Below are 57,671 nucleotides of genomic sequence, written 5' to 3'. Positions count from 1 at the left end.
CCGAGGTCCCCGGTGCGGTAGAGCCGCTCGCCGGTCACCGGGTGGGTGACGAACGCGGCCCGGGTGCGCTCCTCGTCGCCCAGGTAGCCGAGGGCCAGGCCGACGCCGCCGATGTGCAGCTGGCCGGTGACCCAGGTCGGGGCGGGGCGGCCGTACTCGTCGAGGACGTGCCAGGTCTGGTTGGCCAGCGGACGGCCGTACGGGATCGAGGTCCAGTCGGCCCCGACCTCGTGGATCGGGTGGCAGATCGACCAGATCGACGCCTCGGTGGCGCCGCCCAGCCCGATCACGGCCGCGTTCGGGGCGACCGCCCGGATCCGGTCCGGCAGGTCGACCGGGATCCAGTCGCCGCTGAGCAGCACGGTGCGCAGTGACGGGCAGCTGGCGCCGGTCGCCTCCGCCTCCTCGACCAGCAGCTGCATCAGCGCCGGGACGGTGTTCCACACCGTCACCCCGTGCTCGCGCACCGCGGCGAGCCAGGCCGCCGGGTCGGGCTCGCCGGACTCCGGCAGCACCAGGGTGGCGCCGGCCCGCAGCGCGCCGAAGACGTCGTAGACCGACAGGTCGAAGCAGAGCGAGGACACCCCGAACAGCACGTCGGAGGCGGTGACGCCGAACCGGCGGTTGATCTCGGCGACGGTGTTCAGCGGCCCCCGGTGGTCGAGCATCGCGCCCTTCGGGCGGCCGGTGGAGCCGGAGGTGTAGATCACGTACGCCAGGTCGGTCGGCGCGGCCTCGGGCGCGGCAGGCGCCGGGTCGGCGGGGGCCGGCGCGGTGACGTCCAGCACCGGCGCGGGGGTCAGCACGGCGATCCGGTCGCGGTCGGCCGGGGCGGCCAGGACGGCGTCGGGGGCGGCGTAGCCGAGCACGGCGCGCAACCGCTCGTCCGGCCAGGCCGGGTCGAGCGGCACGTACGCGGCGCCCGCGGCGAGCGCGCCGAGGACGGCGGCGATCTGGAACCGGCCCTTGGGCAGCACCACGCCGACCAGCCGACCGGGACGGGTGCAGGCGGCCCGCAGCAGGGCGGCCACCCGGTCCGTCTCGGCCCGCAGCTCCCGGTAGTCCAGGGTGCCGTCGCCGGCGCGGACCGCCGGGTGGGCGGGCCGCTGCTCGGCCCAGCTGCGCAGCGGGTGGTGCAGCAGCCCCGAAGGCGGCCGGCAGGAGGGCCGGTTGAGGGCCGCACGGAGCTCCCGGTGGCTCTCCGGCAGCAGGTCGAAGGCGACGGTGGTCCAGGCGTCGTCGGAGGCGGCGAGCCCCGCCACCATGCTCCGGTAGCCCTGCTCCATGGCGTCGATCAGCCCGGCCGGGAACATCGTCTCGATGACGTCCCAGACCACCCAGAGCCGACCGTCCGTCAGGTCCCAGAACTCGCAGTCGATCAGGGTCTGCGGGGTCTCCAGGCGGCTGGCGACCGGCCGCTCCTGCTTGCCGACGAACAGCGCGCTGCCGATCGCGAACGGGCAGACCGCCCGGCCGGGGGTGCGGCGGGCCTGGTTGAGCGCCTGGAGCACCTTGACGCCGCTCCAGTGGCAGTGCTCGACGTCGGCCAGCACCCGGGCCTGGAGGCGGCGGACCCGGTCCTCGAAGGACTCCTCGGGGCGCCAGTCCACCTCCAGCGGGTAGAGCGAGGCGAAGTTGCCCAGCACGTCCGGCATCTGGTGGTGCAGCGGCAGCCGGTGGGTGATCATGTTGTTCAGCAGGAAGTGCCGCGAGCCGCTCCAGTACGAGAGCACCTCGGCGTGCACCGCCGACAGCACGTTGGTGGTGGTCAGGTTGCGGGCGGCGGCCTTCTCCTTGAGCGCCGCCCACACCTGCGGCTCGAACAGCAGCTCGCGCCGTCGCAGGTCGGACCGGCAGCGCGGGTCGGCGTCGGCGGCCAGCGGCACCGGCGGCGCCTCCGGCCAGTCGGCGATCCGCTCGGTCCAGTAGGCCCGGGCGGCCCGGCCCAGTGCAGACTCCTCCAGCTCGGCCAGCGCCTGCACGCACTCGCGGAAGGTGATCTCCAACTCGGCCGGGGCCCAGTCGGGTTCGCGGTAGCGGCGGAGGATCACCGGGATGAAGCGGAGCAGCGAGGGGGCGTCGCTGAACAGGTTGTTGTTGTTGAGGTGCAGGCGGGCGCGGCCGCCGGGGAGCCGACTGAGCCGCAGGTCCACCCACGGCCAGCTGTCGTGCACCGGCTCGGTGTCCTCCATCTCCCGCCGGACCCGCTCGACCTCCCGCATCGCTTCGGCTTCCGGCAGGTGCCGGACGTCCAGCACCGGCAGCGGGGCCGGGGCCGGGTCGCGGACGGCCTCCAGCCGCATGTCGTCCCGGACCACCACCAGGTTGTGGCGCTGGTGGTGGAGTTCGGCGTTGAGGGCGGCCTCCAGTCGTTCCGGGTCCAGGTCCTCGACCTCGTACTCGAAGTACTGGTGCGGGCGGACGTAGTACTCGAAGCCCTCCCGGCTGCCGATCATGAACGACGCCTGCAGGTCGGAGGGCGCGAACGGCTCGTACCGGGAGGCCACGTCCGGCACCACCTGCGGCAGCACCGCGTCGGCCGGCCGCTCGGTGTCCAACGAGCCGAGCCAGGAGAGCAGTTCGGGCTTGAGGCGGCCGATCCGGTCGCGCAGCTCGGCGGTCAGCCGGCCGGCCGGGGCCTTGACCTCCAGCCAGCCGTCCTCGGTGGCGCGCAGCCGGATGCCGGTACGGGCGAGCTCGTCGAGCAGGTCGGCCACGGCCGTCGTGGCGGTTGCACTCACAGCGGTAGCTCCTTGTCCAGCAGGGTGTCGGGGCGGGGCCGGGCGGCGGGCCGGGGGGAGGGGATCACAGGGTCAGCACCTCGGTGTCGGCGTCGTCGTCGAAGCCGTCGTCGGCCAGGACGGACAGGGCGGTCAGCTGGCGGCACACCAGGTCGGTGATCTCGCCGCCGGTGCTGGAGAAGAGGACCTCGGTCGGCACGTAGGCGCCGAAGTCGGCCTGCAGCCGGTTGCGCAGCTGGATGATGGTGAGCGAGTCGTAGCCCAGCTTGTTCATCCGGCGGTCGGCGAACTCCGGTCGCAGCTCCTCCCGTTCGGCCTCGGTCAGGCCGAGCGTCCGGGCGGTGCGGGCCAGCAGCTCGGTCAGCACGGTCTCCCGGGTCCTGGCCGGGTCGGTCGCCGCCAGCAGGGCCAGTTCGCGGATCCGGTCCGGGTCCGACGCGTCATGCTCGACGCCGCCGCCCGCGCCCGCCGGCCGCAGGTCGGCCAGCAGGGTGTACGAGGAGCGGCCGGGGCCGGTGGCGAAGCGCGCCCAGTCCACCGCGACCACCGTGGTGTGCGCCGCGCCACCCAGGGTGCCGAGCAGGGTCAGTGCCTGGTCGGCGGGCAGCGGGGCGATGCCGGTGGCGGCGAAACGGGCCAGGATCTCCGGGGTGGCCGCCATGCCGAACTCCTCCCACGGGCCCCAGTTGACGCCCAGGGCGGGCAGTCCGTGGTGGCGCCGGTGCTCGGCCAGCGCGTCCAGGAAGGCGTTGCCCGCGACGTAGCCGGCCTGGCCGGGGGCGCCGAAGACCGAGGCGATCGAGGAGTAGAGGACGAAGAAGTCCAGGTCCAGACCGGCGGTGGCCCGGTGCAGCAGCCAGCCGCCGCGGACCTTCGGGTCCATGATCCGGCGCAGTTCGGCGGCGTCCTGGTGCTCCAGCACGACCTCGGACTGCACACCGGCGGCGTGCACCACGCCGCGGAGCGGGGGCAGCCGGTCGCCGGTGGAGGCGACCAGGGCGGCCACCGCCGACGGGTCGGTGACGTCGGCGGCCACCATCTCGACCCGGACGCCCGCCGCGCGCAGCCGCGCCACCTCGGCAGGCTCCGTCGCGGGCACCCGGCGGCCCGTCAGCAGCAGGCAGCGGGCGCCCCGGTCGGCCAGCAGGGCCGCGGTGGCCAGGCCGAGCGCGCCCAGGCCGCCGGTGATCAGGTAGCTGCCGTCGGGGCGGACCGGCAGCGGATCGGCCGGGGCCGGGGCCTGCTCGCGCAGGCGGGCCTCGTACCACTGTCCGTCGCGGACGGCGAGGTGCCCGGAGCCGGGCAACCGCGCGGCCAGCCGCAGCAGTTCGGCCGGTTCGGGGGTGGGGGCGGCCGGATCCAGGTCCAGCTGCACGCAGCGGATGTCGGGGTACTCGGCCAGGACGGCGCGCAGCAGACCGGCGGCCGGGGCCTGCCGGACGTCCGGATCGTCGGTGCCCGGGCGCGGGGCGGTGGCGCCGGTGGTGCACAGCACCAGGTCCGGCCGGCCCGCGGCGTGGTCGCGCAGGAAGGCGGCGACCGCGCCGAGCACCGACTCGGCCAGGGCGGTGGCCTGGTCCATCGCGAGGGAAGGCTCTGTCGCTCCGGTCGCTCCGGTCGCTCCGGTCGCTCCGGTCGCTCCGGTCTCGCCGGAGGCTCCGGTCGCGCCGGGGGCCAGCCGGATCAGCAGGCCGCGGGGGACCGTGCTCTCGGTATCCACCGTCAACTGCTCTGTTCGGGAGGGGAGTTCACCGTCCACGGTGTGCACCGTCCAGCTGCCGGACGGCGCGGCGGCCTCGGCGTCGCGCGCCGCGAGGGGCTGCCACCGGACGGTGTACCGGCCGGGCCCGGCCGGTGCGGACGGGAAGGCGCCGCGCGGGACGGCCCGCATCCGCAGGCCCCGGACGGTGGCGAGCGGCGCGCCGTCCTCGGCCAGCAGGTCGAGGTCGAGGGTGCCCTCGGGCGCCCCCTCGGCGCGCTGCCAGCGGGCCAGGCACCAGAGCCGCTCGGGCAGCCGGTCGTACACGGTGAGCGCGGCCAGTCCGGTCGGCACCCACGGGTCGGGCTCCTCCTCGGTGAACGCCCCGACGCTCTGCACGCAGGCGTCCAGCACCACCGGGTGCAGCACGCCGTCCTCCGGCTCGGCCCGGCCGGTCACGTCGACCAGGGCGAGCGCCCGGCGGCCGTCGCGCCAGGCCCGGGTGATCGCGCGGAACGGCGGGCCGTAGTCCAGCCCGACCCGGGTGAAGCGTTCGTACAGTCGGGCCGGGTCCAGCTCGGTCATCCCGTCCCGCAGGCCGTCCGGGTCGACGGGGGCGGGCGCGGGAGCGCTGCCGGGGGCGACGGTCGCCGTCACATGGGAGGTCCAGGCGCCGCCCGGGGCGCCGGACCGGCCGAGGCAGCGGATCCGGCCGTCCTCGCCGATCACGGTCTGCACGGTCACGGCGCCACCGTCGGGTACCGGCAGGAAGCTGGTGAAGGCCGCGTCGGTGACCGTCCAGCCCGCCGGGCCGCCGTCGCGGCCGGCCCGGCCGGCGGCCAGCACCCATTCGAGCATCGCGCTGGCGGGCAGCACCGCGCCCGCGCCGAGCCGGTGCCCGCCCACGTACCAGGGGCGTTCGGTGGTGAGGGTCTGCCCGAACCGGCGCTCGGCCGTGTCGGCGAGCTCGATCTCGGCGCCCAGCAGCGGGTGCCCCTCGGCCGCGCGCGGCCCCGCGGCCACCGGCTCCAGCCAGTGCCGGCGGCGCTGGAACGGGTAGGTGGGCAGGTCGATCCGGCGCGCCCCGGGCCCGTACAGCTCCTCGGGCCAGCGCACCGCCACGCCGTCCGCCTGCAGCCGGGCCAGCGCGGCCAGCAGGGTGCGGACCTCGGGACGGCCGCGGCGCAGCACCGGCACGGCGCCCTCGGTGCGGCCCTGGACGCCGCTCTGCCTGACCAGGCCGGTCAGGGTCGCGCCGGGGCCCAGTTCCAGCCAGTTGGCGACGCCCTGGCCCGCCAGGTGCCGTACGCCGGCCAGGAAGCGGACCGGGCGGCGGAGCTGGTCGGCCCAGTGACCGGGCGAGCGCAGCTGCTCGGGGGTGACGGGCAGGCCGGTGAGGTTGGAGACCAGGGGGATCCGCGCCGGGCGGAACTCGAGACCGGCGGCGGCCCTGCGGAAGTCGTCGAGCACCGGGTCCATCTGGGCGGAGTGGAAGGCGTGGCTGACCCGCAGCCGGGTGGTGGTGCGGCCGCGCGCGGCCCAGGCGGCGGCCACCCGCAGCACCGCCTGCTCCTCGCCGGAGACGACCGTCGCCCCGGGGGAGTTGACGGCGGCGACGGACACGGCGGGCTCGGCGGCCAGGGTCTGCGCCAGCTCCTCCTCGGTGGCCTCCACCTGCACCATGGCCCCGTTCCCGGGGGCGGCCTGCATCAGCCGGGCGCGCGCGCCGACCAGCGCGCAGGCGTCCGGCAGGGACAGCACCCCGGCGGCGTACGCGCCGCTCAGCTCGCCCACCGAGTGGCCGAGCAGGAAGTCCGGCTCGACGCCGAAGGAACGGACCAGCCGGTACAGCGCGGTCTCCAGCGCGAACAGCGCGGGCTGCGCGTAACCCGTCCGCTCCAGCAGGGCGGAGGACTCCTCGGACTCCTCGGCGAACACCACGTCGCGCAGCGGGCGGTCGAGCAGGGGGTCGAGCAGGGAGCACGCCTCGTCGAAGGCGTCCGCGAACACCGGGAAGGCGGCGTGGAGTTCACGGCCCGTGCCGGGCCGCTGGGCGCCCTGGCCGGAGAACAGGAAGGCGGTCCGGCCGGGGCGGGCCACGCCGCGCACCGCCCCGGCCGGGTCCTCGCCGCGGGCCAGCGCGGCCAGGCCGGTCAGCAGGTCCTCGCGGCCCTCGGCGAGCAGCGTCGCGCGGTGCTCGAACAGGGTGCGGCCGGTGGCCAGCGAGCGGCCGAGGTCGCGGGGCTGCGCCGCCGGGTCGGCGGCGAGCCGGCGGTGCAGCCGGTCGGCCTGGGCGCGCAGCGCGCCGGCGTCACGGGCGGCCAGCGTCACCGGGACGGGGTGCGGCGCGGGGGCCTGCTCGGCGGCGGGGGCCTGCTCGGTGGCGGGGGCCTGTTCCAGGATCAGGTGGGCGTTGGTGCCGCTGATGCCGAAGGAGGAGACCGCGCAGCGGCGCGGCCGCTCGGCGGCGGGCCAGGCGGTGGGCTCGGGGACGAGCGCGATCCGGCTGCCCTCCCAGTCGACGTGCGGGGTCGGCCGGTCGGTGTGCAGCGTGGCCGGGACGATCCCGTGCCGCATCGCCAGCACCATCTTGACCATGCCCGCCGCACCGGCCGCCGCCTGGGTGTGGCCGAGGTTGGACTTCAGCGAGCCGACCAGCAGGTCCGCCGCCCTGCCGCGCCGCTCGCCGCCGTACGCGGCGATCAGGGCGCCGGCCTCGATCGGGTCGCCCTGGACGGTGCCGGTGCCGTGCGCCTCGACCACGTCGACCTCGGACGGGGTGAGCCCGGCGGCCTCGAGGGCCTTGCGGATGACCCGGGTCTGGGCGGTGCCGCTGGGCGCGGTGAGGCCGTTGCTGGCGCCGTCCTGGTTGATCGCGGAGCCGCGGATCACGGCCAGCACGGGGTGGCCCTCGCGCTGCGCGGTGGAGAGCCGCTCGAGGGCCAGCATCACGGCGCCCTCGCTCCAGCCGGTGCCGTCGGCGGCGGCGGCGAAGGGCTTGCAGCGGCCGTCGGGGGCCAGACCGCGCTGGCGGGCGAACTCCAGGAACATGCCGGGGTGCGGCATCACCGAGGCGCCGCCGGCCAGCACCAGGTCGCACTCGTCGGCGCGCAGCGACCGGCACGCCTGGTGCACGGCGACCAGGGAGGAGGAGCAGGCGGTGTCGAAGGTGACGGCGGGGCCGGTCAGGCCGAGGGTGTACGCGATCCGGCCGGAGGCGACGGCGTCGGAGGTGCCGGTGAGCAGGTAGCCGGCCGAGTCCCCGGTGGACTCGGCCAGGGTGCCGCCGTAGCCGTTGTGGCTGAGCCCGACGAAGACGCCGGTGGCGCTGCCGCGCAGCGAGGCCGGGTCGACGCCCGCCCGCTCGACGGCCTCCCAGGCCGTCTCCAGCAGCAGCCGCTGCTGCGGGTCGGCGGCGGCCGCCTCGCGCGGGGAGATGCCGAAGAAGGAGGCGTCGAACTCGGCGGCGCCGTGCAGGAATCCGCCGCTGCGGGTGTACGTCGAGCCGGGGCGGCCGGGTTCGGGGTGGTAGAGGCCCTCGACGTCCCAGCCGCGGTCGGCGGGGAAGTCGGTGACGGCGTCGCGGCCGTCGACCAGGAGCTGCCAGAGGTCCTCGGGGGTGTCGACGCCCCCGGGGAGGCGGCAGCCGATCCCGACCACGGCGATCGGTTCGGTGGCCCGCTCCTCGGTCTCGCGCAGCCGGGCTTCCGTCGCGTAGAGATCGAGGGTGACCTTCTTCAGGTACGTGCTGAGCCGGTCCGCGTTCGTCACTGTTGGCCTCTGTTGTCGATGAGATCGAGAATCTCTTCGGTGGTGGCGGAGAGGATGGCCTGGGCCAGGCCGTCGTTCGTCGCCTCGGGCGGGTCGATCTGCCGGAGCAGGGCGCGCAGACGGGCCGCCGCGGCGCCGCGGGTGGCCCCGTCGGTCTCGGCGGCGAGGTCGGGGCCCAAGGCGTCGATCCGGTCGAGCAGGGTCGGGGCGGCCTCGGCCGGGTCGGCGAGCAGGGTGTCCAGGTGCTCGGCGAGGGCCTCCGGGGTGGGGTGGTCGTAGACGAGCACGGTCGGCAGGTCGAGGTCGAGGTCGACGCCGAGCAGTTCGAGCAGCTCCTCGAGGCCGAGCGAGTCGAAGCCGAGGTCGCGGAAGGGCACGCCGGTGGGCAGGTCGGCGGCCGCGCGGCCGAGGACGGTGGCGGCGTGGGCGGTCACCAGCTCCCGGACCCGGCGCGGGCCTTCGGGGGCGGCCGTCGGCGCGGGCTCCTCGGCGGCGGGCGCCGGGCCCGGTCGGGCGGGCGGGGCCTCGCCGAGCCAGTGCCGCTCGCGCTGGAATGCGTACGTCGGCAGGTCGATCCGGCGGGCGGGCGCGCTGCCCAGGACGGCGGCCCAGTCGACCGGGGCTCCGTGGAGGTGCGCCTCGGCGAGCGCGGTGCGGAAGCCGGCCGGGTCGGCGGGGCCGGGGCGCAGCGCGCTGCCGGTGAAGGCCCGTCGACCGGTGCCGGTGGCGGCCCGCTCGAGCGGGCCGAGCTCCAGCAGGACGGTGTGACCGTCGGCCAGCAGGGTGTCGACGGCCTTGTCGAGGGGGCCCCGGCTCGGTACGCCGTGCCGCCAGTACGCGGCGGTGGGCCGGGCGTCGGGCCCGGCGCCCGGCACCGGTTGAGGGCGGGCGGCCAGCCGGGCGGCCTCGTCGAGGGTGAGCGCCCCGGCGGCGTGGGCGGCGGCGGGTTCGCCGTCGCCGGTGCCGAGGACCGCGTCGGGGTGGACGCCGGCCCGGAGCCAGAGCTCCGCGAGGGCGGTGGTGAGCGCGAACAGCGTCGACCGGGCGACGTCCTCCCGGGCGAGCAGGGCCGGGTCGGCGGAGCTGCCGGCCCGCAGCAGGTCCATCAGCGACCAGTCGGTGTGCGGGGCGAGCGCGTCCGCGCAGTCGGCCAGCCGGTCGGTGAACACCGGTTCGGTGGCGATCAGGTGGTCCAGGACGGGCTCCGCGAAGAGGTCGCGCCACCCGACGCCCCGGCCGGGGAACAGCAGGGCGACCGTGCCGCCGGTCGCGGTGCCGGTGAGCAGCCCGGGCGCCGTACGGCCTTCGGCGAGCGCGGCGAGCGCGGCGTGCCGGGTGGCCCGGTCGGCGCCGATGACCGCGGCGCGGTCGGGGAAGGCCGTACGGGTGGTCGCGAGGGCGTGGCCGACGGCGGCGGGGTCGAGTTCGGGCCGGTGCTGGGCGAACTCCAGCAGCCGGCGGGCCTGGCCGCCCAGCGCGGCGGGGCTGCGGCCGGAGAGCAGCCAGACCACGGGCGCCGGGTCCGGGGCGCCGTCGGAACCGTCGGCGTCGACGGAGGCTTCGGCGTCGAGCAGGGCTTCGGGCGCGGCCAGCACCACGTGGCAGTTGGTACCGCCGACCCCGAACGAGCTGACCCCGGCCAGGAGTCGGCGCCGCGGATCCGGCCAGGGCCGGGTCTCGCGGACCACGGCGAGGTTGAGCGCCTCGGTCGGGATGTCCGGGTTGGGCCGCTCGTGGTTGAGGCTGGCGGGCAGCAGCCGGTGCTCGAGGCTGAGGGCGGTCTTCAGCAGGCCGACGATCCCGGCGGCGCCCTCCAGGTGACCGACGTTGGTCTTGGCCGAGCCGACCAGCAACGGGTCGCCGGCGGGGCGGACGGCGCCGACGGCCTCGCCGAGGGCGGCGGCCTCGATCGGGTCGCCGACCCGGGTGCCGGTGCCGTGCAGTTCGACGTACTGGAGGTCGGCGGGGGAGACGCGGGCCTGGCGGCAGGCCGCCCGCACGGCCTCGCGCTGGGCGGCGGCGGACGGTACGGTCAGGCCCTCGGAGGCGCCGTCGTTGTTGACGGCGCTGCCGAGGATCACGCACCGGATCCGGTCGCCGTCGGCGAGGGCGTCGTCCAGCGGTTTCAGGACGACCAGGCCGCCGCCCTCGCCCCGGACGTACCCGTTGGCGCGGTCGTCGAAGGTGTGGCAGCGGCCGTCGGGGGAGAGGCCGCCGAACCGGCGGACCCGGAGGGTGGAGTCCGCGAGCAGGTTGAGGTTGACACCGCCGGCCAGGGCGATTGCGGACTCGCCGCGGCGAAGGCTCTCGCAGGCCAGGTGGACGGCGACCAGCGAGGAGGACTGCCCGCTGTCCACGACCAGGCTGGGGCCGCGCAGGCCGAGCACGTACGAGAGCCGGTTGGCGATGATGCCGCGCTGGGTGCCGGTGAGGGTGTGGCGATCGATCCCGGCCGCGCCCAGACGGTCGGTCAGGGCGGCGTAGTCGTCGAGGATCGCGCCGACGAACACGCCGGTGGGGGTGCCCGCCAGGGCGGCGGGGAGCAGCCCGGCGTGCTCGAGGGCCTCCCAGCCGAGCTCCAGCAGCAGCCGCTGCTGCGGGTCGGTGGCGGCCGCCTCCCGGGGGGAGATGGTGAAGAAGTCGGCGTCGAACAGGTCGATTCCGTCGAGGAAGCCTCCGAACCGGATGTCCTCGGCCAACGGCTCGTCGCGCCGCCAGCGGTCTGCGGGGGCTTCGGACACCGCTGACCGCGCGTTTATCAGCGCATTCCAGAAGGAATCCGGATCAGGCGCACCGGGAAGTCGACAGGAGAAACCGATGACAGCTATCGGCCGTGCCGCCGACGACAATTCGGGTGCAATTCGCCGCATAACCCCGTGCTCCCCCGATGAGTTCTTTGCCACCGCGTTTCTTCCGGTCCGTCGGCGGGGCGGTTGAAATTCTGCACGATCCGTTGAACGCATTGCATCTCCGATATTGCTCAGCCGTCCCGCTCGGTGGAGCAGGCGACCAGCTCCGGCAGCTCATCGTCGGCCGGGACCGGCTCGCGGTCGAGCCGGTCGCGGGCGGTGGCCCGGTCGGTCCGCTGGCCGCGGGCGCACTCGGCGGCGTACAGGCCGATCAGGTTGTGGAACCGGTAGCGGTCCCGGCCGACCTCCTCGAGGAGGTGGTGGTCGGCGAGGGCGGCCAGGCGGCGCGCGGCGGACTCCCGGTCGGTGCCGGTCAGGGCGGCGGTGAGCTCGACGGTGATCAGCTCGTTGCCGTGCTGCCCGAGGGCGCTGAAGGTCCGCGCGACCTCCGCGGTCAGTGAGCGGACGGAGGCGGCGAAGGCACTGCGCAGGCTCGCGGCGACGTCGTCCTCGATGGCCAGGCGGTCGAGCCGGGCGGTGTCGTCGGCGGCGTCGTCGACCAGTTCGGCCAGGGTGACGGCGGGTTTGGCGACCAGCCCGACGGCGGCGATCCGCAGGGCCAGCGGCAGGTTGCCGCAGATCCGGGCGAGGCTGTAGGCGGCCGCCTGCTGGTCGGCCACCCTGTCCTCGCCGAGCAGCCGGGTCAGCAGTTCGACGGACTCGGTGGGGGCCAGCGGGGCCAGTTCGAGGCGGTAGGCGCCGTCGCGGGCGGCCAGGCCGAACTGCCGCCGCCGGCTGGTGACCAGGACGCAGGCGGGGCCGCGCGGGACCAGGGGGCGGACCTGTTCGGCGTTCAGCGCGTCGTCGACGACGATCAGCACCTTGCGCCCGTGCAGCAGGCTGCGGAACAGGGTGGTCCGGCCGGGCAGGCCCCGGGGTAACTGGTCCTGCTCCACGCCGAGGCTGCGCAGCAGCAGGGCGAGGGCGCCGTGGGCGTCGACCGGCTCCTCGCCGGGGCGGGAGCCGCGCAGGTCGACGTAGAGCTGGCCCTCGGGGTAGTGGTCGGCGAGCTGGCGGGCCAGCCGCAGTGCGACGGCGGTCTTGCCGACGCCGGGCGGGCCCTCGACCACGGCGGTCACGGCGTGCTGCTCGGAGCGGCCGTGCTCGCGCAGGACGACGTTCCGCAGCCGGGCCAGCTCCTCCGTACGGCCGGTGAAGTCGCGGGTGCCGGGCGGGAGTTGGGCGGGCTTGACCAGCGGCGGGGCGATCGGCCGGACGGTCGGGGCGAGCGCTCGGGGGCCGGGGGCGGGCAGGTCCAGGTCGGCGTGGTCGCCGAGGATCTGCTGGTGGAGGCGGCGCAGTTCGGCGCCGGGGTCGATGCCGAGCTCCTCCTGGAGCAGCTGCCGGGTCTGCCGGTAGACGGTGAGCGCGTGGGCGCGTCGGCCGGCGCGGTGCAGGGCGAGCATCAGCAGCCAGCGCAGCCGTTCGCGCAGCGGCTCCTTGGCGACGAGGTCGGTGAGCACGGTGGTGGTCTCCGCGTGCCGGCCGGTCTCCAGGGTGGCCTCGGCCCACTCCTCGACGGCGGTGAGCCGCAGCTCGTGCAGCCGGGCCTGCTCCAGGGCGGCGAACGGGCCGGGGACGTTGGCGTACGCGTCGCCGTGCCAGAGCGCCAGCGCGCTCTCGTAGGCCGCGATCGCGCCGTCCCGGTCGCCGGCCGCGAGCAGTCGGCGGGCCCGGGTGTGCTCCGTGGTGAAGCGGTCCACGTCGACCGCGTCGGGGTCGAGCCGCAGCGCGTAGCCGCCGCCGGCCGATACCAGGAGTCCGCCGGACTCGCGTGGTCCACGGTTCGGTTCGAGCGCGCGGCGCAGTCCGCCCACGTACGTGTGGACGCCGTTGACGGCGGTCGGGGGGACGTCGGTGCCCCAGACCGCGTCGATGATCTGGTCGATACCGGCCACCTGGTTCGGTCGGCTCGCCAGCAATCCGAGGACGGCCCGCTGCTTCGGCGGCCCGAGGACGACCTCGCGGTCCGCGTACCACATTCTCATCGGGCCCAAGAGCTCTAGGTGCATTCTTCCCCCGGATCTTCGGTCGCCGAAATGTTCGGAGCCTTCACTATGCTGTTCCGGTTGAATTCCCGTCACCGCCGAGATTGCTCACTGCCGTGGAGTTCGGAGTCACCGGCTCCAGTTGTGTGCAAACTCAGGGTCCGGTGAAGGCCCGGTTTGCCGCACGGTGTGCGGCGGTGGTGTCGGTGGTGTCGGTCGGTGACGTCCACGATCGGGACGTCCGCGACCGGGCGGTCGCGCTCGCCGGGACGGTCCTTGACGGCGGCTCCGCCCTCTGTTTCCCTGTCTCGAACTGATCCTGGCCGCAAGGCCGTTGGTCGACGGGGGATTCCGATGAGAGTGGAGATCGAACGGGTTGTCAGTGGAATAAGAGAGGGGTACGCCGAGGGGTTGACCCTGGCGGAACTCGGGGAGATGGCGCGGCTGAGCCCGTTCCACATGGCGCGGCTGTTCCGGCAGGAGACCGGTCTGCCGCCGGCGTCGTTCCTGACCACGGTGCGTCTGGAGGAGGCGCGGCGACGGCTGCTGCGCAGCTCCGACAGCGTCGCCGACATCGCCGTCCGGTGCGGCTACACCAGCGTGGGGGCGTTCACCACCCGGTTCACCAAGGAGGTGGGCGTACCGCCGGGCCGGTTCCGACGGCTGTCCAGGCTGGGCGCGGAGGCGGTGGAGTTCGTCGCCGGCGGCGTGGAGTCGGCCTGCGCGTACGGGTCGGTCCGGGGCCAGGTGGAGCGGTCCGACGGGCTGGTCGACGAGCCGGTGTTCGTGGCGGCGTTCGCCGCGCCGCCCGGCGGGCAGCTCAAGCTCGGACGCGCCGCCCGGCCGGCCCGCTGCCACCGGATCGCGCAGGCCGGGGCGTGGCGGATCCCGCACGTCCCCGAGGGCACCTGGGTGATCCAGTCCGTGTCCCGCGCGGGCGGGACCGGCCGGGACGCGGTGGTGGTCGCCACCGCCGGGCCGCTGCGGGTGGTGGCGGGCGAGGGCGTCGTGGTCCGGCTGCGGCTGGCGCCGCCGGACGGCGACCACCCGGACAACGACGTCCGGGCGGTGCTGGGCTACGCCCTGCCGGACCTCTTCGTGTCCAGCTGATCCACGGTTGAGCAACCCGGGAGGCGACAGCCTCCCGGGGGCTCGCACAGACTCCCGATGATGCCGCGAACCAGCGTGGCGTCTCTGCGAGTTGGGAGTGCTGATGGGTGTGATCGGCGGCCACGCGGTGGTGATCGGCGGATCGATGGGCGGCATGACGGCCGCTCGGGTGCTCGCCGACAGATACGGGCGGGTGACCGTGCTCGACCGGGACGCCCTTCCGGACGGCCCGGCCGACCGGAAGGGCGTCCCGCAGAGCGGCCACTCCCACGCCCTGCTGATCAGCGGGAAGATGATGCTGGAGCAGCTGTTCCCCGGCCTGTCCGCCGAGTTGGTCGCGGGCGGCGCGGTGCACTTCGACCCCGGGAACGACCTGCTGTTCCACCAGATGGGCGCGCTGCGCACCCGGTTCAACAGCGGCAAGCTCGGGATCAGCCTCACCCGGGCCTACCTGGAGTACGTGGTGCGGGGCCGGGTGCGCGGGATCGGCAACGTCGACATCCGGGAGCGGACCACGGTGAGCCGGGTGATCGGCGGACCGGGCCGGGTGACCGGGGTGGAGACCGACACCGGTGAGGTGCTGCGGGCGGACCTGGTGGTGGACGCCACCGGCCGCAGCGCGGGCCGGTCCGACAAGTGGCTGGCGGACCTGGGCTGCGACAGCCCGGAGACCGTCACGGTCAAGATCGACGTCGGCTACACCACCAAGCTGCTGCACCGGAAGGCCGGTGAGCGGATGCTGGACGGCGGCCTGCTGTACCTGATGTCGGCCGTCCCGCCGCAGGACAAGCGGGCCGCGGCGGTGTTCGCGGTCGAGGGCGACCGCTGGGTGGTCACCCTGGGTGGCTGGCACCGCTCGCACAGCCCGGTCGACCCGGCCGGTTTCCGGGCGTACGCCGAGAACCTGCCCAGCCCGCACGTCGCCGAACTGCTCGGGCGGTGCGAGCCGACGGAGCCGGGCGACGCCCGCAAGTTCACCTACCCGCAGGCCCGGCGGCGGTACTTCGAGAAGGTGCGCCGGCACCCGGCCGGGTATGTGGCGCTGGGCGACGCGATCTGCAGCTTCAACCCGCTGTACGGGCAGGGCATGACGGCCGGCGCGATGGAGGCGGCGGCCCTGGGCCGGACGCTGGACCGGTTCGGGTCGGCCTCGCCGGAGATGGCGCGGGCGTACTACCGGGCCGCGTCGAAGATCATCGCGACGCCCTGGCAGATGGCCACCGGCGGGGACTTCATGTACCCGGAGACGGAGGGCCCGAAGCCGCTGGGCGCGGACCTGCTGAACCGCTACGTGAAGCGGGTGATGCTGGCCTCCCACGTCTCGGCCGACGTGCACCGGGTGATGCTGGACATGCAGCACCTGCTGGTCTCGCCGACCGCCGTGATGCGGCCCGCCACGGTGGTCCGTTCGCTGCTGGCGGCCGGCCGCTCGCCCGCCGCCTGACCCGCCGGGAACGACCGAGCGCCCGCCGCCCCGGGGAAGGGCGGCGGGCGCTCGGTCGTGCGACGTCGGCCGGGATCAGACGGCGGCCATGCCGGCCGCGCCGCTGAGCGCGGCGAGGTCGCTGCGGCGGACCTTGATCACGAAGATCGAGGTCAGCAGCGCCAGGCCGATCAGCGCGGTGCCGGCCCAGTAGGCGGTGGCCACCCCGTGGGTGAGCACCGCGTGGCCCCACTCGCCGGGCAGCATGTGGGACTTGGCGAAGTCGGCCTGCTGCTCCGGGGTGGCGGAGGCCATGAAGGACGGGATCTGCGTCTTGGCCTCGTCGCGGCTGGCCGTGCCGAACACGGTGACCAGGATGGACAGGCCGAGCGCGCCGCCGACCTGCTGGGTGGCGTTGAGCAGGCCCGAGGCGGCGCCGGCCTGGTCGGCGGAGATGCCGGAGACGGCGGTCAGGGTCAGTGTGACGAAGGTCAGGCCGAGGCCCAGGCCGAAGAGGATCATCGGGCCGAGCACCCCGGTGGTGTAGCTGCTGTCCGGCTCGATCTGGGTGAACCAGAGCAGCGACGCGGTGGTGAGCACGGTGCCGGCGACCAGGAACGGCTTGGGACCGACCCTGGGGAGCAGCGGCTGGCTGACCCCGGCCGCGATCAGGATCGCCACGGTGATCGGCAGGAAGCTGACGCCGGACTTGATCGCGCTGTAGCCCAGCACGTTCTGGACGTACAGCACCAGGAAGAAGAACAGGCCGAGCAGGGCGGCGCCGAGCCCGAGCATGATCACGTAGCTGCCGGAGCGGTTGCGGTCGGCGAAGAGCTTCAGCGGGGTGATCGGCTGCGGGACGCGCCGCTCGACCAGGACGAACGCGATCAGCAGGACGGCGGCGGCGCCGAAGGAGGCCATCGTCCAGCCGTCCCGCCACCCCTCCTCGGAGGCGCGGATGAAGCCGTAGACCAGGGAGGCCATGCCGAGGGTGGAGGTGAAGGCGCCGGGGAGGTCGAAGCGGCCGGGCCGGCGCTCGGCCTCGGCGATGGCCACCGGGGTGAGCAGGGCGATCGCCAGGCCGATCGGCAGGTTGATGAAGAACACCCAGCGCCAGTCGAGCCACTGGGTGAGCATGCCGCCGGCCAGCAGGCCGACCGCACCGGCGCCGCCGGAGACCGCCGCGTAGATGCCGAGGGCCTTGGTGCGCTGCGGCCCCTCGGTGAAGGTGGTGGTGATCAGCGCCAGCGAGGTCGGCGAGGCGATCGCGCCGCCGACGCCCTGCAGGGCGCGGGCCGCGAGCAGCTGCCAGGGCTCCTGGGCCAGTCCTGCCAAGAGGGAGGCGAAGGTGAACAGCAGGATGCCCGCGGTGAAGACCCGGCGGCGGCCGAGGATGTCGCCGACCCGGCCGCCGAGCAGCAGCAGGCCGCCGAAGGTCAGCGTGTAGGCGTTGACCACCCAGGACAGGTCCGAGGTGGAGAAGTCCAGGGCGCGCTGGATGTGCGGGTTGGCGATGTTCACGATCGTGGAGTCGAGGACCACCATCAGCTGGCAGCCCGCGATGACGGTGAGGGCGAGGCCGGGTCGGCTCGTCCGGGAGGTCAACGCGGGCACCTCCTCGGCCTCGAACTGATCAATCGTCACAGTCCTTCTCCTCCTGGAGAGATGAGCGAATCGGGCGGCGGGCCAGGTTTTCGTAGCGCGAAACTAGAGTTCAACTCTAACTATGCCGAGCGGAACCGTCCCAGGCAACTCGCCAATTGCGCAACCCGGGAGATGACGCCCTGTCACCCGCGCCGCGAGACTCGGCAGACGCGGGCCGCTCCACCGGGGTGGCCGTGACACGTGAGGAGACAGTGATGTCGGAGCAGACCAGGGCCGTCGTGGAGCGGCTGTACGAGGCCCTGTCCAAGGCGGACATCCCGACCCTGATGGAGATCTTCGACCCCGAGGTGGACATCACCACCCCGGCCGCACTGCCCTGGTCCACCGGCCACTACACCGGCACCGCCGGAACCGCGCAGTACTTCGCCGGGGCGCTGGAGTACCTGGAGGAGACCGCCTTCGAGGTGACGGAGCTGCGGGTCAGCGGCGACTGGGCGGCCGCGATCGGCAACTGGACCGGCCGCTTCCGTCAGGGCGGCGGCGAGTTCGACGTGCGCTTCGTGCACTTCTGGGAGCTGCGCGAGGGCCGGGTGGTGCGCACCGAGGGCATCTCCGACACGGCCGGCATCGTCGCCGCCCACGCCGTCGGGGCCTGATCTTCAGACGGCGTCCAGAGGCTCTTCAGGTGCCCCGATCAAGACTGTCCGTACCGCACCGACTGAACGCAGGAAAGGACTTGGCATGCCGTCCACACTGTTCGGGGTACCTGAGGAGTTCGACGTCATCGTGATCGGCGGGGGCCCCGCCGGCTCCACCACCGCCGGGCTCCTGGCCAAGCGCGGCCACCGCGTCCTGGTGCTCGACAAGGAGCGGTTCCCGCGCTACCACGTGGGCGAGTCGCTCATCCCCGCCTTCATGCGCCCCATGGAGGAACTGGGCCTCACCGAGCGGATGGACGCCCGGGGCTTCGAGCGCAAGTACGGCGGCACCCTCGTCTGGGGCAACCAGCAGATCCCGTGGCACTTCTCGTTCGTCGAGGGCGGGGCGCAGCCGTACGCGTACCACACCCGCCGCGCCGACATGGACTCGATGATCCTGGACCGGGCCCGCGAGCTCGGCGCGTTCATCATCGAGGACGCGACCGTGAAGGAGCCGATCGAGGAGGACGGCCGCGTCGTCGGCGTCCGCTTCAACCTCCGCGGCGCCGACCAGCAGTACGAGGCCCGCGCCAAGCTCGTCGTCGACGCCTCCGGCCAGTCCCGGCTGCTCAGCCGCCGCTACGCGGACGTGACCTGGCACGAGGAGCTCCGCAACGTCGCGGTCTGGACGTACTTCGACAACTGCGAGCGCCTCCAGGGCGACGAGTACACCAACATCCTCATCGAGGGCCTGGACGAGGGCTGGTTCTGGGCGATCCCGCTGGACAAGGGCACCATCAGCGTCGGCTACGTGACCCGCTCCTCCGAGGCCAACAAGGACGGGCAGTCGCTGGAGGACCTGTTCAGGTCCGAGGCCCAGCGCACCACCAAGCTCAAGCGGATGCTGACCAACGCCAACCAGGCGGCCGGCTGGCGCACCGCCCGCGACTGGTCGTACACCAGCCACACCTTCCACGGCGACGGCTGGGTGTGCGTCGGCGACTCCGCGGCCTTCGTCGACCCGCTGTTCTCCACCGGCGTGGCCCTGGCCACCCTGGCCGGCAGCACCCTGTCGAAGATCGCCCACCAGATCCTCGAGCACCCGGAGATCGAGGAGCAGGCGCTCAAGCGCTACGCCACCGCCTACCGCGCCTTCTTCGACGAGATCCGCACCTTCGTCGAGCGCTTCTACGACCGCACCAAGTACAAGGAGTTCTACTACAGCCTCGCCCAGGAGCTGGTCGACCCGGAGAAGGAGCGCACCCCCTCGGCGGACTTCGTCACGCTGATCTCCGGCCTCAGTGGCAAGCACCCGATGCTCAACCTCTCGCTGGACGACCTCATCGGGGGAGCGGAAGCCCCGTGACCAGTCACCAGGTGGAGCTGCTGTTCGTCGACATCGCGCTGATCCTGTTGCTGGCCCGCGGGCTGGGGCGGCTCGCCGTGCGGATCAACCAGCCGCCGGTGGTCGGGGAGATCCTGGCCGGCGTGCTGCTCGGACCGACCCTGTTCCACGGGGCGATGTCCGACGCGTTGTTCCCCGGTGACATCCGGCCGCTGCTCACCGGGATGGCCAACGTCGGCGTGGCGCTGTTCATGTTCGGCATCGGGCTGGAACTGGACGGCGCGGCACTACGCGGGCGGGGCCGAGCCACCGCCGGCACGGTGCTCGGCTCCACCCTGGTGCCGTTCGTGCTCGGGATCGCGCTGGCCCTGTACCTGGCCCGCGACCAGGCCCCGCACAACAAGGCGGCCTTCGTGGTGTTCGTCGGGCTCGCCGTCTCCGTGACGGCGTTCCCGGTGCTCGCCCGGATCCTCGCCGACCGCGGGCTCACCACCACCGCGGTCGGCGGCCTGGCCCTGGCCACCGCGGCCGCCGTCGACGTGATCGCCTGGGTGGCGCTGGCCGCGGTCCAGGCGTCCGTCGGCGGCGGGTCGGACCACTGGCTGGTGGTGCTGATCCTGCCGTTCATGGGCGCGCTGGTGGTCATCGTCCGGCCGCTGCTGCGGCGCCTGCTGATGCCCGGTGGCAAGCCCGGCACGCTCTCCGCCGAGAAGCTGGCCGCCGTGCTGATCGGCGCCCTGCTGTCGGCCGCCGCCACCGAGGCCCTCGGCATGCACTACATCTTCGGCGCGTTCATGTTCGGCGTGGTGATGCCGAAGGCCGGCGCGGACGGCCTGCGGCTGGAGATCCACCGGTGCACCGAGCAGGTCACCGGCCTGCTGCTGCCGGTCTACTTCGTCGTGGCGGGCCTCAAGGTGGACCTCAGCGGGCTGAACTCGGGTCAACTGGTCGACCTGGCCCTGATTCTGGCCGTCGCGGTGGTCGGCAAGTTCGGCGGCACCTACCTGGGGGCGCGCTCGCAGCGGCTGGACCCCCGGCCGGCCGCCGCGCTGGCCGCGCTGATGAACACCCGCGGTCTCACCGAGCTGGTCATCCTCGGCATCGGCCTCCAACTGGGCCTGCTGGACGGCTCGCTGTACTCCCTCATGGTCGTCATGGCGGTGGTCACCACGGCCATGACCGGACCGCTGCTGTCCCGGGTCTTCACCAAGGCGGTGGAGGTCCCCGTAGTCCCCGAGCGCGGCCGCGAGCGGGCCGCCGCGGGCCGGAGCTAACCGCAGATCAGACGGAAGGAACGGAAGATGGCAGGCACGAGGCGGGCACAGCAGCAGCACAACGCCTACGACGTGGCGATCCTGGGAAGCGGCATGGCCGGCGGCATGCTCGGCGCCGTACTCGCGCGCAACGGCGTCCGGGTGCTCCTGCTGGACGCCGGGACGCACCCCAGGTTCGCCGTCGGCGAGTCCACCATTCCGTACACCTCCGGGATGACCCGGCTGATCGCGGACCGGTACCAGGTCCCCGAACTCATGCCGCTGTCCAGCTTCAAGGGGATCCGGCAGCGGGTCTCGCGCAACTGCGGCCAGAAGCAGAACTTCGGCTTCGTCTACCACCGGGAGGGCTCCGCCCAGCGGCCGGACGAGGTCAACCAGCTGGTCGTGCCCTCGGCCATCCGCACCGAGACCCACCTGTTCCGGCAGGACATCGACGCCTACCTGTTCCACGTCGCGGTGAAGTACGGCGCGCACCCCCGGCTCGCCACCCGCATCGCCGACGTGGAGATCGACCCGGACACCGGCGCCGTGCTCCGCACCGACAGCGGCGAGGAGTTCCGGGCGCACTACGTGGTCGACGGCAGCGGCTTCCGCTCGCCGCTGGCCGACAAGTTCCAGCTGCGCGAGACCCCGACCCGGGCCAACACCCACTCCCGGTGCCTGTTCACCCACATGGTCGGGGTCAAGCCCTTCGACGACTCGCGCACCGCTGCCAGGCACGGCCAGCCCAACCCCTGGCACCACGGCACCCTGCACCACGTCTTCGACGGCGGCTGGCTCTGGGTGATCCCGTTCGACAACCACCAGGACTCGATGAACCCGCTGTGCAGCGTCGGGCTCACCCTGGACCCGCGCAAGTTCCCCAAGGGCGAGCTGTCCGCGCAGCAGGAGTTCGACGACTTCCTGGCCCGCTTCCCGGAGATCGCCTGGCAGTTCGAGGGCGCCAAGGCCGTCCGTCCATGGGTCTCCACCGGTCGGCTGCAGTACTCCGCGCACCAGGTGGTCGGCGACCGGTTCTGCCTCACCTCGCACGCCGCCGGCTTCATCGACGCGCTGTACTCGCGCGGCCTGACCAACACCCTGGAGCTGGTCAACGTCCTCGGCTGGCGGCTCATCGCGGCCTCCCGCGACGGCAACTGGTCGCGCGAGCGGTTCGACTACGTGGAGAGCCTGCAGCAGGGCCTGTTCGACTTCCACGACGACCTGGTGTTCAGCTCCTTCGTCGGCTTCCGCGACTACGAGCTGTGGAACGCCGTCAACCGCACCTGGATGCTCGGCACCATGCTCGGCAACGTGATGCTGGAGGACGCGTACTACCGCTTCCAGCGCACCGGCCGCGACGAGGTCTTCCTCGACCTGGAGCAGAGCAAGCAGCCCGGCTCCCCGCTGCCGGTCAGCGCCGGGTTCAACGAGATGGGCACGCTCACCCGCGACCTGTGCCTGGCCGTCGAGGCCGGCAAGGTCAGCACCGGCCGGGCCGCCGAGCAGATCCTCCAGCACATCAAGCACGCCGACTTCATCTCGCCCGGCTTCCGGCTCGGCGAGCGCGACACCCGCTGCTTCAACATGTCGCCCGGCAAGATGGCCAAGAACGCCGTCTGGTGCCGCCGCGAGGCGCCGCCGGAGATCGGCCCCCGCATGATCAACGCCTCCAAGGGCCTGGTCCGGATGCGCCTGCGGGGTGGCGAGTGACCGCGGAGGAGCCCATCGCGGTCGTCGGGATGGCGGGTCGGTTCCCCGGCGCCCCCGACACCGACAGCCTGTGGACCCTGCTGATGGGGCGCGGCGACGCGATCGGCCCCGTCCCGGCCGACCGCTGGGACACCGACCGCCCGCTCGACCCGGAGAAGGACGTCCAGACGGTCGGCGGCTTCCTGGAGGGCATCGACCGCTTCGACGCCGCCTTCTTCGGCGTCTCCCCGCGCGAGGCCGCCGCCATCGACCCCCAGCAGCGCCTGCTGCTGGAGGTCGCCTGGCGGGCCCTGGAGGACGCCGGCGTGCCCGCCGCCGCCCTCGCGGGCAGCCGCACCGGCGTCTACGTCGGCGCCTCCTGGCACGACTACGAGCTGCTCCGGATCAACCGCGGCGCCCGCCCCACCCCGCACAGCCTCTACGGCAACGCGCTGGACGTGGTCGCCGCCCGGCTCTCGTACGTCCTCAAGCTGCGCGGCCCCAGCCTCACCGTGGAGACCGGCTGCTCCTCCTCGCTGGTGGCCCTGCACCTGGCCGCCCAGGCGCTGCGCAGCGGCGAGGTCGAGGCCGCCCTGGTCGGCGGCGTCAACCTGATGGCCGACCCGTACGTCACCGTCGGCCTCACCCACTTCGGCGGGCTCTCCCCGGACGGCCGCTGCCAGGCGTTCGCCGCCTCCGCCAACGGCTTCGTGCGCGGCGAGGGCGTGGCCGCGCTCTGCCTCAAGACGCTGTCGCGCGCGCAGGCCGACGGCGACCGGATCCACGGCCTGGTGGTCCGCACCGTCGTCAACAACGACGGCGGCGGCGACAGCCTGGTCACGCCCAGCCCCGAGGGCCAGGAGGACCTGCTGCGGCAGGCGTACGGCACCGGCGCGGTGCCCGTCGGGCAGCCCGTCTACGTCGAGGCGCACGGCACCGGCACCGGACGCGGCGACCCGATCGAGGCCACCGCGCTCGGCACGGTGCTCGGCCGGCACCGGGACCCCGCGAACCCGCTGCACATCGGCTCGATCAAGACCAACATCGGCCACCTGGAGGCGTCCGCGGGCCTGGCCGGCCTGTTCAAGCTGCTGCTGGCGCTGCGCCACCGCACCGTCCCGCCGAGCCTGCACTCGGCCGAGCTCAACCCGGCCATCCCGTTCGAGGACCTGAACGTCCGGGTGGTCCGCGAACCACTCGCGCTGGACCCGGAGGGCCCCGTCCACCTCGGCCTCAACTCCTTCGGCTGGGGCGGCACCAACGCCCACGTGGTGCTGGCCTCCCCGCCCGCGGCCGGGCCCGCCGAGGCGGCCGCCACCCCGGCGACCGGCCTGCCCGCCGTCGTCCCGCTCTCCGCCCGTGAACGCGGGGTGCTCGCCGAGCGGGCCCGCGAACTCCTCCCCCTGGTCCCTCAGGACCCGCAGGGCGTACGGGAGTTCGCCGGCACCCTGGCCTGGCGTCGGGACCACTTCCAGGTCCGCGCGGCCGGACTGGTCGCCGACACCCCCGAGGAACTCCGCGCCGCCCTGGAGACCCTCGCCGCCGACCGGGAGAGCGAGGGCGCCGGACGCGCCGTACCGCGCGGCCGGACCGCCTTCGTCTTCCCCGGCCAGGGCTCCCAGTGGGACGGCATGGGCCAGGAGCTGTACCGGGACAGCCCGGTCTTCGCCGCCACCGTCACCCGCTGCGCCGAGGCGCTGCGCCCGCACACCGACTGGGACCTGCTGGAGGTCTTCGCCGGCCGGGCCGGGGACGAGTGGACCACCCGGATCGACATGCTCCAGCCCGTGCTGTGGGCGATGTCCCTCGGCCTGGCCGAGCTGTGGCGGGCCAACGGCGTCGAACCCGACGTCGTCCTCGGCCACAGCCAGGGCGAGATCACCGCCGCCACCCTGGCCGGGATCCTCAGCTACGAGGACGCCGCGCTGGTGATGGCCCGCCGCAGCGCCATCGCCCGCCGCACCTCCGGGCAGGGCCGGATGCTGGCCGTCGACCTCGACCGGGAGGGCGCGCTGGCCGCCCTGGAGGGCTTCGAGGAGAGCATCTCGCTCGCCGTCCACAACGGCCCGCACTCCTGCGTGCTCTCCGGCGAGCAGGAGGCCGTGCTCACCCTGAAGGAACTGCTGGAGGCCGAGGGCACCTACTGCCGGCTGGTCAACGTCGACTACGCCTCGCACAGTCCCCAGATGGACCCGCTGCGCAAGGACCTGCTGGAGGCGCTCGCCCCCACCGCCCCCCGGGGCGGCGCGATCACGCTGATGTCCACCGTCCGGGTCCGGCAGCTGGACGGCCCCGAGATGGACGCCGCCTACTGGGTCGAGAACCTGCGCAGCCCCGTGCTGTTCGCCGACACCATGGAGGCCCTGCTCGACGAGGGCGTCACCCACGTCGTGGAGATCAGCCCGCACCCGGTGCTCGCCCCGGCCATCGAACAGCTCACCGCCGACCGCGCCGACCCCGCTGCCGTGCTCACCACGATGCGCCACCACCAGGGCAGCCCGGCCGACTTCGCCCGGGCGCTGGCCACCGCCTACACCGCCGGGCTCGAACCGTTCGGCGCGCTGCCCCGCGACGCCCGCCTCGCCCTGCCCGGCTACCCGCTCCGGCAGGACCGGTACTGGATCGACGAGCGGCCGCGCAGCCGCGCCGCCGCCCCCGGCCTCGAACCGGAGCTGACCCCCGCGCCCGGCCGACCCGGCCGCCGACACGGCGCGTTGGAGCCCTCGACGGCCGACCTGCCCTGGCTCGCCGACCACCAGGTCCACGGCACCCCCGTGCTGCCCGGCGCGGCCGTCCTCGGCATCGCGCTCGCCACCGTACGGGCCCGCACCGGCCGCCTGCCCAAGGCGCTGGACCAGGTCGCGTTCCGCAAGGGCGTCCCGCTCGGCGACACCCCGGCCCGGCTCACCGCCGAATGGACCGACGACGCCGAGGACGGCGGCGCGTTCCGGCTGCTCGCCCTCCCCGAGGGCGGCGAGCAGTGGGAGGAGAGCGCCACCGCCCGCGCCGTCCTGCGCGAACTCCCGTGGCAGGCACCAGGGTTCCCCGGCTGGGGCGAGAGTGCCGAGCCGGGGGCCGCGGAGGAGCTCTACCGCACCTGGGCCGCCCGGGGGCTGGAGTACGGCCCGGCGTTCCGCACCGTCGGCGCGCTGGCCGTGGCCGAGGACGGCGAGCAGGCCGTCGGCCGGGTCGCCCTGCCCGAGCGGCTGCGCCCGGCCAACCGCCCGTACGGGCTGCACCCCGCGCTCTGGGACGGGGCCCTGCAGGTCTCGCTCGCCCTCTGTGCCGCCGACGGCCCCGGCGACGCGGTGGTCCCGACCGGCGTCCAACGCGTGGTGGTCGTGGGCGAGTTGGCGGATCCCGTCACCGATCTGTGGTCGCACGCCCTGCGGCGCGCCGACGGCCTGATCGACGTCCACCTGTTCACCGCCGAGGAGCGCACCCCGCTGCTCAGCATGATCGGACTCACCCTCACCCCGCTGCCCACCGCGGACCGGGACGGGCGGACCGACGGCGAACGCCTGCACCGGATCGACTGGATCGAACTCACCGACACCGAACTCACCGACACCGAACTCACCGACACCGAACTCACCGACACCGAACTCACCGACACCGAACTCACCGACACCGAACTCGCCGACACCGAACTTACCGACACCGAAGCGAAGTTGCCGGCCGAACCCGGCCGCTGGGTGGTCTGCGGCGACGGGCCCGCGGCCGAGGCACTGACCGAGGCGCTCGCCGCCCGGGATGCCAAGACCGCCCGGATCCGCCCTGGCGAGGAGATCGGCGCCGCCGACGGCGTGGTCTTCCTCACCCCCGGCGCCGAGGCCGGCCCCGCCGCCCAGCAGCAGGGCCTGCTCCACCTCGCCGCCCTGGCCACCGCCTGCACCGCGCAGCCCGTACCGCCCCGGCTGGCCGTGGTCACCCTCGGCGGCCAGGCCGTCCTGGCCGCCGACCGGCCCGACCCCGGCGCCGCCCTGTACTGGGGTTTCACCCGGGTGCTGCGCCGCGAGCACGGCGAACTGACCCCCCGGATCATCGATCTCGACCCGAACGACGAGGGCCTGGCCGCCGCCTGCGCGGCCGAGCTGCTCACCGACCCGGCCGAGGCGGACGACCAGCTGGCCCTGCGCTCGGGCCGCCGCCTCGCCGCCCGGCTGGCGCGCGGCGCCGCCGCACCGGCCGAGCTGCCGGCGCCGCTCACCCGCCGTCAGCCGTTCCGGATCGACCCGGACGGCCGCCCGGCCGGGATCGCCCGCCGCGCCCCCGGGCCCGGCGAGATCGAGATCGAGACCGCCGCCGCGACCCTGCCCGGGCGCGGCACCGGAACGGCCACCGGCCTGGTCGGCCGGGTGGTCGCGGTCGGCGAGGGCGTCACCGGCCTCGCCGTCGGCGACCGGGCCGCCGCCGTCACCGCCGACGGCCCCGTCAGCCACCTGACCGTCCGGGTCGACCACGCCGTGGCCGTCCCCGACACCCTCGGCGACGCCGAGGCGGCGGCCCTGCCGCCGGCCGTCGCCACCGCCCACCAGGCGCTGGTGGAGGCGGCCCGGGTAACCGCCGGGGACACCGTCCTGGTACACGTCACCGACGGCACCGGGCTCGCCGCCGCCGCCCTGGCCCGGCGGCTCGGCGCCCGGGTGCTCGCCACCGTGCCCGGCGGCGCCGCGACCGGCCCGCAGCTCGAGGGTGTGGAACTGCTGGACGCGGAGGACCCCGGCTGGCCGCAGGCCGTCCGCTCCGCCACCGGCGGCTCCGGCGCGGACGTGGTGCTCGGCCGGCCCGCCGGGGCCACCCCCGCGCGCGCCCTCGCCGCCCTGGCCGCCGACGGACGGGCCGTCGCCCTCGACGGCCTGCGCCCCGGGCCCGAGGAACTTCCGGACGGCGCAGCCCAGTTCGCCGTGGACGCGGCCGGGTTGCTGCGCCGCCGCCCGGACCGGTTCGCCGCCGCGTTGGCCGCCGGCTGGGCGGGCGCCGCCGCCGCGCCGCTGCCGGTCGCCCCCCGCGGCCTCGCCGAGGCGGGGGAGGGGGCCGGGGCACCCGGCGCCACCACCGTCCTGCTGCTCGGCCCGGCCGCCGTCGAGGCCGTCCCGGCCGCCCCGCTCACCGACGGTGCCTTCCGGGCCGACGGCAGCTACCTGATCACCGGCGGCCTCGGCGCCCTCGGCCTCTCCCTCGCCGGATACCTGGCCGAGCACGGCGCCGGAGCCCTCGTCCTGCTCGGCCGCTCCGCCCCGACCCCGGCCGCCGAGGCCGAGATCGAGCGGATCACCGCGCTCGGCGCCACCGTCAGGACGGTGCGCTGCGACGTCGCCGACGCCGCCGCGCTGGGCGCCGCCCTGGAGACCGTCCGCGCCGAACTGCCGCCGCTGCGCGGGGTGGTGCACGCCGCCGGTCTGCTCGACGACGCCACCGTCCGCAATCTGACGGCGGCGCAGCTCGACCGGGTGCTGGCGCCCAAGGCCACCGGCGCGCGCCACCTGGACGCGCTGACGGCCGAGGACCCGCTGGACCTGTTCGTGCTGTTCTCCTCGGCGGCCGCCCTGGTCGGCAACCCCGGCCAGTCCGCCTACGCCGCCGCCAACGCCTACCTGGACGCCCTGGCCGAGGCCCGGCGCCGGTGCGGCCGCCCCGCCCTCAGCGTGCAGTGGGGCCCGTTCACCGACATCGGCCTCGCCGCCACCGACGAGACCCGCGGTGCCCGCCTCGCCGAACGCGGCATGGGCGGCATCCCGGCCGAGGAGGCGTGGCCCGCCCTGGTCCGGATGCTGGAGCGCGACCGGCCGGTGGCCGGGTACGTCCCGATCGACCTGCGCCAGTGGTTCGACGCCAGCCCCGACACCGCCGCACTGCCGAGCTGGCAGCTGCTGCACGCCGCGGGCCGGGCCGGAGTGGCCACCGGCGGCGAGTTCCTCGCCCGGCTGCGAGCCGCCGCACCGGAGGAGCGGACCCCGCTCGCCGCGCGGCAGATCCGCGAACTCGCCGGACGCGTCCTGCGGCTCGATCCCGAACGGATCGAACCCGACACGCCGTTGAAGGCCCTCGGCCTGGACTCGCTGATGAGCCTCGAACTGCGCAACCGGCTCGAGGGCGCGTTCGGCACCAGGCTCTCGCCGACCCTGCTCTGGGCCTACGGCACCGCCACGGCGCTCGCCGAGTACCTCTGCGCCGAGTCGGACGGCGGGCCCGCCCTAGCGCCCCGGACACCCACCGGTCCCGACACCGACCGGTCCTGACACCGACCGGTCCAGACACACCGGACCAGACCGCGAGGAACCGATCCATGCCTGAGACAAGCACCACCGACGGATCCCGCCAGACCCCGCTCACCCGGGCACTCGCCACGATCCGCACGCTGCGCCGCCAACTCGACGAGCAGCAGGGCGGGCAGGCGATCGCCGTCATCGGCGCCGGACTCCGCCTGCCCGGTGGCATCGACGGCCAGGACGGCTACTGGACGGCCCTCGCGGAGGGCCGCGATCTGGTCGGTCGGCTGCGGCCCGAACGCAAGGGGCCGTTCGCGGCCGCCTGGGAGGGCCTGCCGCAGCGCGGCGGGTTCCTGGACGAGGTCCTGGACTTCGACGCGGCGTTCTTCGGAATCAGCCCGCGCGAGGCCCGGCACCTCGACCCGCAGCACCGCCTGCTGCTGGAGGTCAGCTGGGAGGCCCTGGAGAACGCCGGCCTGGCCGCCGACCGCCTCCAGGGCAGCCGGACCGGCCTCTACCTCGGCATCATGTGGCAGGACTACCGGGAGTGGCTGGCCGGGGACCCGGACGCGTACTGGACCACCGGCAACGGCCACAACTTCGCCGCGGGCCGGGTCGCGTACGCGCTCGGCCTCACCGGCCCGACCGTCTCCGTCGACACCGCCTGCTCCTCCTCGCTGGTCTCCGTCCACCTGGCGGTCCAGGCGCTGCGCCGCGGCGAGTGCGAGACCGCGCTCGCCGCGGGCACCAACCTGATCATGTCCCCGCAGTCGATGCGGCTGGTCCAGGAGACCCGCTCGCTCGCCCCCGACGGCCTCTGCAAGGCGTTCGACGCCCGTGCCAACGGCTTCACCCGGGGCGAGGGCTGCGGCGTCGTGGTGCTCAAGCGCCTCGACCACGCGCTGCGCGACGGCGACCGGGTGCAGGCCGTCATCCACGGTTCGGCCGTCAACCAGGACGGCCGTTCCGGCGGGTTCACCGCGCCCAACGTGCTCTCCCAGGTCGCCCTGCTCGAACAGGCCCTCGGCGACGCCCGGTTGGAGCCCGCCGACATCGGCTACGTCGAGGCGCACGGCACCGGAACCTCGCTCGGCGACCCGATCGAGCTCGAGGCCCTGGCCACCGCCCTCGGGCGGCCCAGCGGCGGCGCCCCGCTCGTGGTCGGTGCCGTCAAGACCAACCTCGGCCACCTGGAGTCGGCGGCCGGGGTGGCCGGGCTGGTCAAGACCATGCTCTGCCTGAAACACCGTCAACTGCCGCCGCTGGTCCACTTCCGCACCCTCAACCCGCGGATCGACCTCGCCGGCACCGGCATCATCCTGCCCACCGAACTCACCGACTGGCCCGCCGGGGCCGGCCGCTACGCCGGCGTCAGCTCCTTCGGCATGAGCGGCACCAACGCCCACGTCATCCTGGGCGCCGCCGACCCCGTCGAGGCGCCCGAGGCCGTCGAGGTGACCGGCTTCGACCTGTCCGCCCGGACGCCCGAGGCGCTGCGCGAGCTCGCCGTCCGCTACGCCGAGCGGCTGGACGGCCTGGCGGCCGCCGACTACCCGGCGTTCGCCCACACCGCCACCGAGGGCCGGGCCCGCCACGAGGCCGCCGCCCGGATCCTGGCCGCCGACCCCGCCTCCGCCGCCCGGGCCCTGCGCGCCCTGGCGGCCGGCGCCGAGGACCCGTCCGTGGTCCCCGGCCCGAACGCCCCGTTGCCCGCCCTGCCCCGCCGGGTCCTCGATCTGCCGACCTACCCGTGGCAGCGGCAGCGCCTCGCGCCCGAGACGGCGGCCGCCCCGTCCGCGGCCCCGGCCACCGCATCTGCCGCCGCCCACCAGCTGCGCTGGCAGGACCACGACCCGGCCGCCGCCGGGGCGGCCGAACTCCTCGTCCTCGCGGGGGACGACACTCGGACGCTGGAACTCATCGCCGGGGAGGCGGCGGCCCGGGGGCACGAAGGTGTGCTCCTGAGCCCCGGCCCGCTGAACCCGCCCCCGGGCTGGCGGCACGAAGCGCTGCCGGGGGACCGAACCGCCTGGACGGCCCACTGGGCCCGCCAGGTCGAGGCCGCGGCCGGTCTGGTCCTCGCCTACCGGCCGCGGCCGCTCACGGAGGCCGACCCGGCCACGGCCCAGGCCGTGCTCTGCGCCGCCGTCACCGACGCGGTCGCCGCCGCCTCCGCCGCCGACCGGCCCGGCCTCCGGGTGCACGCCCTGACCCGGGCCGTCCGGCGGACCGCCGAGGGCGAGTCCACCGAGGCCACCGACCACGGCGCGCTGCACGGACTCGGGCCGGTCCTCGGCCTCGAGTTCGGCACCCGCTGGGGCGGCCTCGTCGACCTGCCCGCCGAGCCGACCCCGGCCGACGCCCGGGCCCTGCTCGCCCTGCTGACCTCGCCCGACCGCGCCGAGGACCTGGCCGCCGTCCGCGCGGGCACCGTCCGGGTGCCCCGGCTGGCCCCGGGCACGGCCGCCCCCGCCGCCACCGCCGAGCTCCGCGCGGACGCCACCTACCTGGTGACCGGCGCGCTCGGCGGAGTGGGCCGTGAGCTGACCGCCGAGCTGGTCGCGCGCGGGGCCCGCTCCCTGCTGCTGATCGGCCGCCGCCCGGAGGGTGAACTGGAGCCCGCCGCAAGGGACTTCCTCGCCGAGCTGGCGGCCGGCGGCGTCCGCGCCGTCTACCGGGGCGGCGGCTGCGACACCGCCGAGGCGCTCGCCGAGGCGTGCACCTCCCTCACCGGCCTGCCGCCCGTCCGCGGCGTCCTGCACGCCGCCGGCACCCTCACCCGCACCCCCGCCGCGGAGCTCACCGCCGAGGGCTTCGCCGACTCGCTGCGGGCCAAGGCCGGGGGCGCCTGGTGGCTGCACCGGGCCGCCTCGGCCGAGGGCTGGGAGCTGGACTTCTTCGTCCTGGTCTCCTCGGTCTCCGCGGTCTGGGGCACCGAGGACTGCGCCGCCTACTCCGCCGCCAACGGCGCCCTGGACGCGCTCGCCGCCCACCGGGTCGGACTCGGCCTGCCCGCCGTCTCGCTCGGCTACGGGCCGTGGGCGCTGGGCGGTGCCGACCGCGCGGGCATGGCGGACGCCGCCCTGCTGGAACGTTCCGCCAGGCTCGGCGTCGGCTCCTTCGACGCCGCCTCCGGCCGGGCCGCCCTGGCCGTCGCCGCCGACGGGCCGGAGGCCCACCTGATCGCCTGCCCGCTGGACCTCGCCCGGCTGCGCACGGTGCTGGCGGGCCTGCGCCCGCGCGGCGTGCTCGGCACCCCCGCCGCGGTCGGGCCCGCCGTCCGGCACGAGGCGTCGGTGACCGCCCGGCTCGCCGCCCTGCCCGAGCGGGCCCGGCCCGCCGCCGCCCGGACCGAGGTCGCCCGGCTGCTTGCCGCGCAGCTCGGCCACGCGGGCGCCGAGGACATCGACGAGACCGCCGGGTTCCTCACCCTCGGGCTGGACTCCATCGCCGCCGTCGACCTGGCCGCCCGGCTCGGCGAGGCGTTCGACACCACCGTCGCGGTCGGCGAGGTCTTCGACCACCCCACCGTGGTCCGGCTCACCGAGCACCTCCTCCGCCCGGAAGCGCCGGCCGCGCGCACCGCGAAGGCCGCCCCGCTCCGCCCGGCCGAGCCGCCGGCCCCCGCCGCGCCGACCGCCGCGCCGACCGCCGCGCCGACCGCCGCCGAGGCGGTGCCCACGGGCGCCCCCGAGCCGATCGCGATCGTCGGCATGGCCGGGCGCTTCCCCCAGGCCGACACCGTCGAGGAGCTGTGGCAGCTGCTGCGCGAGGGCCGCGACGGCATCACCCGCGTCCCGGACGACCGGCCCGCCCTCGCCGGGCTCGGCGACGGCCCCTCCGTCACCGACCAGGGCGGCTTCCTGCGCGACCTGGACCGCTTCGACGCCGCGTTCTTCGGCATCCCGGCCCGCGAGGCCGAGAACCTCGACCCGCAGCAGCGCCTGCTGCTGGAGTCCGCCTGGCACGCCCTGGAGGACGCCGGCACCGACCCCGAGCGGCTGCGCGCCACCCGTACCGGCGTGTTCGTCGGCGTCAGCTACGCCGACTACGCCCGGCTGCTCGCCGAGGCCGGACCGGACGAGGTCGACGCGTACTACAGCACCGGCACCGCGCTGAACGCCGCCGCCGGGCGCCTCGCCTACACCCTCGGCCTGACCGGCCCCGCCGTCGCGGTGGACACCGCCTGCTCCTCCTCCCTGGTCGCGGTGCACCTCGCGGTGCGCTCGCTGCGCACGGGGGAGAGCGAGGCCGCGCTCGTCGGCGGCGTCAACGTGCTGCTCGACCGGGCCTCCTGGACGGCCGTCAGCCGGGCCCACATGCTCTCCCCGGACGGCCGCTGCCGGACCTTCTCGGCGGACGCCAACGGCTTCGCCCGCTCCGAGGCGTGCGGCGTGCTGGTGCTGAAGCGGCTGGGCGACGCCCTGCGCGACGGCGACCGGGTGTACGCGGTGATCCGCGGCAGCGCGATGAACCAGGACGGCGCCTCCTCCGGCCTGACCGCGCCGAACGGCGCCGCCCAGGAGGCGATGCTGCGGGCCGCCCTCCAGGACGCCCGGCTGGAGGGCCGCGAGGTCGGCTACCTGGAGGCGCACGGCACCGGCACCACCCTCGGCGACCCGATCGAACTCGGCGCCGCCTGGCGGGTGCTGGGCGAGGGGCGCCGCCCGGGGGAGACCCTGCAGGTCGGCTCGGTGAAGAGCAACCTGGGGCACTGCGAGTCCGCGGCCGGGGTGGTGTCGCTGATCAAGACGGTGCTGTCCCTGCACCACGACGTGATCCCGGGCAACCTGCACTTCACCGAGCCCAACGCGCACGTGTCCTGGGCGGACATGAACGTCCGGGTGGTCGAGACCACCTCGCCCTGGCGGCGCGGCAGCACCCCGAGGGTGGCCGGGGTCTCCGGGTTCGGCTTCACCGGCACCAACGCCCACGTGCTGCTGGCCGACCCGCCCGCCACCGTGACCACGCCCGCCACCGTGACCACGCCCGCCACCGTAACCACGCCCGCCACCGTAACCACGCCCGCGCCCGGCGGGCCGGACACCGCGCACCTGCTGACGCTCTCCGCCCCCGACGAGGACGGCCTGGCCCGGCTCACCGAGGCGTGGCAGCGGGAGCTGGCCGGGGCCGCCGACACCGACCTGGCCCGGCTGACCGCCGCCGCCGGGGCCGGCCGCCGCCACTTCCCGTACCGCCGGGCGCTGCTCGGCAGCAGCCGCGAGCGGTTGCTGGAGGGGCTGCGGGAGGCCGCGCCCGCCGGTCCGGCGCTGCGCTCCCCCCGGGTGGCCTTCCTGTTCTCCGGCCAGGGCAGCCAGTACTTCGGGATGGGCCGGGAGCTGTACGAGACCGAGCCGGTGTTCCGCGAGACCTTCGACCGCTGCGACGCGGTGCTGGCGCCGCTGCTCGGCGCCTCGCTGACCGAGCTGGTGTTCTCCGGCGCGGACCGGGCCGCGATCAACGAGACCCGGGTCACCCAGCCCGCCCTGGTCACCCTGCAGACCGCGCTGGCGGCGCTGTGGACCTCCTGGGGCGTGACCCCGGCGGTGGTGATGGGCCACAGCGTCGGCGAGGTCTCCGCCGCCCTGCACGCCGGGGTGATGGACCTGCCGACCGGCCTGGCGCTGATCGCCGAACGGGCCCGGCTGATGCAGGCCACCGAACGCGGCGCGATGCTCGCCGTGGTCGCCGACGAGGAGCGGGTGGACGGGTGGATCCGGGGCCGCGCGCTGGACCTGGCGGCCGTCAACGGCCCCGAGTCGGTGGTGGTCGCCGGCCGGCCCGAGGAGATCGACGCCCTGGCCGCCGAGCTGCGCGAACAGGGCGTCCGGGCACGGAAGTTGAGCGTCTCGCACGCCTTCCACAGCCGCCTGCTGGACCCGGCGGTGGAGGGGCTGAGGGCCGCCCTCGCCCCCCTGGAGTTCCGCGCCCCGGAGATCCCGGTGGTCTCCAACGTCACCGGCCGGCTCGCCGGACCGGAGGAGTACGACGCGGACTACTGGTGCCGGCACGCCCGCCGCCCGGTCCGCTTCCTGGACGGCCTGCGGTCGATGGCCGGCCTGGGCATCGACCTGTGCCTGGAGATCGGCCCCGACCGCACCCTGGTCAACCTGGTCAACGGCGCCGGGCTGGCCCCGACCGCCGGCCTCGCCTCCTCGTTGCGGCGCGGCACCGGCGAGCGCGCCGCCCTGCTGGACGCGGCCCGGATCCTCTACCTCGGCGGCCAGAACCTGGACTGGCGCAACGTCAGGCCCGGCGCCGACCGCACCGGCGGCCCGCGCTACCCGTTCGCCGACACCCGGTACTGGACGCCGGTCAAGCCCGGCCAGGCCACCCGGCCGGTCGCCGCGCAGGGCCCGGCCTGGGGCACCGAGCTCAGCTCCCCGGCGCTGGACGGCCGGGTCTGGGCCACCGAGCGCAGCCCCGAGTACCCCGCCCACCTGACCGACCACCGGCTGTTCGGCACCGTCTCGGTGCCCGGCGCCTCGCAGACCGCGACCGCGCTGTCCGCGCTCGGTGCGGCCGGTGAACCGGTCGTCCTGGAGGACCTGTACTTCCCCCGCGCGCTCGTGCTGCGCGAGGGCGAGCGCTACCCGCTCCAGGTGATCGAGGGCCACCGGGAGGGCGGCGGGCGGACCGTCAGCGTGCAGAGCCTGGTGGACCCGGCCCGGCGCCGCTGGCAGGAGCACCTGTCGGCGCGGGTCGTCCCGGAGGGCCGGCGCCGGGCCGACCGGGCCGTCCCCGTCCCGGCGGCCTTCGCCGCCGCCGCCGAACGCCGGCTCTCCGGCGAGGACTTCTACGCGCACCTGCGTACCCTCGGCTACCACCTCGGCCCGTCCTTCCGCTGGATCGGCGAGGTCTGGGTGCGCGGCGACGAGGCGCTGGTCCGGTACCAGGAGCCCGAGGACCCGCGCGAGGACCCGGCGGGCTGGCAGATCCACCCCGGCCTGCTGGACTCCTGCCTGCAGAGCTCCGTCACCTTCGCCGTCGCCGAGGCCGACCCGGCCGCGACCGTCGAGGAGGCCGCCCTGGCGATCCCGTTCGCGGTCGCCCGGCTGTCCTTCCCCGGCCGCCCCCGGCTCGGACGGCAGCTGTGGGGCCACATCCGGGCCCTCGGCCGGGACGCCGACGCCGACGGCCTGATGCGGGTGAGCGCCGCCGACATCCACCTGTTCGACGACAGCGGCGCCACCGTCCTCGACATCGAGGGCTTCCGGTTCCGGCGCGCCCCCCGCGCCCTGCTGGAGAGCTCGCTGCGCGACGCCCCCCGGCACGCCTACGTCCTCGACCGAACCGACCGCGAGCCGGGCGCCGCCGCCGGGCCGCAGCGGGTGGCCCTGCTCGGCGGCGGGACCGGGACCGGCCGCGCCCTGGCCGACGCGTTCCGCGCCCTCGGGCACACCGTCACGGAGCCGGAGACCGCGCCGCCCGTCGGCGCGCCCCTCGACCTGCTGGTGGACGCTCGCTTCGCGCTCGGCAGTGGCGGGCCCGCCGAGGCGCTGGCAGCCGCCCGTGGCCTCGCCGACACCCTGCGGGCCGCCGACCCGGCGCTGCCGTACGCGGTGCTCGGCCTGGCCACCGCCGCGGCCGCGCCCGTCCGGGAGGCGCTGTGGGGCATGCTCGCCTCGCTGGAGGCCGAGCAGCCCGGGCGTCGGCTGGTCCGGCTGGGTCTGGCAGCCGACTGGGACGCCACCGCCGCCGCCGGGGAACTCGCCCGGCTGGTCGCCGAGGAGGTGCCGGAGACCCGGCTGGAGATCACCGGAACGACCGTCCGTACCACCCGGCTGGCGCCCTGCCCCGCCGAGGCGGCGCCCGGCGCGCCCGGGGCGGTGCTGATCACCGGCGGCCTCGGCTCGCTCGGGCTGAGCGCGGCCGGGTTCCTGGCCGGACTGGGCGCCCCGGCGATCACCCTGATGGGCCGTTCCGCGCCCGACGAGGTGGCCCGCGCCGTGCTGGACGGGCTGGCCGCGCGCGGGATCGAGGTCCGGACCGTCCAGGGCGACGTCACCGACCCGGTGGACTGCCGCCGGGCGGTGGAGGAGGCCGACCGGACGGCGCCCCTGGGCACCGTGCTGCACCTGGCGGGCGTGGCCGCGGACGGGGCCTTCGAACAGCTCACCGAGGACGCCTGGACCCGGGTGTTCGCCGCCAAGGCGCACGGCGCCGCCCACCTGGCCGAGGCCCTGGCGGGCCGTCAGGACGTCACCCTGGTGCTGTTCTCCTCCGCCTCCTCCGTGCTCGGCTCCGCCGGGCAGGTGAACTACGCGGCCGCCAACGGCTTCCTGGACGGCCTCGCGGAGCGGCTGAGCGAGCAGGACGGCCTGCGGGCCGTCGCGGTGGACTGGGGCCCCTGGATCCCGGAGGCCCGGCGCGGCCTGGCCGGCACCGCCGCGACCGGGCGGGCGATCGCCCGCCGGGGCGTCCGGGCGCTGGGCGACCAGGAGGCCGAGGAGCTGTTGCGGCTCGCGCTGGCCGGCCGCCGGCACCGCCTGGTGGCGGTCGCCGTGGAGGCCGGGCAGGCAGCGGGCGGGCGGCTGTTCGCCGACCCGGTCCGGCCCGGCGAACGGGCCGAGCGTCCGGGCGCGGTACGGACCGAACCGCGCGGCGGACTGCGCAAGCAGCTCGCCGACTGCCCCGCCGAGGGGCGGGAGGAGCTGCTGCGGCAGGCGATCCGGGAGATCGCCGGAGCCGTCCTGGGCGCACCGCTGACCGGCGACGACCACCTCGGGTTCACCGAGTGCGGCCTCGACTCGATCATGGTCATCGACCTGCGGGCCAGGCTCGGCCACGCGCTGGCCGAGGAGCTGCCCGCCACCGTGGCGCTGGACCACCCGACCGTCGCCCAACTCGCCGCCCACGCGCTCGCGCTGGTCCTTCCCGAGGAGCCCGCCCCGGCCGGGCCGGAGGAGCCCGCCGAAGACCTCCCGGGCCTGGCGGGCCTGTCGTTCGAGGACCTCGTCCGGGCCGTGCGGACGGACGTCGCAGAAGAGGGGTGAGCACCGACATGGACACCGATACGATTCGCCGACTGATGGAGGACCAGCTCAAGCTGTCCCACCGCCTCCGGAGCCGTGTCCGGGAGCTGGAGGAGGAACGGCACGCCCCGCTGGCGGTGGTGGGCACGGCCCTGCGGCTGCCCGGCGGGCTGGACTCGCCCGACTCCTACTGGGAGTTCCTGCGGGGCAGCGGCACCGCCTACTCGGAGATCCCCGAGGACCGGCCCGGCCTGCGGGCCGTCCACGACCCCGTGCCGGGCCGCCCCGGGCGCTCCTACGTGGACCGGGCCGGGTTCCTCACCGACATCTCGCACTTCGACGCCGAGTTCTTCGGCATCTCCAGGCGCGAGGCCAAACTGCTCGACCCGCAGCAGCGGATGCTGCTGGAGACCGCCTGGGAGGCGCTGGAGCGGGCCGGTGTGGCCGTGCGCCGCGCCGACCGGCTCGACGTCGGCGTGTACCTCGGGATGATGGCCTCCGAGTACAGCGAGCGCCTGGAGGACCGGAGCGACCTGACCAGGATCGACCCGTACTACACCACCGGCGGCGGCCTCTGCTTCGGCGCCGGGCGGATCAGCCACGTGATGGGCTTCCGCGGGCCGGTGCTGAGCGTGGACACCGCCTGCTCCTCCGCGCTGTCCGCGCTGCACCTGGCCGTGCGCGGCCTTCGCGGCGGGGAGTGCCGGTACGCCCTGGTGTGCGGCTCCAACCTGCTGCTGTCGGCGAACCTGATGGTCTCGCTCTGCCAGACCCGGGCGCTCTCCCCGGAGGGCCGCTCCAAGTCCTTCCTGGCCTCCGCGGACGGGTACGGGCGGGGCGAGGGCGTCGGCGTGCTGGTGCTGATGCGGCTGGCCGACGCCGAGGCCGAGGGCCGGCCCGTGCTCGCGGTGGTGCGCGGCACCGCCGTCAACCACGACGGCGCCGCCTCCGGCCTGACCGTGCCCAACGGCCCCGCCCAGCAGGAGGTGATCCGGGCCGCCCTGGCGGACGCCCGGGTCGAGCCCGGCGAGATCGGCTACGTCGAGGCGCACGGCACCGGCACGGTACTCGGCGACCCGATCGAGGTCGGCGCGCTCGACGGGGTGCTCGGCAGGGCCGTCCGCGAACGCGGGCTGCCGCTGGCGATCGGCAGCGTCAAGTCCCGGATCGGGCACCTCGAGGCCGGGTCCGGCGCGGCCGCGCTGCTGAAGGCCGTGCTGATGCTCCAGCACGGCGAGATCCCGGCCGCCCGCTCCGCCGAGGACGGCGAGCTCAACCCGCACATCCCGTGGGAGCGGCTGCGGATCACCGTGCCCGACCGGAACCACCCGTGGCCGGACGAGCTGGACCGGCGGATCGTGGGTGTCAACTCCTTCGGCATGAGCGGCACCAACGGGCACGCCGTACTGGAGTCCTACCGGGGCCCGGAGACCGCTCCCGAGCCGACGGCCGACCCGCACCCGGAGCTGCTCACGCTCTCCGCCAAGGACCCGGTGGCGCTGTCCGAACTGGCGGACGCCGTGGTCCGGTACCTCAAGCAGGCCGACCCGGCCCGGCTGCCCTCGCTCTGCCACACCCTGCGTACCGGGCGGGCCGTGTTCGCCCACCGGATCGCCGTCACCGGCAGCGGCCCGGGGGAGCTGGCCGAGGCGCTGGCGGCGGCCGTGCGCGGCCCGGTCGCGGCGGTCGCCGGGCAGGGCCCGCACCGGCTGGTGCTGCGGCTGCCCGAGGACACCGCCGCCACCGCGGCCTGCCTGGCCGCCCTGGCCGGGGCGTTCCCCGCACTGGCGGACGCTTCGGCGACGGACCCGGCTGCCGCGCTGGCCGCCGCGCTCGGCGCGCTCGGCCCGGCGGTCGTCACCGCCCGCTGCACCGAGCCGGGCCCGGTGCGGCTGGAGTGGGACGCCGGCGGCACTGCGCACAGCACGGCGCTCACCGATCCGGCTGTCCAACTTCCCGGTCTGCTGGCCGAGTTGTTCACCGCCGGCGCGGAGCTGGCGCTGGCCGGGCTGCGCGCCCCGGGCGCCCGGCTGCTGGGCGACCTGCCCACCTACCCGTTCCAGCGCCGCCGCTACTGGGTGGAGGAGCCCGCCCTCGGCGGCGGCTCCGCCCCGGCCCCGGCCGAGGCGGGACCGGTGGCACCCGAGCCGGTGGACGCGGCGGCGGTGCAGGCGTACCTGCTGGCCCAGCTCGGCGCGGTGCTGGACGCGCCGGAGGCCCTGGACCCGGAGCGGTCCTTCCTGGACTCCGGCGGTGACTCCTTCATGTCCACGCTGTTCATCACCCGGGTCGAGGAGCACTACCGGGTCGGCCTCACCGCCGAGGAACTGCCGCTCGACCTGCCGCTCACCGAACTGCTCGGGCGGCTCGCCGAGGACATCGTGGCCGGGGCACGGGCGTGACCGCGTTCGTGCGCCCGCGCCGGGTGGAGGACGCCGAGCTGCGGCTGGTGGTCTTCCACCACGCCGGCGGCTCGGCGGCCGCCTACTTCCCGCTCACCCGGGAGCTGCCGGAGAACTGGGACGTGCTGCTGCTGGACCTGCCCGGCCGGGGCAAGCGGCACGACCGGGCGGCCCTCGGCACCGTCCCCGAACTGGTTGCCTCCAGCGTGTCGGACATCCTGCCGTGGACGGACGGGGCGCCGCTCGCGCTGTTCGGCCACAGCCTGGGGGCGGTGCTGGCGTACGAGACCGCCCGGGCGCTGGAGGCGGCCGGCGTCCGGCTGGGCTGGCTCGGGGTGTCCGGCCGGGTGGCGCCCTCCGAGGCGCCGCCGCTGGCGCTGCCGGGCCACGAGCTGTCCGACCCGGAGCTGATGACCCAGCTGACCAGGATGGGCGGGCTGCACCCGCGGATCGACGAACTGCCGGAGTTCCGCGACCGGTTCCTCCGGCTGGTGCGCACCGACCTGCGGGCGGTGGCCCGCTACCGGCCGAGCCCGGCGCGGATCCCGCTGGCCGCGCCGGTGACGGCGTTCGGCGGCGTGGACGACCCGTGGGCACCGCCCTCCGCGCTGGCCGGCTGGGCCGCCGAGACGAGGGGGGCATTCCAGTGCCGGACCTTCTCCGGCGGTCATTTCCACTTCCTCGGCCCGGCTTTCCCGGCGTTCACCGCCGAACTGGTCGAGGAGATCCGCCGGTCCGGCGCGCCCGCGGGCCGGACGGAACTCGCAAGCCGTTGAGACCAGGAGGCCCGCCATGACATCCGACCGTGCACCGGATATCCGCCCGCTGATGGCCGGATTCCCGACCGGGGTCACCGTGGTCACCACGACGACCGCGCTCGGCGAGCCCCGGGGGATGACCCTCACCTCGCTGTGCAGCGTCGCGCTGGACCCGCCGACCGTGCTGGTGTGCCTGCGGCGCGGCAGTCCGACCGTCGAGGCCGTGCGGGAGAGTGGCGGCTACGCCGTCAACCTGCTGCACAGCGAGGCCCGTTCGACGGCCGAGCTGTTCGCCTCCGGGGCGGCCGACCGCTGGGACCGGGTCGCCTGGTCCCTCGGGCCGGGCGCCCGGGGGCCGCACCTGGAGGAGTCCGCGCACACCATCGCCGACTGCGAGGTGGCCGACGTGCACGTCGTGGGCGACCACTGCGTGGTGTTCGCCCGGGTTCACGCGGTCACCCTCCTCCGTTTCCAGAAACCACTGCTGTACGGAATGCGTCGATACGGCAATTGGGCGGAGTCCGGCGAGGACAGCAATCTGCTCTACGACTACATTTCCTGAGGCCCCGAATGCCGCGAATTCACATGCGGCAATCTCGGAGGCGACCCCGGGCGGTACCGGAATGCAACATCGGTGAACGGGTGGGCGCGTTTTGGCCGGCGCCATTCCCAGCGCGATCCGTACCGCAGCAACCATGGGGGACCAGGTGACCAGTCAGCCCGTACTGCTCCATCACCGCCTGCACGACGCGCGGCGGGACGGAGGAACAGCGGCCACCCGGCCGTTCACGCTCGATTCGGTGTTCACCGGGGCGGCCCGTCGGTGCCCTGCGGCCGTGGCCGTACGGGAGGAGGCGGGCCGCCTCACGTATGCCCGGGCGAACGCCAGGTCGACCCAGCTGGCCTCCGCGCTGGTGCTCGGCGGCCTGCAGCTCGGTGACCCGGTGGTGGTGCACTGCGACGACCACCGGCAGTCCGTGGTCGGGCAGTTGGCGGTGCTGCGGGCCGGCGGGGTCTGCGTCCCGGTGCGGTCCGACCTGGCGCCGGCGGAAGTCGCGAGGACGGCCCTGGTGAGCGGCGCGCGGGTGGTGCTGTGCAGCACCTCGACCCGGTCGAGCTGGCCGGACCCGGGCCTGCTGATCACCCTGGACGAGCCCGGCACCTGGGAGCGGCTGGCGGAGGTTCGGATCGACCCGGCGCTGCCCCGGTCCGGCCCGATGGACGCCGCGTACCTGCTGGTGGACGAGGACGGCGGCCGACTGGTGGACCACCGCGCCTGGCAGTACGTGCTGGCGGCCCGGATGCAGCAGATCGGCCCGGCCCGGGGCCCGGTGGCGGTGCGTCAGGCCCCGGGCGGGCCGCGCACCCTGTCGGCCATGTGGTGGGCCTTCGCCTCCGGCGGCGCGCTGTGCGGCCGGGCCGGGGACGCGGCGGCGGTGCAGGCCCTCGGCGGCGCGGCCGGATCGGTGTTCAGCCCCGAGGAGTACGCGCGGTTGCTGACCGCGGCGGCCGACCGGCCGGTCGGGGCCGGGCCCGGGGCGGTGGTGCTGTTCGGCGGGCCCTGTCCGCCGGAGCTGGTGGAACGCCACTTCGCGGCCTACCGGGCCAGCCGGCTGCGGGGCGAGTTCGCCCCGGACGGGGGCGTGACGCCGTGGACGGCCCAGGAGCTGAGCCCGGGCGGGCCCGTCGAGGCGGCGGCCTCCGGCGTCGGCACCCCGGTGCCGAACGTGCACATCCAGGTGACCGAGCCGGGCGGCCGGGTGCTGCCGTCCGGCCGGGTCGGCGAGCTGTGCGCCACCGGGCCCGCCCTCCCGTTCGACCGGATCGGGCTCCCGGAGGCCGGTCCCGGGACCGAGGACTTCACCGGGTCCGGCCGGGCGTACCTGCACCGCTCGCCCTGGCTGGCCCGCTGGCGCGCGGACGGCACCCTCGAACTGGTCGGCGCACGCCCGGCCCGGGCCTGACGGCCGCCGCCGTCGCGCCCGGCCCGGGCCTGACGGCCGCCCCGTGTCCGAGGCCGGAAGGCCGGACGGGCAGGGGCGGCCCGGACGGCTGCCCCTGCCCAGCTCTGTGAGCCGCCGTCACTCGGCAGCCACCGGATCCCCGGTCGGCTCCGGAGCATCGGCCGGCTGCCCGGACTGCCGAGGCTCCGGCCGGATCACGGTGAGGGCCACCACCAGCCCGAGGACGGCCAGGCCGGCCGCGCCCAGGAAGGCCAGGTGGTACCCGTCGACCAGGGCCTGGGCGTGGGTGCCCCCGGCGTCGGCCGTCCGGTCCTTCGCCACCGAGGCCAGCACCGCGACGCCGAGGCCGGCGCCGAGCCGCTGGGTGGTGTTGATGACGCCCGAGACGGTGCCGGTCTCCTCGGGCGCGGCGGCCTTGACGCCCGGCATGGTGGAGCCGACGAAGCAGGCCGGCAGGCCCACCGCGAAGACCACCGCGGCCGGGAGGAACCGGGTCAGGTACGCGGCGTCGACCGGCAGGGTGCTCAGCATGAGCAGCGCCACCGTCATCAGCGCCATGCCGCCCGCCAGCACCCAGCGGGGCCCGACCTGCTTGAGCGCCACCGGGATCAGCATCCGGGAGACCGGGATGCTGATCAGGGCGATCGGCAGCACCGCCAGGCCGGACCGGGTCGCGCTGTAGCCGTGCACCTCCTGGAAGTACATCGCGACGAACACGAACACCGGCACGTGGGTGGCGCCGACGATGAAGTTCGCCGCCGCGGAGCCGCTGATGTTGCGCTCGCGGAAGATCCGGAAGGGCAGCAGCGGCTCGGCGACCCGCTGCTCGACCAGCAGGAACGCGGCGCCGAGCAGGACGGCCAGCACGGCCAGCGTCCACTGCAGGGCGCCGAGGCCGCCCTCGGTCGCGGCCGTCACCACGTACACCGCCAGCAGCAGGCAGCCGGTGCCGGTGACCAGGCCGGGCAGGTCGAGCCGGCGGCCGGCCTCCCGGGTGTCCACCTCGTCGACGGGGAGCAGCCGGTTGCTGAGCACCAGGCCGGCCACGCCGATCGGCAGGTTCAGCAGGAAGATCCACTCCCAGCCGAGGCCCTGGACGATGACGCCGCCGAGGGCGGTGCCGCCGGCCGCGCCGACCGCGCCCATCGCGCTCCACACGCCGAACGCCCGCCGGCTGGCCTCGGGTTCCGTGAACATCCGTGCGAGCAGGGCGAGTTCGGCCGGGATCAGGATCGCCGCGCCGAGCCCCTGCAGGGCCCGCGCGCCGATCAGCAGCCAGCCCGCGTGGGCGAGTCCGGCCAGTAGTGAGGCGCCGGTGAAGATGCCCAGGCCTGCCTGGAACATCCGTCGCGGGCCGAGCAGGTCGCTGGCCCGGCCCGCGCCGAGCTGGAAGCCGCCGAAGGAGACCTGGTAGGCCGTGCTGACCCAGACCAGGGCGACGATGCCGAGGCCGAGCTTGGCCCCGATCGTCGGTAGGGCCAGATTGATGATCGATACGTCCAGGAAGACGATCAGTTCGACGCCGGTGAGCAGCAACAGTGCCGCCCGCCGTCCCGCGAGTACTCCGCCGGCCATCGTGATCTCCTCCTCCCCTCGTTCGTGGGCGGGTGGTACCCGGCCGTTTACTGGAGTCTAGCTCTAGTGAACCGCTCTAGAAAAGTCCCGGTGACCGGAGAACTGGTGTTCAGGCCGCCGCGGCCAGGGTCCTGCGGCCCGCCCGGGCGCAGACCGTGGCCAGCGCGAGCATCGCGGCGACCATCAGCCAGCCGCCGCCGAAGCCCGCCGCACCGTCCGCGAGCCGGCCGAACACGATCGGTCCGACCGCGAACCCGGCGAAGAACCCCATCGACACCAGGCCGGAGGCGTGCCCCGTCAGGCCGAACCCCCTGCCCCGGGTCACCGCGACCATCGCGACCGCGTTGGCCGCCGCGGCCGCCGTGCCGAGCCCCAGGGTCCCCACCCAGGCCAGCCAACTGCCGTGCGTGGAGGCCGGGATGAGGGCGCTGCAGACCGCCGCCGTGCCCGCGATGGCGAGCAGGGCGTCGGAGATGTCGGCCAGTCGGGTGCTGATCCGGCTCCACATCAGCCGGACGGCGATCCCGGCCAGGCCGATCGCCGAGATCAGCGCGCCCGCCTCGGTGGAGCTCATCCCCAGTCGCTGGTGGGCGTACAGCGGCAGGTAGGTGTTGAGCGGGGAGAGCCCGCAGCCGATCAGCAGTGCGTAGGCCATCAACCAGCGGGTGGGGGCGTTCGGCGGCTGGGGCAGGCCGAAGCGCGTCGGCCCGGCGGGCGCCGGGTCCCGGGGGAGCGCCGTGCGTGCCACCAGCGCCGTCAGCAGGGCCACCGGGACCACCACGAGGACGGCGACCCGCCAGGAGGCGGCACCGGCCAGTGCCGGGAAGACGAGCCCGGCGCCCATGGCCGCCAGCGGTATGCCGGACTGCTTCGCGCCTATCGCCAGCGCGCGCCGCTCGGGCGGGAGATGGGCGGCGATCAGCTTGTTGGTCGAGGGGTTGGCCAGCGCCTGGGGCAGGCCCGCGAGACAGAGGGCGACCAGCAGCAGCGCGTACGAGGGGCTGGCCGCCAGCAGGGCGAAGTCGGCGCCGATCACGGCGAGCAGGGCGAGGAACACCCGCCGGCCGCCGAGCAGGTCGGTGAGGTGCCCGGCGTAGAGGGACATCACGGTGGCGGTGCCGAACGCCGCGGCGGGCAGCAGGCCCAGTCCGGAGCGGGTGATCCCGAGGTCGTCGACGATGAACGGGCCCAGCGAGCCGATGGTGTAGAGCACCAGCATGGACAGACCCATCCCGGTGGTGAGCGCGGGGACGAGCGTCCTGGGTGTCGTCACGGGCTGTTCGTGCTTGGCGCGAGTGGTATTGAGGGGCATGAGCTTGCGTCCTCCTGTGCGCTGGGTATGATTCTAGTGGCACACTCTAGAGTTGTACTATAAAAAAGTGAGCAGTGATCCCCATGGCAAAGACCGACGGCCGCCGGCTGCGCTCCCAGGCGACCCGGCGCAGAATGCTCGACGCGGCGATGAAGCTCTTCGTCGAGCGCGGATACGGCCTCACGACGATCGACTCGATCGCCCAGGAAGCCGGCGTCGCGGTGCAGACGATGTACTTCTCGTTCGGGAACAAGGAGAAGATCCTCAAGGAGCTGATCGACCTCCACGTCGCCGGTGACGAGGAGCCGGTGCCCACCCTGGAACGGCCGCCGGTCGTCGACGCCCTGTCCAAGGAGGACCCGCACCAGCAACTGCGGGCCCTCGCCGCCATCACCCGGGTCATCAACGAGCGGGTCGCCCCGCTGCTCGAAGTGCTGCGCAACGCGGTCATCTCCAGCGGCGACGGTGCCGAGCTGTGGGAGACCAACAAGCAGCAACGTCGAACCGTCCAACGGCACTTCGTGGACGCGCTGATCGCCAAGGGAGCCCTCGTCGAGGGCCTCGACGCGGACCACGCGGTCGACGTCTGCTACGGAGTGCTCGGCCCCGAGATGTACCACCTGTTCGTCACCGAGCGCGGCTGGACCCCACAGGAATGGGAGGACTGGGCGGCCAACGCCCTGTGCTGCCACCTCCTGGGGCGGTGCTGAGCCGCGGCCTCCCCCGTCGCCGCGACGCGGCGGCATCGTCCACGACGACCCGAGGAAGCCATGTCGACAACCATCCGGGCCCGCACCGGAACCGACGGCGAACCCGCCCCGGTCACCGGCCGTCTGGCCTCGCTCGCCAGGACCCTGGTCAACCGCCGGGGCATCGCCATGCTGCTGGTCGCCCTGGTCGCCGTCGCGGCGGCGGTGATCGGAGCCGACGCCGAGAGCAAGCTCTCCAGCGGCGGCTACACGCCCACCAGCGCCGAGTCCCTGCAGGCCGACCGGCTGCTCGCCGACCGGTTCCACGCGGGCGCGCCCAACCTGGTGCTGGTCGCCACCGCCGACGGCGACCTGGACTCCGCCGCCGAGGCCGGCCGCAGCCTCACCGAGAAGGTCGCCACCACCCCGGACGTGGTGTACGCCCAGTCCTACTGGACCACCGGTGACCCGACCCTGCGCTCGCCCGACGGCCGTACCGGCCTCGTCCTGGTCAGGCTCGGCGGGGACGAGAACCACGCCGAGCACCTCGCCAAGGACCTGGTCCCGACCCTGGTCGGACGGCACGGCCCGCTGGACGTCAAGGCCACCGGCACGGCCCAGGTCAACGCCGAGGCCAACGAGCAGAGCGCCAAGGACCTCACCGGCGCCGAACTGATCGCCGCGCCGATCACTCTGCTGATCCTGCTCGCCACCTTCGGTTCGCTGGTCGCCGCCGCCCTGCCCGCCGTGCTCGGCGTGGTCTCCGTGCTCGGCACCTACGCCGTGCTGCGGCTGCTCGCCAGCGTGACCTCGGTGTCGGTGTTCTCGCTCAACATCACCACCGCGCTGGGCTTCGGCCTCGCCGTGGACTACAGCCTGTTCGTGGTCACCCGGTACCGCGAGGAGCTCGGGGCCGGGCGCGGCACCACCGAGGCGATCGCCGCCTCGCTGCGCAGCGCCGGACGGACCGTGCTGTTCTCCGCGCTCACCGTGGTGCTGTCGCTGGCCGCCCTGCTGGTCTTCCCGATCTACTTCCTGCGCTCGCTCGCCTACGCGGGCATCGTCGTGGTGGTCCTCGCGGCGGCGAGCTCGCTGCTGGTGCTGCCGCCGCTGCTGGCCCTGATCGGCCACCGGATCGACCGCTGGGACGTGTTCGCCCCGCTGCGCCGCCGCCTGCCCGGCGCCCGCAGCGGTGGTAAGGGCGGCGTGTGGCACCGGCTCGCGGTCACCGTGATGCGCCGCCCGGCGTTGATCGGCGGCACCGTCGCGGTGGTGCTGCTCGCGCTCGCCCTGCCGTTCGTCCAGGCCCGGTTCGCGCTGATGGACGACCGGGTGCTGCCGCGTGGCAGCGCCTCCCAGGTCGCCTCCGACACCATCCGCAGCGAGTTCCACGGGGCGCAGACCTCCCCGGTGGTCGTCGTGCTGCCCGACACCGACCCGGGCAACGGCCAACTCGCGGACTACGCCCAGCGGTTGTCCGCCCTGCCGGGCACCGTCCGGGTGGACGCCGCCACCGGCACCTACGCTCAGGGCGCCCTGGCCGCCCCGCCCGGGCCGGGGTCCGCCGCCTTCTCCGGCAGTGGCGGCACCTGGTTGTCGGTGGTCTCCGACCGCGAGGCGAGCTCGGCGGAGGGCGAGAGCTACGCCAAGGCCGTCCGCGCGGTGCACGCCCCCGGCCGGGCCCTGGTCGGCGGCGACGCCGCGACCCAGGTGGACACCAAGTCCAGCCTGTCCGGCCGCCTCCCGTGGGCGGCCGCGATCATCGCGGTCAGCATGCTGCTGCTGCTGTTCCTGTTCTCCGGCAGCGTGGTGATCCCGTTCCAGCAGCTGCTGCTGAACATGCTCAGCCTCACCGCGTCCTTCGGGGCCATGGTGTACGTCTTCCAGGACGGCCATCTCAAGTGGCTGGTCGGCGACTTCGTGCACACCGGCCAACTGGAGGTGACGGTGCCGATCCTGATGTTCTGCGTCGCGTTCGGCCTGTCGATGGACTACAGCGTCTTCCTGCTCTCCCGGATCCGCGAGGAGTACCTGGCCACCGGGGACAACACCCGCGCGGTCGCCTTCGGGATGGAGCGCACCGGCAGGCTGATCACCGCCGCGGCGCTGATCGTCGCGACGGTGCTGGGCGCGCTGGCCACCTCCGGACTGTCGATCCTGAAACTGCTCGGCGCGGGCCTCGCGCTGGCCGTCCTGGTCGACGCCACGCTGGTCCGCGGCCTGCTGGTGCCGGCCGCGATGCGGCTGCTCGGCCGGGCCAACTGGTGGGCGCCGGCGCCGTTGAAGCGGCTGCACGCCCGGATCGGCCTGACCGAGGACTGAGCGCACGCCGAACGGCCGGACCGCCTCGGCGGTCCGGCCGTTCACCGGTTCCGGCACCGGCCGGAGGTGCCGCGGGGGGCCGGTCGGAGTCTCTCCATCGCTGACCATCCATCACTAGGCGTTTTCCAGGCCAAGTTGAAGGGAAAACGGGGGTTCCACGCGACTCCTGGATTGCTTGGCTGAGGCGCCGCCCCCGGATGTCCGCCGACCCCGTCGCGGCGTGGGCCGCGCGGCCGCGCACCGTCCAGAGGATGTGCAGACCGGCTTCAGTCGCGCTGATGCAGACTCCGAGGCGTCAGCAGCACTGCCACCGGGGGGAGTCGGAGAGTGGACGGCACGACCGGCGGCTCGCAGCCGCCGCGCTTCCTGATCGCGGCCGTCGGCAAACGCCCGGCCTTCCAGCGGACCGTCGCCGCCGCGCTCGGCGACCTGGTCGAGGGCTCGGAGCGGACCCTCACCACCGCGGCCCTGCCGGTCGGGCGCAGCTCCTGGCCCGAGCCGTACCACCGGGCCCTGGACCGCTCCCGCCGCTTCCTCGACCGCGCCCTCCCGAGGGCCTGGGTCGCCCTGGTGCTCGCCGAGACCGTGGCCGAGGCCGCGCAGCTGATCGGCGAACAGGCCGGCGAGGACCCGGCCATGCTCGCCCTGCTGCTGGTGGACGCCGCCGCCGCGGGCCTGCCGGTCGGGCCGCTGGACACCGCCTTCGCCGACGAACTCGCAGCGATGTGCGAGGAGTTGCCGGCGAACGTGGCCTGCGAACCCTCCGCGTACACCGTGCACGTGTACGAGGACGCGCCCGCCCCGCGCGCCCGGATCGCCCAGCCGTACACCAGCCGGCGGCTGCCCGACCAGCTCTGGGTGCTGGCCGCCGACGTGCTCTGCGCCTTCACCGACGTGATCCAGCTCCGGCACACCGGGGGAGCGCTGCGCGCCTCCGCCCGGACGGCTCCGCCCGCGCTGGCCGGCGCCCTCGCCGACTTCCTGGACGCCCGGGCCGGCGACCGCTGGGGCCTGCACTACTACACCGGCTCGGTGGTCTCCGGCCTGATCGCCGCGCTCGACGAGCGCGCCGCCCGGGCGGGCAACCCGGTGCTGCGCGGGCCGAGCGAGCACAGCCTGGCCTGCGGCGCGCTGGCCCGCTGGCAGCTCGATGCGGCGCCCGCACTGGTCGTGGTCACCAGCGGCATGGTCGACGAGTTCCGCGGCACCCTCGCCAACCTGCGCGAGGCCCGGGCCCGGGGCTTCCTGCTGTGCGCCGACTCGCGGGAGCGGAGCTGGTTCCCGTTCCAGGGCACCGTGCACTCCGCCGAGGACTCCCGCGAGGTGCTGCGGGCCCGCCGGATCCCGTACGTCCACCTCGACGACCCGGCCCGGCTCGACGCGGACCTGGCCACCGCCTTCGCCCTGTACGACGAGGACCGGGGCCCGGTCGTGCTGCTCGCCACCGCCGAGGTGCTGGAGGCCGCCGGCCCCGTGAGCGCCCCGCCGCCGCCCGCCCCCGCCCCGCGCGCCACCGTGGCCGAGGACGCCCTGGCCCCCGTGCTGGAGCTGCTCAACCACGGCCCCGAGCGGGTGCTCTGGCAGCTCGGCCCGCTCTCCGGCCCGGAACGCGACCTGGTCCACGAGATCGCCGCGGCCGCCGGCATCGGCCTGGCCGACTCGCTCACCCGCCCCGGCAGCGTCTCCCGCTACCGGGACGGCGCGGTCGTCCCCGAGTACCTCGGCACCCTCGGCCTGTACGGCTTCTCCGAGCGGGTGCACGCCTTCCTGCACCACGAGGGCCGGCTGCGGCCCCGCTCCGACCAGTGCCTGTTCTTCGTCAACAGCCGGATCGCCGAGGCCGCCACCCCGTTCTCGCCCCGGGCCCTGGACCGCTCGCTGCGGATCGTCCAGGTCACCCGGGAGGCCGCGCACCTCGCCCCGTTCGCCGACCATCCGGTGCGGGCCGAGGCCGGCGCGTTCCTGAGCGCGGTCCGGGCCCGGCTGGACGTGCCGCCCGCGCTGCTCGAGGCCCGCCGCCGCGCGCTGGCCGAGACGGCCGACAGCGCCTCCGACGTGGTCCACGGCGTGCCGGTGCAGCCGATCAGCCTCAACTACTTCGGCAGCCGGCTCGGCGACGTCCTCGAGGACCTGATCCTCCACCACGGGTACGGCTACACCGGCGTGTACGACGTCGGCCGGGGCGGGCTCTCCGCGATCCGCAACCTGCCGCGCACCGGCCCCGGCTTCTCCGGCTGGTACGGCCGCGCCCTGATGGGCGACGCCCTGCAGGCCGTCCCGAGCATCGCGCTCACCCGGCCGGGCAACACCCTCGCCTTCATCGGCGACGGCGCCAGCGCGCTCGTCCCGGACATCCTGCCCAGCCTGATCCAGCAGGTCTGCTTCAACGGGCACCGGCTGCGCGGCAACCTCAGCATCTTCACCCTGGTCGACGGCGGGCACTCGGTGATCCGCACCTACCGCGAGGGCCGCAGTGCGGCCGGCGCGGGCCGCCAGACCCAGGTGCTCCACCTGTTCGCCGAGGACGACGAACGGACCTTCGGCCCGCTCACCGTGGTCCGGCGCCGGCTCGACGACCTCGACCCCCGGACGCTCAAGGCGGACCTGCAACGCCGCTCCACCGTCAACCTGTTCGAGGTGCCGATCGCGCACAACAACGAGGGGGACGGCCTCAGCCTGCTCTCCTCCCTCGGCTGGCAGCGCGACACGCTCCCCGAACTCACCTTCGCCATGGCCCGCACCGGGCGCAGCACGGGAGGCACCCGATGAAGTTCGGCTTCCTCGCCCACCCGATCAGTGACGGCCACCGCCACCAGGTCCGCGGCCTCGACCTGTTCGGCCGACTGCTCGACGAGCACCGCGGGATCCCGCGCGAACCCGGGCCCCGCCACCACGTCCCGATCCCCGAGTTCACCCTGACCTCGGCCACCGGCGCCCGGTGCACCGGCGCGGTCCGCTACCTGCCGTACACGGCCGAGCAGATGCTCCGCCGGCCCGGCACCGCCCGGGACATGGTCGCCGCCGAGGCCGCCGAGCTCCGCGACGCCGGGGCGGAGCTGGTCGGCCTCGGCGGTGCCACCTCGATCGTCGGCGACCGGGGCCTGTGGACCGCCAAGGCCGTCGGTCTCCCGCTCACCAGCGGCAACTCCCTCACCACCTACGCCTCCCACCGGGCCGTGCTGGCCTGCGCCGAACGCCTGGGCCAGACCCCCGGCCGGGCCCGGATCGCCGTGGTCGGCTACCCGGGCTCGATCGGCCTGGCGATGGCCCGGCTGCTGCTCGCCGACGGCTACGAGCTGGACCTGGTCCGCCGCCCGAGCGCCCGCACCGACGAGGCGATGCTGCGCTACCTGGACCCGGCCGAGCGGAGCCGGGTCACCCTGTACGACGACCCGGCCGTGCTCTACGGCGCGCCCCGGATCTACGTGACCGCCTCCTCCGTCGGCGGCGTGCTGGACGCGGGCCGGCTGCACCCCGGCTCGGTGGTGGTGGACGTGGCCCTGCCGCGCGACGTCGCGGTGGAGCCCGCCGAGCGCCAGGAGGTCCTGGTCATCGACGGCGGCCTGGTCAGCGCCACCGACGCCGTCCGGCTCGGGGACGGCACCCTGCCCGCCCCCGCCCAGCAGCTCAACGGCTGCCTCGCCGAGACCATCGTGCTCGCCCTGGAGGGCCGCGCCGAGGCGTGGTCGCTCGGCCGCGAACTCGACCTGGACCGGATCCGCACCATCGGCGAACTCGCCACCGGGCACGGCTTCCTGCCCACGCCGCTGGCCGCGTTCGGCCGGCTGGTCCCGGACGAGCGGCTCGACCGGCTGGCCCGCCACTACCCGTCCGGCCGCCCCCCGCGCGGGAACCGCACCCAGGAGACGGTGCGCCGCTTCCGCACCCACATCAACCCGCCGATGGGGCGTCTGTTCGCCGCCCACGGCATGGACCGGGTCTTCACCCGCGCCGAGGGCTGCACCCTGACCACCGAGGACGGCACCTCGTACCTCGACTTCGTCGCCGGCTACGGCTGCCTCAACCTCGGCCACAACCACCCGGCCGCCACCACGGCCCTGCGCGACTTCCTCGACCAGGGCGCCCCGACCTTCGTCCAGTACGTGTCGATGCCCGCGCACACCGCCGAACTCGCCGAGCGGCTCAGCGAGTTGGCCCCGCCCGGGCTCGAGCGGGTGTTCTTCTCCAACTCCGGCACCGAGGCCGTGGAAGCCGCTCTGAAGCTGGCCCGCGCCGCCACCGGCCGCACCCGGCTGGTGCACACCGAGAACAGCTACCACGGCAAGACCCTCGGCGCGCTCTCGGTCACCGGCCGCAAGGGCCACGGCGCCGCCTTCCACCCGCTGCTGCCGGACTGCGTGGCCGTCCCGTTCGGCGACACCGCCGCGCTGGCCGCCGCCATCGAGGGCGCGGCCGCCTTCATCGTCGAACCGGTGCAGGGCGAGGGCGGCGTGATTCTCCCCCCGCCCGGCTACCTCGCCGAGGCCCAGCGGCTGTGCCGGCGAGCCGGCGCGGCGTTCGTCCTCGACGAGATCCAGACCGGCCTCGGCCGCACCGGCGCGATGTTCGCCGCCGAGCACGACGACCTGCGGCCCGACATCCTGTGCGTCGCCAAGTCCCTCTCCGGCGGCCTGGTGCCGGTCGGCGCCACCTTGGCCCGTACCGAACTCTGGGACCAGGCGTACGGGTCCACCAGCAGGGCGATGCTGCACTCCTCGACCTTCGGCGGCGGCAACCTCGCCGCCGCGGTCGGCCTCGCCACGCTCGACACCCTGGTCGCCGAGGACCTCCCGGGGCGCGCCGCCAAGACCGGCGCCCACCTGCGGGACGGGCTGCGCGAGGCGTGCGCCCCGTACGGCTTCGTCAAGGAGGTCCGCGGGATCGGCCTGATGAACGCCATCGAGTTCGACGGCGACTTCACCGGCGCCGCCCAGGCCCTCGCCGACGAGGCCCTGGCCCGGCTTCCCGGAGACCTCCACGGCCTGGTCGACTGGCTCCCGGACGAGGTGCTCGGCGCCCTCCGGCGCGCCGGGAACGCCGTGGAGAACGCCCTCGGCGACCTGATGTGCCTGCGGTTCGTCTCCCAGCTCAGCCGGGAGCACCGCATCCTGGCCTTCGTCACGGCCAACAGCAACCGGACCCTGCGGATCCAGCCGCCGCTGGTCCTCGGCCTCGACCAGGCCGACCGGTTCACCGGCGCCGTCCGGGCCGTCTGCCAGGACTTCGCCCTGCACGCGGACCTGTCCGCGTGGCAGGCCGGCGATCCGTCCCACACCCCGACCAACGACCAGAGGTGGCCGCTGTGACCAACCAGACCGCTGCCGGCGAGGCCCTTCTCGCGCGGATGACCGACCTGCTGTGCGACCGACTCGGGCTGCTCCCCGAGGAGGTCACCTCCGACGCCCGGCTCCGCGAGGACCTCGGCATGGACTCCCTCGACCTGGTCGAGCTGGTCACCATCATGGAGGAGCACCTCGGCGGCACCGTCGACGACGAGGTCGCCCTCTCCCTCACCACCGTCGGCGAGGTGATCGCCCACGTCGTCGACGCGGAACGCCCCGGAGCGCTCGCATGACCGAGAGCGACCGGCGGGTGGTGGTCACCGGGCTCGGCCCGGTCACCGCGATCGGCGTCGGTGCCGACGACTTCCACGCCGCCCAGCTCAAGGGCCTCAGCGGCATCCGGACGATCACCCGGTTCGACGCCACCGACTTCCCGGTCCGGATCGCCGGCGAGGTCGACCTGCCCGAGGACCTCACCCTCCCGCCCCGCCAGGCCGTCAGCGCCGACCGCTGCACGCAACTCGCGGTCGCCGCCGCCACCCTGGCGCTGCGCGACGCCGAACTCGACCTCGCCGCCGAGGACCGCACCCGGATCGGCGCCGTGGTCGGCACCGGCATCGGCGGCGTCACCACCTGGGAGACCAACAGCGCCGCCATGCTCAAGGGGCCGCACCGGCTCGGCGCCCGCTTCATCCCGATGAGCATGGCCAACGCCCCGGCCAGTCGGCTCTGCGTGGACCTCGGGCTGCTCGGGCCGAGCAGTGCCGTCGTCACCGCCTGCGCCTCCGGGGCCGAGGCGCTGATCGTGGCGGCGCAGATGATCGCCTCCGGCGAGGCCGACGTGGTGCTGGCCGGGGGCACCGAGGCCCCCGTCAGCCCCATGATGGTCGGCGGGTTCGCCAAGATCCGCGCCCTGGCCACGCGCAACGACAGCCCCGAGCAGGCCAGCCGGCCGTTCAGCGCCGACCGCGAGGGCTTCGTCCTCGGCGAGGGCGCGGCCGTCCTGGTCCTCGAGTCGGCCGCCCACGCCGCCCGGCGCGGGGCCCGCGTCCTCGCCGAACTGCGGGGCTACGGCAGGACCTCCGACGCGCACCACGTCACCGCGCCCCACCCCGAGGGGGCGGGGGCCGCCAGGGCCCTCGAAGCGGCCCTGCGCTCGGCCCGGCTCGCCCCCGAGGACATCTCGCACATCAACGCCCACGGCACCGGCACCAGCTACAACGACTCCGCCGAGGCCCTCGCCCTGCACACCGCGCTCGGCCGGGCGGCCCCCCGGATCCCGGTCTCGGCCACCAAGTCGATGACCGGCCACTCCCTCGGCGCGGCCGGGGCGATCGAGGCGGTCGCCTCCGTGCAGGCCCTGGTCCACGGCGTGGTGCCGCCCACCCTCAACCTCGACCGGCCCGACCCGGCGATCGGCCTCGACGTGGTCGGCGACGTTCCGCGCGAACTCCCCGTCCGGGCCGTCCTGTCCAACTCCTTCGCCTTCGGCGGGCACAACGTGGTGCTCGCCTTCACCGCCCCCACCGCGGCCTGACCGCCGCCCCACGCGGTACGGGCCGGCCACCCGCCCCACCGGGGGCCGGCCGTACCCCTCCTCCTCGCAAGCCACGGACCTCTCCACAGTCACGGACCTCCTCACAGTCACGGACCTCTTCACGGTCATGGACGTCGACAGCAAGGGACAGCCTCATGGTCGGCACGGTCAGCAGATCCAAGCCGGTGACGAAACTCGACCGGGTGATCATCCGCTTCGCGGGTGACTCGGGTGACGGCATGCAGCTCACCGGGGACCGGTTCACCTCGGAGACGGCGGCGTTCGGCAACGACCTGTCCTCGCTGCCGAACTTCCCGGCGGAGATCCGGGCTCCCGCCGGGACGCTTCCGGGCGTCTCGTCCTTCCAACTGCACTTCGCGGACCACGACATCCTCACCCCCGGCGACGCGCCGGACGTGCTGGTGGCGATGAACCCGGCGGCGCTCAAGGCCAACCTGCCGGACCTGCCGAAGGGCGCCGAGATCATCGTCGACACCGACGAGTTCACCAAGCGCGCGCTGGCGAAGGTCGGCTACGACGAGGACCCGCTGGGCGACGGCTCGCTGGACGCGTACCGGCTGCACCCGGTGCCGCTGACCACGCTGACGCTGGAGGCGCTCAAGGACAGCGGGCTGGCGCGCAAGGACGCCGAGCGGGCGAAGAACATGTTCGCCCTGGGCCTGCTGTCCTGGATGTACCACCGGCCGTCGGGGGGTACGGAGTCCTTCCTGCGGCGGAAGTTCGCGAAGAAGCCGCAGATCGCGGAGGCGAACGTCGCGGCGTTCCGGGCGGGTTGGAACTTCGGCGAGACCACGGAGGACTTCGCCGTCCGCTACGAGGTGCCGCCGGCGCGGCTCGCCGCGGGCACCTACCGCAACATCTCCGGCAACCTCGCCCTGTCGCTCGGGCTGGTCGCGGCGGGGGAACGGTCGGGCCTGCCGGTGTTCCTCGGCTCCTACCCGATCACCCCGGCGTCCGACATCCTGCACGAGCTGTCCCGGCACAAGGACTTCGGCGTGCGGACCTTCCAGGCCGAGGACGAGATCGCCGGGATCGGCGCGGCCCTGGGCGCGGCCTTCGGCGGCGCGCTCGGGATCACCACCACCTCGGGCCCGGGCGTCGCGCTCAAGTCCGAGACGATCGGTCTGGCGGTCTCGCTGGAACTGCCGCTGCTGGTGGTGGACATCCAGCGCGGCGGCCCGTCCACCGGCCTGCCGACCAAGACCGAGCAGGCGGACCTGCTGCAGGCGATGTTCGGCCGCAACGGCGAGGCGCCGGTGCCGGTCGTCGCTCCGGCCACCCCGGCCGAGTGCTTCGAGGCGGCCCTGGAGGCGGCCCGGATCGCGCTCACCTACCGGACGCCGGTGTTCCTGCTCTCCGACGGGTACCTGGCGAACGGCTCGGAGCCGTGGAAGCTGCCAGAGATAGGTGAACTCCCCGACCTGCGCGTCGAGTTCGCCACCGAGCCGAACCGTCCCGACGGTTCCTTCTGGCCGTACCTGCGCGATCCCGCCACCCTGGCCCGCCCCTGGGCGGTGCCCGGCACTCCGGGCCTGGAGCACCGGATCGGCGGCATCGAGAAGCAGGACGGCACCGGCAACATCTCCTACGACCCGGCCAACCACGACTTCATGGTCCGCACCCGCCAGGCGAAGGTGGACGGTATCGAGGTCCCGGACGTGGAGGTGGACGACCCGACCGGCGACGCCCGACTGCTGGTGCTCGGCTGGGGCTCCACCTACGGGCCGATCACCGCCGCCGTGCGCCGGGTCCGTACGGCGGGCGGGGCCGTGGCGCAGGCGCACCTGCGGCACCTGAACCCCTTCCCGGCCAACCTCGGCGCGGTGCTGGCGCGGTACGAGCGGGTGATCGTGCCCGAGATGAACCTCGGGCAGCTCGCCCTGCTGCTGCGCGCCAGGTACCTGGTGGACGTGCAGTCCTGCAACCAGGTGCGCGGACTGCCGTTCAAGGTGGCGCAGTTGGCGGACGTGCTGTGGGCGGCGATCGGCGGCCTGGACGAGGAGGACCACCGATGAGCGAGCACCCGTTCCCGTCCTTGACGCTGGTGCCCAAGGCCGACGGGCCGCAGAGCGCCCGGGACTTCAAGACCGACCAGGAGGTGCGCTGGTGCCCGGGCTGCGGGGACTACGCGATCCTGGCCGCGGTGCAGTCCTTCATGCCGGAGCTCGGCATCAAGCGGGAGAACACCGTCTTCGTCTCCGGCATCGGCTGCTCCTCGCGCTTCCCGTACTACATGAACACCTACGGGGTGCACTCGATCCACGGCCGGGCGCCGGCGATCGCGACCGGGCTGGCCTCCTCCCGGCGGGACCTCAGCGTGTGGGTGGTGACCGGGGACGGCGACGCGCTCTCCATCGGCGGCAACCACCTGATCCACGCCCTGCGGCGCAACGTCAACCTCAAGATCCTGCTGTTCAACAACCGGATCTACGGCCTCACCAAGGGCCA

Annotated in this window: 26 protein-coding genes and 1 pseudogene (1 of these 27 running past the window's edge); 20 read left to right on the top strand and 7 right to left on the bottom strand. The window is 74.9% G+C overall.

Going from position 1 to position 57,671, the window contains the following annotated elements; translation table 11 throughout:
• The 4 genes and pseudogenes from ACZ4W5_RS13800 to ACZ4W5_RS13785 form a co-directional block, all read right to left on the bottom strand.
• Positions 1 to 2,741, bottom strand: partial view of a non-ribosomal peptide synthetase gene (locus ACZ4W5_RS13800; RefSeq protein ID WP_465654442.1) — the 5' portion only. 1,462 nt of this gene lie to the left of the window's left edge; only the first 2,741 of its 4,203 coding nucleotides appear in the window; the start codon lies at positions 2,739 to 2,741; the stop codon falls past the left edge of the window.
• A 64-nt stretch (positions 2,742 to 2,805) separates the two neighbouring features.
• Positions 2,806 to 8,112, bottom strand: a pseudogene (locus ACZ4W5_RS13795) (type I polyketide synthase); the annotation flags it as partial.
• Positions 8,113 to 8,207: 95 nt separating this feature from the next.
• Positions 8,208 to 11,081, bottom strand: a complete 2,874-nt coding sequence (locus ACZ4W5_RS13790) for a type I polyketide synthase (protein WP_465654440.1) — start codon at positions 11,079 to 11,081, stop codon at positions 8,208 to 8,210.
• 110 nt (positions 11,082 to 11,191) lie between these two features.
• Entirely contained in the window at positions 11,192 to 13,108 is a 1,917-nt protein-coding gene (locus tag ACZ4W5_RS13785; protein ID WP_465654438.1) for an AfsR/SARP family transcriptional regulator, read from the bottom strand.
• Positions 13,109 to 13,519: 411 nt separating this feature from the next.
• On the opposite strand from ACZ4W5_RS13785, the gene ACZ4W5_RS13780 reads away from it, so the two are divergent.
• Complete coding sequence (locus ACZ4W5_RS13780) at positions 13,520 to 14,218, top strand: helix-turn-helix domain-containing protein (RefSeq protein ID WP_465654436.1); 699 nt, start codon at positions 13,520 to 13,522, stop codon at positions 14,216 to 14,218.
• A 103-nt stretch (positions 14,219 to 14,321) separates the two neighbouring features.
• Entirely contained in the window at positions 14,322 to 15,662 is a 1,341-nt protein-coding gene (locus ACZ4W5_RS13775) for an FAD-dependent oxidoreductase (RefSeq protein WP_465654434.1), read from the top strand.
• Positions 15,663 to 15,737: 75 nt separating this feature from the next.
• On the opposite strand, the gene ACZ4W5_RS13770 is transcribed toward ACZ4W5_RS13775, so the two are convergent.
• A complete protein-coding gene (locus tag ACZ4W5_RS13770) occupies positions 15,738 to 17,285 on the bottom strand; it encodes an MFS transporter (protein ID WP_402483980.1) in 1,548 nt (515 codons plus the stop codon).
• 215 nt (positions 17,286 to 17,500) lie between these two features.
• On the opposite strand from ACZ4W5_RS13770, the gene ACZ4W5_RS13765 reads away from it, so the two are divergent.
• The 10 genes from ACZ4W5_RS13765 (at position 17,501) to ACZ4W5_RS13720 (ending at position 42,485) form a co-directional block, all read left to right on the top strand.
• Positions 17,501 to 17,902, top strand: a complete 402-nt coding sequence (locus ACZ4W5_RS13765; RefSeq protein ID WP_465654432.1) for a nuclear transport factor 2 family protein — start codon at positions 17,501 to 17,503, stop codon at positions 17,900 to 17,902.
• Positions 17,903 to 17,987: 85 nt separating this feature from the next.
• On the top strand, positions 17,988 to 19,250 hold the full coding sequence (locus tag ACZ4W5_RS13760; RefSeq protein ID WP_360233777.1) for an NAD(P)/FAD-dependent oxidoreductase: 1,263 nt from the start codon (positions 17,988 to 17,990) through the stop codon (positions 19,248 to 19,250).
• Positions 19,247 to 20,503, top strand: a complete 1,257-nt coding sequence (locus tag ACZ4W5_RS13755; RefSeq protein WP_402483976.1) for a cation:proton antiporter domain-containing protein — start codon at positions 19,247 to 19,249, stop codon at positions 20,501 to 20,503. The genes ACZ4W5_RS13760 and ACZ4W5_RS13755 overlap by 4 nt, the downstream gene beginning before the upstream one ends.
• Before the next feature lie 27 nt (positions 20,504 to 20,530).
• Positions 20,531 to 22,195 carry an NAD(P)/FAD-dependent oxidoreductase gene (locus ACZ4W5_RS13750; protein WP_465654429.1) on the top strand — a complete coding sequence of 555 codons (1,665 nt, stop codon included), beginning with the start codon at positions 20,531 to 20,533 and terminating at the stop codon, positions 22,193 to 22,195.
• Positions 22,192 to 28,416 carry an SDR family NAD(P)-dependent oxidoreductase gene (locus ACZ4W5_RS13745; RefSeq protein WP_465654427.1) on the top strand — a complete coding sequence of 2,075 codons (6,225 nt, stop codon included), beginning with the start codon at positions 22,192 to 22,194 and terminating at the stop codon, positions 28,414 to 28,416. Before ACZ4W5_RS13750 ends, ACZ4W5_RS13745 begins: the two co-directional genes overlap by 4 nt.
• Positions 28,417 to 28,463: 47 nt before the next feature.
• Complete coding sequence (locus tag ACZ4W5_RS13740) at positions 28,464 to 37,382, top strand: SDR family NAD(P)-dependent oxidoreductase (protein WP_465654425.1); 8,919 nt, start codon at positions 28,464 to 28,466, stop codon at positions 37,380 to 37,382.
• A gap of 8 nt (positions 37,383 to 37,390) precedes the next feature.
• On the top strand, positions 37,391 to 39,763 hold the full coding sequence (locus tag ACZ4W5_RS13735) for a beta-ketoacyl synthase N-terminal-like domain-containing protein (protein ID WP_465654423.1): 2,373 nt from the start codon (positions 37,391 to 37,393) through the stop codon (positions 39,761 to 39,763).
• A complete protein-coding gene (locus ACZ4W5_RS13730) occupies positions 39,760 to 40,539 on the top strand; it encodes a thioesterase II family protein (protein WP_402483966.1) in 780 nt (259 codons plus the stop codon). The genes ACZ4W5_RS13735 and ACZ4W5_RS13730 overlap by 4 nt, the downstream gene beginning before the upstream one ends.
• Positions 40,540 to 40,555: 16 nt before the next feature.
• Positions 40,556 to 41,083: a flavin reductase family protein gene (locus ACZ4W5_RS13725; protein ID WP_402483964.1), complete on the top strand. Its 528-nt coding sequence runs from the start codon at positions 40,556 to 40,558 to the stop codon at positions 41,081 to 41,083.
• Between the two features lie 145 nt (positions 41,084 to 41,228).
• On the top strand, positions 41,229 to 42,485 hold the full coding sequence (locus tag ACZ4W5_RS13720; RefSeq protein WP_465654420.1) for an AMP-binding protein: 1,257 nt from the start codon (positions 41,229 to 41,231) through the stop codon (positions 42,483 to 42,485).
• A 117-nt stretch (positions 42,486 to 42,602) separates the two neighbouring features.
• Here the strand turns inward: ACZ4W5_RS13720 and ACZ4W5_RS13715 are convergent, their stop codons facing one another.
• Positions 42,603 to 44,060, bottom strand: a complete 1,458-nt coding sequence (locus ACZ4W5_RS13715; RefSeq protein ID WP_465654418.1) for an MFS transporter — start codon at positions 44,058 to 44,060, stop codon at positions 42,603 to 42,605.
• A 109-nt stretch (positions 44,061 to 44,169) separates the two neighbouring features.
• Positions 44,170 to 45,333, bottom strand: a complete 1,164-nt coding sequence (locus ACZ4W5_RS13710) for an MFS transporter (protein ID WP_465654416.1) — start codon at positions 45,331 to 45,333, stop codon at positions 44,170 to 44,172.
• A gap of 122 nt (positions 45,334 to 45,455) precedes the next feature.
• On the opposite strand from ACZ4W5_RS13710, the gene ACZ4W5_RS13705 reads away from it, so the two are divergent.
• The 8 genes from ACZ4W5_RS13705 to ACZ4W5_RS13670 form a co-directional block, all read left to right on the top strand.
• Complete coding sequence (locus ACZ4W5_RS13705; RefSeq protein WP_402483958.1) at positions 45,456 to 46,082, top strand: TetR/AcrR family transcriptional regulator; 627 nt, start codon at positions 45,456 to 45,458, stop codon at positions 46,080 to 46,082.
• Between the two features lie 60 nt (positions 46,083 to 46,142).
• On the top strand, positions 46,143 to 48,383 hold the full coding sequence (locus tag ACZ4W5_RS13700; protein WP_465654413.1) for an MMPL family transporter: 2,241 nt from the start codon (positions 46,143 to 46,145) through the stop codon (positions 48,381 to 48,383).
• A 327-nt stretch (positions 48,384 to 48,710) separates the two neighbouring features.
• On the top strand, positions 48,711 to 51,152 hold the full coding sequence (locus ACZ4W5_RS13695) for a hypothetical protein (protein ID WP_465654411.1): 2,442 nt from the start codon (positions 48,711 to 48,713) through the stop codon (positions 51,150 to 51,152).
• Complete coding sequence (pigE, locus tag ACZ4W5_RS13690) at positions 51,149 to 53,689, top strand: prodigiosin MAP biosynthesis aminotransferase PigE (protein ID WP_465654409.1); 2,541 nt, start codon at positions 51,149 to 51,151, stop codon at positions 53,687 to 53,689. Before ACZ4W5_RS13695 ends, pigE begins: the two co-directional genes overlap by 4 nt.
• Positions 53,686 to 53,958, top strand: a complete 273-nt coding sequence (locus ACZ4W5_RS13685) for an acyl carrier protein (protein WP_360233732.1) — start codon at positions 53,686 to 53,688, stop codon at positions 53,956 to 53,958. Before pigE ends, ACZ4W5_RS13685 begins: the two co-directional genes overlap by 4 nt.
• On the top strand, positions 53,955 to 55,202 hold the full coding sequence (gene fabF / locus ACZ4W5_RS13680; protein WP_465654407.1) for a beta-ketoacyl-ACP synthase II: 1,248 nt from the start codon (positions 53,955 to 53,957) through the stop codon (positions 55,200 to 55,202). The genes ACZ4W5_RS13685 and fabF overlap by 4 nt, the downstream gene beginning before the upstream one ends.
• A gap of 155 nt (positions 55,203 to 55,357) precedes the next feature.
• Positions 55,358 to 57,238, top strand: coding sequence for a 2-oxoacid:acceptor oxidoreductase subunit alpha (locus tag ACZ4W5_RS13675; RefSeq protein ID WP_465654405.1), 1,881 nt, complete (start codon positions 55,358 to 55,360; stop codon positions 57,236 to 57,238).
• Positions 57,235 to 57,671 (top strand): thiamine pyrophosphate-dependent enzyme (locus tag ACZ4W5_RS13670; protein WP_465654403.1); only part of this gene is annotated, 437 nt, incomplete at its 3' end. The genes ACZ4W5_RS13675 and ACZ4W5_RS13670, both read left to right, overlap by 4 nt.

The sequence above is a fragment of the Kitasatospora sp. NPDC029367 genome (genome assembly GCF_055569135.1).
The sequence above is the reverse complement of the archived record's forward strand: the minus strand, read 5'-3'. Positions and strand labels throughout refer to the sequence as shown.

What these genes read in the sequence shown, in the direction of transcription:
- ACZ4W5_RS13790 (WP_465654440.1), bottom strand. Translation starts at nt 11,081, where the DNA reads ATGCGGCGAATTGCACCCGAATTGTCGTCGGCGGCACGGCCGATAGCT.
- ACZ4W5_RS13785 (WP_465654438.1), bottom strand. Translation starts at nt 13,108, where the DNA reads ATGAGAATGTGGTACGCGGACCGCGAGGTCGTCCTCGGGCCGCCGAAG.
- ACZ4W5_RS13775 (WP_465654434.1), top strand. Translation starts at nt 14,322, where the DNA reads ATGGGTGTGATCGGCGGCCACGCGGTGGTGATCGGCGGATCGATGGGC.
- ACZ4W5_RS13765 (WP_465654432.1), top strand. Translation starts at nt 17,501, where the DNA reads ATGTCGGAGCAGACCAGGGCCGTCGTGGAGCGGCTGTACGAGGCCCTG.
- ACZ4W5_RS13760 (WP_360233777.1), top strand. Translation starts at nt 17,988, where the DNA reads ATGCCGTCCACACTGTTCGGGGTACCTGAGGAGTTCGACGTCATCGTG.
- ACZ4W5_RS13750 (WP_465654429.1), top strand. Translation starts at nt 20,531, where the DNA reads ATGGCAGGCACGAGGCGGGCACAGCAGCAGCACAACGCCTACGACGTG.
- ACZ4W5_RS13740 (WP_465654425.1), top strand. Translation starts at nt 28,464, where the DNA reads ATGCCTGAGACAAGCACCACCGACGGATCCCGCCAGACCCCGCTCACC.
- ACZ4W5_RS13735 (WP_465654423.1), top strand. Translation starts at nt 37,391, where the DNA reads ATGGACACCGATACGATTCGCCGACTGATGGAGGACCAGCTCAAGCTG.
- ACZ4W5_RS13725 (WP_402483964.1), top strand. Translation starts at nt 40,556, where the DNA reads ATGACATCCGACCGTGCACCGGATATCCGCCCGCTGATGGCCGGATTC.
- ACZ4W5_RS13715 (WP_465654418.1), bottom strand. Translation starts at nt 44,060, where the DNA reads ATGGCCGGCGGAGTACTCGCGGGACGGCGGGCGGCACTGTTGCTGCTC.
- ACZ4W5_RS13705 (WP_402483958.1), top strand. Translation starts at nt 45,456, where the DNA reads ATGGCAAAGACCGACGGCCGCCGGCTGCGCTCCCAGGCGACCCGGCGC.
- ACZ4W5_RS13700 (WP_465654413.1), top strand. Translation starts at nt 46,143, where the DNA reads ATGTCGACAACCATCCGGGCCCGCACCGGAACCGACGGCGAACCCGCC.
- pigE (WP_465654409.1), top strand. Translation starts at nt 51,149, where the DNA reads ATGAAGTTCGGCTTCCTCGCCCACCCGATCAGTGACGGCCACCGCCAC.
- fabF (WP_465654407.1), top strand. Translation starts at nt 53,955, where the DNA reads ATGACCGAGAGCGACCGGCGGGTGGTGGTCACCGGGCTCGGCCCGGTC.
- ACZ4W5_RS13675 (WP_465654405.1), top strand. Translation starts at nt 55,358, where the DNA reads ATGGTCGGCACGGTCAGCAGATCCAAGCCGGTGACGAAACTCGACCGG.